Here is a 57,671-nt window from a genome sequence, read left to right on the forward strand (position 1 = left end):
CCAACGAAAAAAACCTTTTCGCCCTGCTTCCGCTATCAATGTATCGGCAATGAGTTTTGGATCCTTGTCAGCCGCCGCTGTAGAGGCTATGAACAAGGGAGTTGCCAAATCGGGAGCCTATCACAATACCGGTGAGGGAGGTCTTTCTCCTTATCACAAAAAGGGCGGGGATGTTATTTTTCATTTTGGTACCGGTTATTTTGGAGTGCGCTCTGCAGATGGAAATTTTTCCATTGAAAAATTGAAAATCTTAGTAGACGAAAACCCTGTGATCAAAGCTGTTGAGATTAAACTTTCCCAAGGTGCCAAACCAGGAAAAGGCGGGGTATTGCCTGGCTCTAAAATCACTCCGGAAATCGCAGAAATTCGGGGAGTGGAAATCGGAAAAGATGTATTATCGCCAGCTACCCATAAAGCCTTTAGTTCTATCCCAGAGTTATTGGACCTCATTGAGCAAATTGCCGATGCAACAGGTCTGCCCGTTGGCATAAAAGGAGCTATAGGAAAACTGGAACAATGGGAAGAATTGGCCGACCTTATGCTTGAACGTGGCAAAGGCCCTGATTTTATTACCGTAGACGGAGGTGAAGGAGGAACGGGTGCAGCTCCACCTAGTTTTGCAGATCACGTTTCCCTGCCTTGGATTTATGGCTTTTCCAGTTTGTACAAAGTATTTCAAAAACGGGAGTTAACCGATCGCATTGTTTTTATAGGGAGCGGAAAACTTGGGTTTCCGGCCAAAGCAGCTATGGCCTTTGCTATGGGTGTAGATTGTATCAACGTTGCACGGGAAGCCATGATGAGTATTGGTTGTATTCAGGCGCAAGTATGCCATACCAATCGATGTCCCGCCGGAGTGGCCACACAAAGTAAGTGGTTACAAAAAGGAATCGATGTTCCTTTAAAATCCGATCGTTTATCCCAATATTTCAGGACATTTCGGAAAGAGTTTCTTGAAATTACCCATGCAGCAGGATATGAACATCCTTGCCAGTTCACTATGGATGATATTCAGGTGAATGTAGACGATCACAATTTGAGTAGGACCTTGGCATCAAGTTATGGGTACAACAAAACACCAGTACCCTATACCAATATGCAGGATCTCTATGATTGTGTGCATTTAGGCGGGAAAGAATATATTGATAAAATGAAATGCTGATTTCAATTCCTAAGATCTGAAATTGTGTTCCAATCGTAAATACCTTAATTTTGAAATTAACTTGAACTTAAAAAGCAATCCCCTATGATAAAAAAAATACTCCTACTCCTTGTATTCATTGCATCTACTACCTTATTGCAAGCTCAAAAAAAGAAAGATCTCTTATTGGAAATCGATGATTTAAAAGAACAACTTGCTACTTTGGAAGGGGAATTGACCACAGCCAAAAAAAACGAGCGTGTTAGCACTGCTAGGGTTACCGATATCGAAGCTCAGCTTGCCGAACTACGCAAAACCAACGCGGATCTATTACAAAATCTAACCGATTTTACGACCAAGTCTACTGAAAAGTCAGACAATATAGGTATCGCACTCGAAAGCTTACGGGAAAAAGAAAATCAATTAAAAGTCATCAATGATGCCTTATCCCGTCTGGATTCTACTGCTATTGCCGTTTTGACCAATGTAAAGCAAACTTTAGGAGATGATGCCCAAACCGGGGTTAGTAAGGGAAGTGTTATTATTTCAGCTTCTATTGCTGCCTTATTCAAAGAAAAAGAGGTAGAGGTGGTTTCGGAAGCTGGTCAAGCTTGGTTGGAAAAAATTGCAATTATTCTAAATGCCAATCCAGATATGGGACTTGAAATTGCGGGACTTACCAACACTGGAGAATTTGATATTGCCTTTAGACAGGCAACCGCTATAGCCAATATATTGCAAAAAGAATTCCAAATTGATCCCAAACGTCTCAGTGCAAAAACCAAGGATGGTGGATTTTCCGATGGTATTCAATTAAAAATACATCCAAAATATGATGCGTTTCATAGTTTCATCAAGGAGCACATGAAAAACGCAGGGTAATCGACAAAAGTCAACTTTCTGCTTAGAAGGTATCTTTCATCCATTTATATGGCGTTCGTTTGATCCAATTTCCCCGAGTAAAATCAGGAAAAAATTGGGGTGAACCATTATTTTCAATGGAAACTTCCGATAAAGGAGTTATGGCGCTCCAAGCCGCTGCATCGTATACATCCAAAGGTGGGGCTATATTTTCTTTGGCCGACCCTACAAAGGCATTCAACACAAAAAAGTCCATTCCTCCATGGCCCGAACCTTCAGCATATTCCCCATACTTTTGCCATAAGGGGTGATCATATTCTTTTAACCAGGAAGACGCCTCGTCCCATTGATGCGGTTTTGATTTTCCCTCCACATAGATCCGATTTCCATCTACCTCCCACAATCCGTTGGCGCCCTGAACCCGAAAACCAAGGGAATACGGTCTTGGAAGGTTGCAATCGTGTGTCACAATGATGGTTTCATCCTTTGCAGTTTGAATCGTTGTGGTAATGACATCTCCTTGTTTAAATTTCACTTTGGCATTAGGATGATCTTCGCCTCCCTGTTTTACGATATGATTGTGCAACCCTATAGCTTTTGTGGCATTGGAAGTTAAGGAAACAAATCGGTTGCCCCTATTGATATTGGCCATAGTAGCTATAGGTCCTACTCCATGCGTTGGGTAAACATCCGCATTTCTGGTTATGGAATGATAGGTGCGCCATTTTGCTTCGGAAGTGGCCTTTTCTCCAAATTCAACCCCGCCTCCATAAGGCTGTTTCCCATTATTAAATTTCACTTCCCGGAGATCATGCTGATATCCACATCGGAAATGGACCAATTCCCCAAAGACTTCTTTTTTTACCATATGCAATACCGCCATAATATCCCTACGATAGTTTACATTTTCCAAAATCATTAAATGGGTGCCCGTGCGTTCATGTGCATTCACCAAATCCCAGCATTCTTCCATGGTATTGGCGGCAGAAACCTCCAACCCCACATATTTTCCAGCCTCCATAGCGTCTACGGCCATACGACTATGCCATAACCATGGGGTGGCGATAATAACGGCGTCAACCTCCTTCAAATTCAACAAATTTCTATAGTCCTGTTCATTTTTTCCAAAAACTTTGGGCTTGCCTCCATTCTCCTTAGCCATCATTTTCAAGGCGATATCTATGCGAGCAGGATCAATATCGCATAGTGCGGTAATACGGACATCCGAGCGTTGCAACAAATTATTCAAATGATTTGTTCCTCGCAATCCAACACCTATAAGTCCAACATTTAACGGTTCTTTCTTCTTTTCATTTGAAAAGCCATAGGTCATTGAGGGAGCTAGTAAAGCTCCTGCTCCGGCCACCGTACTTTTTTGAATAAATTTTCTTCTGGAATTCATCTGATTTGACATAGTATTGCAGTACTTGGTTGATTTCGAATTAGGTTAGTTGAAATTATGAAAATCTTTGAGAAGAATTCGTTTCTAGGGATAAAAACTTAATTTTACGGGAAAGACCTAAAAATGACTTTATTGATCATGGCGGCCGGTAGCGGAAGTAGATACGGTAAACTTAAACAGTTCGATACTTTTGGTCCACATGGGGAGTTCTTAATGGAATACAGTATTTATGATGCCATATACTGTGGATTTCAGCAAATTGTCATTGTCACCAGAGAAGAACGTATTCCTTTTTTAGAAGAACACTTTAATGCAAAATTGCCCTCTGGGATTTCTTTGACCATTGTTCCTCAATTGATACAGGACATCCCTATGGCCTCCAATTTATGGAAAGTGCGCGAAAAACCTTGGGGAACCGCCCATGCCATTTGGGCAGCGAGAAAGGAAATCAACACCTCTTTTGTGGTGATTAATGCAGATGATTTTTACGGTAGGGACGCTTTTAAAAAAGCGGCCTATTTCCTTAGAGAAAACCCTGAGGAAACTACTTTTGGATTGGTTTCTTACCCCCTATTGAACACCTTATCCCAAAATGGTGCGGTTTCCCGTGGTATATGCAGCATCACTCAAAATCAATTATCATCTATTCGCGAAGTTGAACGGATTGCACAACAACAAGATATAATCATAGATTTAGATACGCAGGAACCTTTTAGTGGAGAGGAGTTGGTCAGTATGAATTTTTGGGTCTGCAAGCCTTTGTTATTTAGAGAAATAGAAAGTTATTTTCTTGAATTTCTTCAAAGTAAAGATGCATTGCAATTAGAAGCATATATTCCTTCCGTTATTCAGGAACTTATTAAATGGAAAAAGATTAACGTCAAGAATATGATAACGACATCGCAATGGTTTGGAATTACCTACAAAGAAGATCGCGACATTGCCCGTTCCCATATACAGGACTTAAGCAGCCAAAATAAATACCCCCAACCTTTATGGTAAATACGCCATATTCCGAAAATACCTTACAGGAACTACTGCAACAGTTTAAGGTCGAAGCCGTTTCCTATCGGTTTAAGGGCATTAAACAAGGGTATATCAATGACTCTTTTTTTGTTTTGCACAAGGATGCTATCAAATTTGTGTTGCAGCGCATAAATACGGGTGTATTTACGAATCCAAAAAGGGTTATGGAAAATATTTCTACCGCACTGCCCTATCTCCATGGGGAAGACTATGTAGGTATTGATCTTATAGCTACCCATGATCAACGCAATTATATCTATAGCCCTCAAATGGGGTATTGGCGACTTTACCGTTACATACCGAACAGTTATGCCCCAGCGGTAGTCGCAAATGCTGAAATGGCCTTTGAAGCAGGGAAATTGTTAGGTAATTTTCACGGCTTGGGTGCTTTGATCCCTCAAGGAGGGATTCAGGAGATTATCCCTAAGTTCCATGATTTACAATGGCGAGTGGACCAATTTAAAACTTCGTTGTCCAAAGCAACACAGGTTTCATTACATGCCGCAAAAGATAGTATTGCCATGGCCAAAGCCACTTTCTCCTATTTTACGCCGCTTTGGGAGGAAGAAATGCCTTTGCGTATTTGTCACAATGATGCCAAATTGAACAATATGCTATTTGACCAAAGTACCAATACATCTCTGTGTTTTATTGATTTGGACACCCTCATGCTAGGACATTTCTACTATGATTTTGGCGATGCGGTACGTACCATAGTAAATGCAACCCCTGAAGATGAAACCAACTTGGACTTAATCACCTTTGACAAAGCACTTTTTGATCATTTTTTAAACGGATTGGTACAGACCAACGCAGCTATAAGTCCATACGAGAAAGAAACCCTGCATCTAGGAATCCTTTATATGCCGTTTCTTCATGGCCTTCGGGCATTGACGGATTATTTGGAAGGGAACATTTATTATAAAGTCGCCTATGAGAATCAAAATTTAGATCGGTGTAGAAATTTATTCCGTTTTGTGGAAGTCGCACTTGCAGCAATGGAAACGATTAAAGACATGATTAAGAGGAAACTTTAATGACCTCTCAACTGCGCTCGAGGAAACCATTGTGACAAGAAATTCTATAGCTTTTTTAGCATTAGATTTTTCCACTTTATCTTAATTCCGCCACCATCATGAATTTGCAAGGCTACAGACCCTTCACCCTTCCCAATCTTTTCATCTTGCAGTTGTATCATTTGGGTGCCATTGAGCCAAGTGGTCAGGGTATCATCGACCATTCTAATTTTTAAAGTATTCCACTCCCCTTCCTTTAAGACCTTTTCTTTCTCGGCTTCAGGTTTTATCAGCCATCCTCTACCGTAGGATTCATAAACACCTCCAGTATGTTTTCCTTTGGGCGCTACTTCTACCTGCCAACCGGAAACCTTGGTGCCTTCTACCGTAGAACGGATAAAGACCCCGCTATTGCCATCTGCCTCTTGTTTAAATTGCGCCGTAAGTTCAAAGTTTTTATAGTGTTTATCTGTGCCGAGGTATCCATAGGCCTTATCCGGCCCACTTTCTGAAACCAATAAGCCATCTTCCACATACCATTTTTCAGTACCATAGATGGTCCAACCCTCTAGGTTCTTACCATTGAACAAAGAGATATCCTGACTTCTCAAGGAATTGGTAAAGAACAATACAAATACGGTAACTATAATTGGATAGGTTTTCATACAAAAAGCTTTGCTCTAAAATACTAAATTAAATGTATTGAAAAATAGATGTACTTGTTAATGCTACGTCTTTTTCTTTTCCTTTCTTCTATATTTTTTAAGCTACATACTTTGTAAGATACTGGTGTACATCCTAAAACCTGCGATTATCTCTATTAGAACACATTCTTTCTATGCAATATTCGAAAAAGTATTCCTATAGTAAAATCTGTGTTTTAGTCCTAATGCAACAAAGGAATTACATGTTTTTTTCAACCAGATAATTTTTTTATAAATCCATCGTTCTATCAGAACAACCAAAACAATATCTAGCTAAAAATGGACGACAATCAATTGTATCAACTCTTTGCGTATTTAATTCCAACCGTAGTTACTGGCTTAATCGCTTTTTATTTTTTCCGTGCCCATACCCGAAATGAAGAAGGACGCAGGCGTTTTCTATTACATAAGGATTCTCAACAGAGCACTTTACCTATTCGCCTTCAAGCTTATGAGCGTTTGGCCTTATTTTTAGAACGTATTGCAATCCCTAGTCTTGTAGTCCGCGTTGCTCCAAAATCAAACAATAAAAACGATTATGAAAATCTTTTGGTAAAGACTATTGAAAATGAATTTGATCATAATTTATCCCAGCAAATTTATATGACGGATGAATGTTGGAACATCATTAAAGCTGCGAAAAGTGCTACGATACAGGCCATTCGAAAAGCAGCAATGAGCGAATCTGATTCTGCGGACAAGTTACGGGAAGATATTTTGAATAAGACTATGGACAAGCAGTCCCCATCGGCCACGGCCCTTTCTTTTGTGAAAAAAGAAATCGGGGAACTATGGTAGTTCCTCGTCCACAATCATGTCCATAAATTTGGATTCGGCATAATTATAGCCTTGCAACCACCACTCTGCCATTAATTTTTTATTGAAGACCAGGGAATTCTCCGTTAGCTTCGTGGGCGTATAATATAGGTTCAGGCGTACCCCATTGTGTTTTGCGGCCAGTTTGCCTTCTGAAATATCATGATATTCTATTTGATCAAGGGCAAAACCATAAATACTGAGCATTAGAGAAAAAGGGTTTTTTCCCAAAACTTTGTTATGCTCCATTTTTTCCGATTCCAAAATAATAGCATCGATTTCTTTGGCCCCTCTCCGAATGGCCTCTCTAATGGGCACTACACAGCCCAAACCTCCATCTCCATACTCAAATCCGTTCTTTTTTACTAAGGACATAAAGGGGATATAATTACAGGAGATCCAAATCCAATCACAAAATTCATCATAGGAAAATTGGCGTATGGACTTATACTCTACTCTATTCTTGGATAAATTAGAAACGGTAACCACAACATCTTTATGCGTATTCAGTATGGCTTGGTATTCTTCCTTCGTGAAAAACTTTCGAATCGTTCTTCGCAATGCTTTACTTTCACCAAAAGTCCGCTTCCGCTTAATGAATTGCAATACGGTGTTCATAAAATTGATGGAAACAAACTCCCTATCCCCTTTCTTACGTACAACAAAAGGATTTAAGCTAAAGATAGCGCGCTGATTGACATTCGTATAGATGTCGTATAGTTTTCCAATATTGTTCAAAGCCAGTTCCGGGATAAGTAAACTTCCTGTAGAAGTACCTACTAGTATATCGTAATCCCTTCTTTCCCCTTCCATAAGATACTGGGCTACTCCTCCGGCGAAAGCACCTTTGCTTCCTCCGCCACTGATTACCAATGCTCTCAACTATTATTGTTTTGGTTATTCATTTACGGAAATTTCTATTTGGCTGGTTTCGGTATTCTTGAATTTGGCATATTCGTATCCTTTCTCCCACCATCTCCCCATTTTTTCCTTGTCAAAAATAAGGGAATTCGTGGTAAGGACTGTTGGCGTATAATAAAAATTTATAATGGCATCTTGATAACTGGCTACATATTTCCCAATACGGATATTTTGAAACTCTATACGATCCAGCATAAAGTCGAACAAATTGGTAATTAATGAAAATACATTTTTGGAGGGCATTCTATTAAAATGGGTGATTTCTGTCTGTAATATAATGGCATCTACTACGGTAGCGCCTCGTTTTATGGCTTCTTCGATAGGTACCATACTTCCAAAGCCTCCATCGGAATATTCGCAACCGTTCTTTTTTACCAAACTCATAAATGGTGTAAAGTTGCAGGAAATCCATATCCATTCACAGAATTCCTCATAGGTATAGTCATTAATGGATTTGTATTCTACTTGATTTAAAGATAAATTAGACACCGTGGCCAAGATATTCATAGGACCATTTTTAAGGGTATTGAATTCTTCTTCCGTAATGGTATTTTGAATCAATTTTAGCAGGTTGTGACTTTCTCCAAAGGTTTTGCTGCCCCTGTAAAAATTCTTTAGTACACTCCAATGATTAATTCCAATAGTTTCCACTCCCTTCTTTTTCTGTACATTAAAAGGACAATTGCTGAAAATATCATTTTGGTCTACAGAGGTGTATACTTTTCTTATTTTTTCGATTTTCTGAAGCGCCAAATGTGAAATCAAAAGGCTGCCCGTTGAAGTACCCAAAAATAGATCATAAGAATGTTTTTGTTCCTCCATCAAATATTGGGCGACACCTCCAGCAAAGGCCCCTTTGCTTCCCCCACCAGAAATTACCATTGCTCTCATTATAGTTCTATTTTTGTTGTAATGTACTTCAATTCTTTTTCATTCAAACTCGTGGATAACGCTAGTATGCGTTTTTTATACGATGCTTCTTGCAGCAGTTCGTCCAATAGCGTTCGTGCATATTTTTTAAACTGCCAACTATGATGCATGCAGGCATTGATCAGATCTTTCAAATTCTGATCGGAAAATTGAAAAGCCTCCTTCAAATAAAGAAAAGCGCCCTGCCGCACTTCAAAATGATATGCTTCCCCCGTATACCCACTTAATTCATTGTAATATTCTTGTTTGAAATTATTATCGAATCCAGGGGTTAAAATGGCTAAAGTCAACCATAGAAGACGCACATTTTTGTTGGAAAAACCGGTAACACCCCTTGTTTTTTCTAAAAACCTTCCTCTTTCCTCGGGGAAATGTACCCAGAGCTTATACAATGCATTTTCTATAGTAGGATAACTGTCATCATCCAATAAAGAAATAAACCAATCCTTTTCCTTCGGAGAAACCCGATCTATGGAAAAGGCCAATGCTTGTCGAACCGCAATACTCCCATTCTTAATATCATCCAACAAGGATTTCGGTATAGATTTCGCATATTTACGGATGATTTCTTCTTTTAATCGGTCCGATTTTGTTTCATTCCAATAACGTTCAATAATTGTTCCATTAGCACCTAGACTCGTAGTTAATTCCCGCTGTAGGGCCAAGAACATTGCAATTTCCCGAGCATCTTCTTTTAAATAGGTCATGGCTTCATCGAACGGGAAATCTATTTCTTCCAACCATTTTTTCTCATAGATGCTTAAGTCTTGCTGACTTGCTTTTTCCACAGCCGTAAGAAAATCGGCAATGGTAACATTGGAAAATTGATACTGGGTCAAATAATTTTTCACTCCTTCACGAAAAGCCTTTTCGCCCACCTCGTGCCGTAAAACATATAAAGCCCAAGCGCCTTTTTCATAAAAAGTAAGACTACTTGCCTTAGGATTTTTTAGTGCTTCTCCTTTTCCTTCTCGCGATTGCTTTTGCAATTGCAGGGCTGTCCCATACAATTTCCAAAAAGCATATTCCTTCCCGAAAACTGCTCCTTCCGCCAATAGGGCGTAATAGGTTGCAAAGCCTTCATGCAACCAATGATGTTCTCCATTTTTTTCGGTTACCAGGTTACCAAACCACTGATGCGCCATTTCATGCGCATTGACATTAACATAGTTCTTATCTTTAAAACCAATAGAGTCTACCATAAAGGTCTCCGAAAAAATGGTTGTTCCCGTATTCTCCATTCCGGCATACAGAAAATCTTTGACCGGTATTTGCTTGTAGTTTTGCCATGGGTATTCCACGCCAATTTCTTGTTCCATGAAATCAAAAATAGTTTCGGTATGCCTATAAGTGGATGCTACCAATGCACTATCCTTTTCATAATAATAAAGGGATAAGGGTACCGAATTCTGGGTGCCAAGGTCTTTTTTAGCATATTGCCCAATAGCAAAAGCTAAAAGATAACTGCTCATGGGTTTCTCCATATCATAAAACCAGGTTTTCTCATTTCCTGAAATGCTAGTTTCCTTCAATTTTCCATTGGCGATTACTTCATAGTTTTGGTCATAGGCAATGGCCATATCAAAGATGACTTTTTCATTCATATCATCAAAACTGGGCAACCAATGACTGGTATATTTTCCCTGACCTTGTGTCCATATCTGTTCTCCGTTTTTTTCTCCTGGCGGTATAAAATATACGGTCTGTTGGGGAGTGGCGATATAGGTTAACTTTAAGTGATAGGTTTTTCCCTTTTTGAATTGATGGTAGACGCTGATTTTTTTTCCGTCATTCATATATTTTTTCGGCCTATCATTTAATACGACTTTTTCAAATTTCATTCCTTGGGCGTCTAGGAAAACAGTTTCTACCTCTTCTAAAACTTGAAAATGATAGGTGATTTCTCCATGAATTTGTTTTTTTTCAAATATGGGATGTAGGATTGCTTCCGCATGGGTAAAATCTACCTTATGCTGTTGTTGCGCCTTTGCCGAAAATCCTAAAAAAAGGAAAAGTCCCCATAAAACATACTTCATAAATCCAAAAATTATAAACCCATAGCCAAAATAACAAATTTGTATTGTTGCAGGTATAGGTGCTAACCATTATTTTAGTCGCATGAATCCCAATTTCCTACAAACTCCAATTGCATATCTCAAAGGGGTTGGCCCCAACAGAGCCAATGCACTTACTTCTGAATTGGGCATTCAGACCTATCAAGACCTTATCAATCTCTTTCCGAATAGGTATATTGATAAAACACAATATTATAAAATCAATCAACTGCAACGCAGTGGAGCGGATGTCCAAATTATTGGAAAAATCATCCATATCAAATCGGTATCCCAAAAACGGGGTAGTCGATTGGTGGCTACCTTTGTTGATGATACCGGGAAAATGGAATTGGTATGGTTTCGCGGTCAAAAATGGATCAAGGAAAATATTAAACTCAATGTTCCCTATGTGGTTTTTGGGAAAACCAATTGGTTCAACAATAGTTTCTCCATGCCCCATCCGGAAATGGAATTATTGGCCGTTCATGAAAAAGGAATGCGGATTTCGATGCAACCTATATACCCCTCAACCGAAAAGTTAGGTAATATGGGGATAAACAACCGATTGATCAGCAAGTTAATCCAGCAACTGTTTGTAGAGACCAAAGGTCGCTTTAAAGAAACCTTGTCCAACAGTCTTTTGGATGAATTGAAATTGCTCTCGAAACCGGAAGCGATGTTCAATATCCACTTTCCCAAAAATCAAAATTTATTGGCAAAGGCGCAATTTCGCTTAAAGTTTGAAGAACTCTTTTATATTCAATTGCAGTTAATTTTCAAGAAAATCTTACGGAAACAAAAGATTAAGGGATATGTTTTTGATCAGGTAGGACCACTTTTTAATCAGTTTTATTCCGAACAACTTCCTTTTGAATTGACGGGAGCCCAAAAAAGGGTAATTAAAGAAATTAGAGCGGATATGGGCAGTAATGCCCAAATGAATCGCCTATTGCAAGGAGATGTAGGTTCAGGGAAGACCATTGTAGGCCTAATGTCCATGCTATTGGCCATTGATAATGGATATCAGGCTTGTTTGATGGCACCTACAGAAATTCTCGCGAATCAGCACTTCAATGGAATCCAGGAACTCTTAGGAGATCTTGATGTGCGCATTGCATTACTCACGGGTTCCAGTAAAAAGTCCGAGCGGAAAATTATTCATGAAGAACTGGAAAATGGCAGCCTTCATATTCTGATTGGAACCCATGCCGTATTGGAGGATAAAGTACAGTTTTCTAACCTTGGCCTTGCCATTATTGACGAACAGCATCGTTTTGGAGTGGCCCAACGCTCCAAACTATGGCATAAAAATGAAATCCCTCCCCATATTCTGGTGATGACCGCTACCCCTATTCCGCGAACTTTGGCTATGAGTCTATATGGGGATTTGGATATTTCTGTAATCGATGAACTCCCTCCCGGAAGAAAGCCTATAAAAACAGTGCATCGTTTTGACAGTAATCGTTTAAAAGTATTTCGCTTCATCAAAGAAGAAATAAAGCTAGGGAGACAAGTATATATCGTATACCCTCTAATCCAGGAATCCGAAAAACTGGATTACAAAGATCTCATGGATGGCTATGAAAGTATTGTTCGGGATTTCCCCCAGCCCCAATATCAAATCTCCATTGTTCACGGACAGATGAAACCCGCTGACAAGGATTATGAAATGGAACGTTTTGTAAAGGGAGAAACACAGATCATGATTGCCACCACAGTTATCGAAGTTGGCGTAAACGTTCCCAATGCGTCCGTAATGATCATAGAAAGTACAGAACGTTTTGGCTTGTCCCAATTGCATCAATTACGTGGACGCGTAGGACGTGGTGCCGAACAGAGTTATTGTATTTTAATGACAGGACACAAGCTGTCCAATGAAGCCAAAACTCGTTTGGAAACCATGGTACGTACCAATGATGGTTTTGAAATCGCTGAAGTGGATCTAAAACTAAGAGGTCCAGGCGATTTAATGGGCACACAACAAAGTGGCGTATTAAATTTAAAAATAGCGGATATCGTTAAGGATAATACGATTTTGAAAACGGCTAGGTTCCATGCCCTACAATTATTGAAAACAGATCCTTCTTTGGCCAAAGAAGAACATTATATGATTCGCACCGCTTATGCTCAAATGGTAAAACATAAGACCATCTGGAACTATATTAGTTGAAGCACGACATTACGGACAGGGCTGTCCTCCACTTCCAAAATCAATGAATACCGTACGTACAATGGGAGCCAATCCGCCACCACTGGGCGTTACGGTAAACTCTAAAGTTATAGGTTCACAGGGAATTCCCGGACCTTCATAAGTACCATTGGAAACACCTATAATGGCAGGGAAATTAGTCTGCGGCGGTCTAAAGGTTCCATTGTAGGTAAAACCAGTAATCGTATTAAATGTAGTTTCCCTATAGGACATTTGGAACGTTATTCCCATATCCTGTGCAGCCTGATTTGGTGTGATCCTGAAAGTAATGGGTACAGTTGATCCCGGGTCAAATCCGTCTCCAGACGAAGGTATTGGATCTATCGTAAAATTAAAGCTTGGTGGATCGGGAGGATTTATAGTAACATCTAAAGTATCCGGCGTACTTACAGCGCCATCATCATCTACCACGATAAGCGTTACCGTATAGGTTCCTGGAGTACTATAAGTATGATTCACCGTATTAACGGTGGTAATATCCGAATCGCCATCTCCGAAGTTCCATCGATATTCAACAATACTGCCATCCACATCACTGGAATTTAGTCCGGAGAATCCACGGGACATATTGTTTCCTGCACCATTCCTAATATCTGCTGTTGGTATTCGATTAGTGTTTATGGTCCAATCTTGTGAACTACCTACTTCCGAAGTAACGCGATACCCTATTACTTGGGCAAAATCCTGTGCAACATTCCTAGCAGGATCTATGGTTGCTCCTTCTGAAATTTCAAAAACTTCGGGAACAACATTTAAATTTAGCCCCACAGGTACATTTAATCTAACCTGGGTCGTGGATGTTGGATCTATGATGGTGCTTCCAACTTGTCCCGTTATACGGAAATCAACAATGTTATTTCCTGTATTCCCTGCTGCTACATTTACAGTAACACTCCATTGCTGTTGATCTCCATTCTCCGCGGTTACGGTATAATTCTGTGGAGTACTAAAATTACGTTGAACATTGAGTCCAGGATTAATGCTAGCTCCAGTAGATATGGTAAAGGGCGCTGGAACAGTGTTTATGTTCGTTCCAAAAGGTACATTTACGGTAACGGTATGGGTATTGGTGTTAATCGTAGAAGCTCCGGTTTGTCCTGGAATTCCAAAACTGACAATATCATTTTCGGTGCTTCTGGGATCTGCTTCTACAGTAACTTGAACACTCCAGACTTGCTGATCTCCGTTTTCCGCGGTCACCGTATAATTAACGGGGGATGAAAAATCCTGGACACTGGTACCAAGCGGATTGGCTGTTGCTCCATTGGATACCGTAAATGCGATTGGAGCCGTCACCAAATTGGTATCAAAAGCCACATCCAATGTTATCGTATGATTATTTGTGTCAATATTTGCTTGTCCCCCTATCTGTCCCAGCAAGGCAAAACTGGTAATGTCATTTTCTGAACTTCGCGTGTCCTGAGCTTCATTTACAGTGATGGTCCATAGCTGTTGATCCCCATTTTCGGCCGTTATCGTATAATTTTGCGGTGTGGCAAAATTACGCTGTGTATTAATGGCGGGAGCTATATCAGCTTCTGCCGATATCACGAAAGGAGTAGGCACCACATTAACGTTTGTTCCAAAGGGTACATTTACGGTTACTGTATGGGCATTGGTATCAATTATGGTATTCCCCATTTGGTTTGGAATACCAAATTCTATAATATCATTGGCATTGCTGCGGGTATCAGCCGCCTCGGAGGCATTGATGGTCCATTCCTGAGCATCTCCATTTTCTGCGGTAATGGTATATATTACGGGAACAGAAAAGTCACGAACCTGATTCCGTAAGGGGTTTTCACTGGCGTCGGCTGAAATACTAAAGGCCAAAGGAGCTACATTAAGATTTGTCCCAAATGGGACTTCCAAGGTCACCGTATGATTGCTGGTATTAATACTACTAGCGCTCAACTGACCTGGTAGAACAAAAGAAAGGATATCATTAGCATCACTTCTAGGGTCAGGAAGTATGTTTGCCGCAACAACCCATTCTTGTGGGGTACCATCTTCAGCGGTTACCGTATAACGCACGGTATCTCCAAAGTTTTGAACAGAAGTTGCTATAGGATTTATCGTTGCCCCTGGTGAAATATCCAAGGTTATTGGAGCTACGTTTAAATTTACTCCAAAAGCTACATTCATTCCTATGGTATGTACACCTGGATTTATTACCGCCGCACCAACTTGTCCGGGAATCTCAAAAGCAAGAATATCGTTATCACTTGACTGGGGCTCTGGTTGAACCGTAACTTGACGCACTACTTGATTGGCAGCATTGCCCGCGGCATCGGATACATTATAGGTCACTTGATAGGTACCCACAACATTCGTATTCACCCCACTAGCATCAATGACAATAGCACCACTAATGTCCCCATCCACATTATCCGTAGCGGTGGCACCTAATTCGTTATACGTATCGCCTACGGTCAAGGTGACATTTCCCCCAATCAACGTAATTACTGGAGGGGTAGTATCTGGAGCAGTGGTTACAGTGACCTGCCTTACTACTTCATTGGCGGCATTGCCGGCAGCATCAGATACATTGTAGGTCACCTGATAAGTGCCCACGACATTGGTATTTATTGCACTGGCATCGATCACGATGTCCCCACTGATATCGCCATCTATATTATCCGTAGCGGTGGCACCTAATTCGTTATACGTATCGCCTACGCTTAAATCAACATTCCCCCCGATCAACGTAATTACCGGAGGCGTTGTATCAGGGGCAGTCGCTACGGTGACCTGCCTTACCACTTCATTAGCAGCATTGCCCGCAGCATCGGATACATTATAGGTAACCTGATAGGTCCCCACGGCATTGGTGTTTACCCCACTGGCATCGATCACAATGGCGCCACTAATATCGCCATCCACATTATCTGTAGCAGTGGCACCTAATTCGTTATACGCGTCGCCTACGGTCAAATCAACATTCCCCCCAATCAATGTAATCACCGGAGGCGTTGTATCGGGAGCAGCCATTACGGTGACCTGCCGTATTACTTGATTGGCAGCATTACCTGCGGCGTCAGATACATTATAGGTTACTTGATAGGTACCTACAACATTTGTATTCACTGCACTGGCATCGATCACGATATCCCCACTGATATCACCATCCACATTGTCCGTAGCGGTGGCTCCTAATTCGTTATACGTATCGCCTACCATCAAAGCAAGATTACCACCGATCAAAGTAATTACGGGAGGGGTTGTATCTGGAGCAGTAGTTACAGTGACCTGGCGCACCACTTGATTGGCAGCATTGCCCGCGGCATCCGATACGTTGTAGGTCACTTGGTAAACGCCCACCACATTGGTATTCACCGCACTGGCATCGATCGCGATGTCCCCACTGATATCACCGTCCACGTTGTCCGTGGCCGTGGCGCCCAATTCGTTATAGGTATCCCCCACCGTCAAAGCAAGGTCCCCCCCGATCAAAGTGATCACCGGGGGCGTCGTATCCGGGGCATTGGTCACCCTCACCTGACGGACCACTTCATCCGCCGCATTGCCCGAACTGTCCGATACATTATAGGTCACCTCGTAAACGCCCTCCACAGAAGTGTCCACTCCACTGGCATCGATCACGATGTCACCGCTCAGATCGCCCTCGATATCGTCCTGGGCCGTGGCCCCAAGTTCATTGTAGGTATCCCCGACCCTAAGGTCCACATTGCCCCCGATCAAAGTGATCACAGGGGGCGTGACATCATCCCCCAGCACAACGTTCACCGTCCATTCCGCCACATCGCCGTTCTCCGCCGTCACCCTATAGATCACAGGGTCGTTGAAGTCCTGCTGCTCCCCTTCCCCGGGATCCACCGTCGCCCCCATCGATACCGTGATCGTCGTGGGCGCCACCTCGATGTTCGCCCCAATGGGGATCTCCACCTCCACCGTACGCGAAGCCGGATCGATAAGGGCAGTACTGCTCTGGTTCGGAAGTACGAAGTTCAGGATATCGTTCTCCCCGCTGCGCGTATCGGCCGCAACGCTGACCAATACCGTCCATTGCGCCTCATCCCCGTTCTCCGCCCTTACCGTATAGCCCACGGCCGTACTAAAATCACGTACCACTGTCGGCAATGGGCTCACACTTGCGCCCGTGGACACCGTAAGGGTCGTCGGCGCAACGTTCAGTTCCGTTCCGAAGGCCACCTCCACCTCCACACGCTTGGTATCCGTATCGATGATCGCCGAGCGCGTCTGCCCGGGAAGCAAAAAGTTCACGATATCGTTGTCCCCGCTGGGCTCGGGACCGAAGTCCACCACCACCGTATATACCTCTTGGGAGCCATCGGCAGCCGTAACCGTATATTCCACCGGTACCGAAAAATCCTGGGCCTCCCCCGAGGCCGGGGAGATCGATGCCCCCGTATGCGTTATCTCCGGGGAGAGTACCGTGGAGGGCCTTGTCGATAGCGACACCAGAATATCCGTCCCCGTTATCGTTCCCGCAACGCCGTTGATCACAAAACCGGTGATCTCCTTGGCATCGCTCGGCGCCTCGCTCACGGAGACCGTCCATTCCTGTTGGTCCCCGTTCTCCGCCATCACCGTATAGGCCACATCTCCGCTGAAGTCGCGCACCGCTGTCGCAAGAGGGCTCACGCTTGCGCCCTCGGAGACCGTAAGGGCATCAGGGGCCACGTTCAGGTCCGTACCGAAGGCCACTTCCAATTCCACTTTATGGGCATCCGTGTCTATGACCGACGCTCCCGTCTGCCCTGCCAACGAAAAGGAGGTGATATCGTTGCCCTCCAGGAGCAGTTCCTCCACTACCTCGAAGTCAAGGGTAGCCGTAAGTTCCTGACCGTTGCTGTCCCGAAGATCGAAGGTCAGTACCGAAGTGCCGAGCGCATCCGGGACAAAGACCAGGGAATAGCTCCCGGGGACTATCGGAACGTATGTATCCAATTCTAGGGGGTCCGTGGTGGAAGCGTCCGTAAGGCTGCCCGAGCCGGGGCCTATACGGTAATTTCTTTCATAGGTGGCGTTCGCATTGTTGGCGACCGCACCAAGGGTGATCGTTATCGCGGCGCTGTCGCCGAGCTCCAGGCGCGACACATCGCTCGTGGCCATCCAGGTGGCGGGTACCTGGCGGATCGTATAGCCAAGCTCCGTTTCCTCGCTGAAACCAAAATTGTCCTCCGCAACGATGCGAAGCGAGTGCTCCCCGTCAACCGTCCCGATGTACCTATAGTTTGCCGATAGCGCCTCCAACGCTACCTTCTCCCCCTCCGGGATTCGCTCCCCAAGGGAGTCCTCGAAATAGCCCTCGCCGCTCTCGATACGATAGGTCAAAAAATATTCATAGCCCTCCAAAAGCGCCTCCGGGACCACCGTGAAAGAGGTCGTCAAGGGGGCGTTCACGAAACCCTCGTTGTCGTGTCGCTGCTCCAGGGTGAACTCCACCTCAGTCACAAGGCCCACGTCCTTGGTACAGGCCAAGAGCAATAGGAAGACCCATAGGGTGCGCAGTAAGGGACGGACAAACTTTTTCATATAGCAAAAACGGACTCCAATATATTAATTTTTGTCCGCTTTGCTTCTCTTTTTCCTTCCAAAATCACCAAAAAAACGGTGATTGTATTGTTCCTGCGTCCAGTAACACAAAATTAGAACCGAGAAGCTATAAATGTAGCTGTAGCTCCGCTCCCATTGGTCGGGTAGGTTATGGTTACGATACCATTACCCAAAGCGGCTGCGGTAAAATATACCATTCCAGTTGCCGGCATTACAAAAGTACCGGTATCTGTACCATCTTCAATCAATTCATCTCCTTCACACAAGCGTATTTCAGGAGTTTGGCCAGCGTCAAGACAGGTATACCTACCTTGAGCTTGTAAGGTGAAAATCCGATCTCCGCCAAGATTATCTTCCGTATAGACCTCAAAAAGACCATCAACTACCGTAGAGCCTACTGGAGTGGCTTGCGCAAGGAGGTCAATCCGTATCACTGCACCAATAGGAGCCGTAAACAATCCTGTATTTTGATCATAACTATAGGGAATTTCCTCTACCGTAATGTTGGCGGTAGCCAGAATATTTCCATCTTCGGCCGATCTGGCGGTCACTGTTGTACTTCCCACACCTACTGCACTCAATAACCCATTTGCATTCACGGTAGCGACAGCTGCACTCCCTGTTGACCAATTGACGCCCTGATTGGTGGCATTTGCTGGCAATATAGCGGCTGTAAATTGTTCTGTCTGACCTACAAATAAAGTGCTCGTAGTTGGAGAAATTGAAATACCAGCCACTGGAACAACGGCAGGGTTCACGGTAATTTCAACAGTTCCAAAAACACCGGGATCTGAAACGGAAGTCGCACGAATTGTAGCCACACCTTCTCCTACCCCTGTCACCCGTGCCGTATTTTCATCAATAGTAGCCACGGCTGCATTGGACGTAGACCAAGTAAAATTACGATTCGTAGCATTTGCTGGTAAGACGGTTACTGAAAGTTGCTGAATATCTCCTACTTCTAGGGTAGCGCTGGAAGGATTTATAGTAATACTCGTTACGGGTATAATCGGAGCAGTTACGGTAACATTTCCTGAATCCGTGATACTCCCATTTTCTACGGAAATGGCAGTGACCGTAGTAGTGCCCTCTGCAATAGCGGTAATATTTCCAAATTGATCTACCGTCACGATATTGGAATCTCCAGATATCCAATTCACATTTTGATTTGTGGCATTAGCGGGTATGATTTCAGCATTAAAGGTATCCGCATCCCCAATTTCCAAGGTCAGATTATCTGGACTAACCGATATTCCTGTTACGGGAATGGTCGCTGTGGTTACGGTGACATCTCCAAAATCCGTGATGCTTCCATTTTCTACGGAAATAGCAGTAACTGTAGTTGAACCTTCTGCAATAGCCGTAATATTTCCAAATTGATCCACCGTGACAACATTGCTGTCGCCAGATATCCAATTCACATTTTGATTCGTGGCATTGGCAGGTATAATTTCTGCGCTAAAAGTATCTGCATCCCCAATTTCCAAGATCAGGCTATTTGGACTAACTCGTATTCCTGTTACCGGAATGCTTGCCGCTGTTACGGTGACATTGCCCGAATCTGTAATCGCGCCGTTTTCTACTGAAATGGCGGTAACCGAAGTGTTCCCTTCTGACACAGCAGTTACATTCCCATTTTGATCTACGGTAACGATATTGGTGTTTCCTGAAATCCAATTCACTGCAGGATTGGTTGCATTTGCAGGAGTTATCGTAGCATTAAAAGAATCAACATCCCCTATACCAAGAGTAAGGTCTTGCGGAATCACCGTTATCCCCGTAACCGGAATGACTGCACCGGTAACGGTAACGGTTCCTGAATCTGTAATAGTTCCGTTTTCTGCAGAAATCGCCGTAATCGAAGTAACTCCTTCACTTACTGCCGTTACATTTCCATTTTGATCAACGGTAGCGATACCCGTATTTCCAGAGATCCAATTGACATTTTGATTGCTTGCATTTGCGGGTTGTATAATGGTATTAAAAATACCTATATCTCCAATTTCCAAGCTTAGATTATCCGGACTCACGGTTATTCCTGTTACCGGAATGGAAGGAGACAGTATGGCAAAAGTAATTGAAGAAAATAAAGTTGGATTAGCCGTGGCAGTTCCAGTGATAATTGTGCTTCCAGGAGCTAGAGCTGTTACACGTCCATTCGTATCGATACTTGCTATAGCAGGGTTGCTTGAAGACCAGGTAACCCGCTGATCTGTAGTATTTGATGGAACAAATATCGCTCGCATATCAATCGTCTCTCCAACAATTAGAGAGGTCGATGATGCCGAAATAATTAAATCTGTCGCGGGTATGTCCTCTTCCACAACCGTTACCTGTCGTACTACTTGATTGGCAGCATTGCCCGCGGCATCCGATACATTATAGGTCACCTCGTAAACGCCCTCCACATTGGTATTCACCGCACTGGCATCGATCACGATGTCCCCACTGATATCACCGTCCACATTGTCCGTGGCCGTGGCGCCCAATTCGTTATAGGTATCCCCCACCGTCAATGCAAGGTCCCCCCCGATCAACGTGATCACAGGGGGTGTCGTATCAGGGGCATTGGTCACCCTCACCTGACGGACCACTTCATCCGCGGCATTGCCCGAACTGTCCGATACATTATAGGTCACCTCGTAAACGCCCTCCACAGAAGTGTCCACTCCACTGGCATCGATCACGATGTCACCGCTCAGATCGCCCTCGATATCGTCCTGGGCCGTGGCTCCAAGTTCATTGTAGGTATCCCCGACCCTAAGGTCCACATTGCCCCCGATCAGTGTGATCACAGGGGGCGTGACATCGTCACCCAGCACAACGTTCACCGTCCATTCCGCCACATCGCCGTTCTCCGCCGTCACCCTATAGGTCACAGGGTCGTTGAAGTCCTGCTGCTCCCCTTCCCCGGGATCCACCGTCGCCCCCATCGATACCGTGATCGTCGTGGGAGCCACCTCGATGTTCGCCCCAATGGGGATCTCCACCTCCACCGTACGGGAAGCCGGATCGATAAGGGCAGTACTGCTCTGGTTCGGAAGTACGAAGTTCAGGATATCGTTCTCCCCGCTGCGCGTATCGGCCGCAACACTGACCAATACCGTCCATTGCGCCTCATCGCCGTTCTCCGCCCTTACCGTATAGCCCACGGCCGTGCCAAAGTCACGTACCACTGTGGGCGATGGGCTCACACTGGCCCCGGTCGACACCGTAAGGGTCGTCGGCGCAACGTTCAGTTCCGTTCCGAAGGCCACCTCCACCTCTACACGCTTGGTATCCGTATCGATGATCGCCGAGCGCGTCTGCCCGGGAAGCAAAAAGTTCACGATATCGTTGTCCCCGCTGGGTTCGGGACCGAAGTCCACCACAACGGTATATAGCTCCTGGGAGCCATCGGCTGCCGTAACCGTATATTCCACCGGTATCGAAAAATCCTGGGCCTCCCCCGAGGCCGGGGAGATCGATGCCCCGGTATGCGTTATCTCCGGGGAGAGTACCGTGGAGGGCCTTGTCGATAGCGACACCAGAATATCCGTCCCCGTTATCGTTCCCGCAACGCCGTTGATCACAAAACCGGTGATCTCCTTGGCATCGCTCGGTGCCTCGCTCACGGAGACCGTCCATTCCTGTTGCTCCCCGTTCTCCGCCGTCACCGTGTAGGCCACATCTCCGCTGAAGTCGCGCACCGCTGTCGCAAGAGGGCTCACGCTTGCGCCCTCGGAGACCGTAAGGGCCTCGGGGGCCACGTTCAGGTCCGTGCCGAAGGCCACTTCCAATTCCACTTTATGGGCATCCGTGTCTATGACCGACGCGCCCGTCTGCCCCGCCAACGAAAAGGAGGTGATATCGTTCCCCTCCAGGAGCAGTTCCTCCACTACCTCGAAGTCAAGGGTCGCCGTAAGTTCCTGACCGTTGCTGTCCCGAAGATCGAAGGTCAGTACCGAAGTGCCGAGCGCATCCGGGACAAAGACCAGGGAATAGCTCCCGGGGACTATCGGAACGTATGTATCCAATTCAAGGGGATCCGTGGTGGAAGCCTCCGTAAGGCTGCCCGAGCCGGGGCCTATACGGTAATTTCTTTCATAGGTGGCGTTCGCATTGTTGGCGACCGCACCAAGGGTGATCGTTATCGCCGCGCTGTCACCGAGCTCCAAGCGTGACACCTCGCTCGTGGCCGTCCAGGTAGCGGGTACCTGGCGGATCGTATAGCCAAGCTCCGTTTCCTCGCTGAAACCAAAATTGTCCTCCGCAACGATGCGAAGCGAGTGCTCCCCGTCAACGGTCCCGATGTACCTGTAGTTCGCCGATAGCGCCTCCAAAGCTACCTTCTCCCCCTCCGGGACACGATCCCCAAGGGAGTCCTCGAAATAGCCCTCACCGCTCTCGATCCGATAGGTCAAAAAATATTCATAGCCCTCCAAAAGCGCCTCCGGGACCACCGTGAAAGAGGTCGTCAAGGGGGCGTTCACGAAACCCTCGTTGTCGTGCCGCTGCTCCAGGGTGAACTCCACCTCCGTCACAAGGCCCACGTCCTTGGTACAGGCCAAGAGCAATAGGAAGACCCATAGGGTGCGCAGTAAGGGACGGACAAACTTTTTCATATAGCAAAAACGGACTCCAATATATTAATTTTTGTCCGCTTTGCTTCTCTTTTTCCTTCCAAAATCACCAAAAAAACGATGAAAAGAAATCCTTTATTTTAGGTGGTTCATCTAACTTTGTATACGTATTTATGGACAAGGCAGACCGCCAGAACTGTAATTAACCGATATAGTCCTTGTTATGGGAGACAAACCTCCTATACTAGAAGTAACCGTAAATTCCAAAACGATTCCTTCACAAGGTATGCCCGGACTTTCAAAGAAACCACTGGAATTCCCGGTGATTGCCGGAAAATTTGTTTGAGGAACGCGGACCGTCCCATTATAAGTAAAGGCCGAGATGGTATTGAACGTAGCTTCCCTATACTGCATTTGAAAGGTCACCCCTTGATTAATCGCCGCCTGATTGGGCGTAATTCTAAAGTTAATCTGAATCGTTGAATTAGGGTCAAAACCTCCTGCAGGTTCTGGCAATGGTTCTATGGTAAATGAAAAACCAGGGGGTTCAGGAGGATCTACGGTCACCTCCATGGTGCTCTGAGCCGTGATGGGGCTAAGCCCACCATCATTATCCATAACCACCAAAGTTACGGTATAGGTTCCGTCTGCGGTATATTCATGACTTACGGTATTGGTAGGCGCATTGGTAATTGCCGTATTGCCATCACCAAAATCCCAACGGTATTCCACAATTGTACCATCTGGATCCGAGGAATTCTCTCCAGAGAAAGCCTTCACGGTATTATTGCTAGGTCTCGGACTTATGATTCCTGTAGGCAGTACATTTGGAGTACTCACTGTTATAATAATCATATCAGAAGCGCTACTTCCATCATTATCGGTAACCGTTAGGGATACTTCATAAGTACCTGGATTATTGAAAGTATAGCTTGGGTTTTGAGATACATTGGAATTTCCGTTATCATCAAAATTCCATAAATAAGAAACTATGGTACCATCACTATCCGAAGAACCACTTCCATCAAAATTAACGGTCAAGGGAGCATCTCCCACAATGATATCCGATAAAGCAACCGCAGTAGGGGGCAGATTGGAAGGTTCCGTGACATTTACTTGCCGAATCACTTGGGGGGCAGCATTCCCAGCAGCATCAGAGACATTATAAGTGACCTCATAATTACCGGCAACATCGGTATTTACGGCACTCGCATCGATTACAATATCAGCACTGATATCACCATCTTCAATATCATTTGCTGTCGCTCCCAATTCGGTATAGGTATCCCCGACAGTGAGCGCAATATTTCCTCCGATCAAGCTTATTGTTGGGGCATTCGTATCTGGCCCATTGTTTACCATTACTTGACGCACAACCTCCGTAGCTGCATTTCCTGCTGCATCCGATACATTATAGGTCACTTGGTAATTGCCGACTACATTGGTATTTACCGTACTGGCATCAATGACAATATCAGCAGTGATATCTCCATCAACCCCGTCAATTGCCGTAGCACCCAGTTCATTATAGGTATCTCCCACGGTTAACGTGATATTTCCTCCTATTAAGCTTATCGTTGGTGGATCGGTATCCGGAGTATCATTTATGGTTACATTTATGGTCCAATCTTGACTAATTCCGCTTTCGGAAGTAACCGTATAGTTCACAATCTGAGAAAAATCTTGTGAAATATCCCTAGCTGGTGTTATGGTTGCGCCTGGGGAAATTTCAAAAACATCCGGAACCACATTAAGATTGGTACCCGAAGGCACATTAACACGTACTTGAGTTGAACTTGTAGGATCTATAATAGATTGTCCGGTCTGTCCTGGAATATGAAACGCTACAATATTATTTTCGTCACTGGGAGGACCAAAATTCACTGTTACCGTATATACTATTTCAGAACCATCTTCTGCCGTTACCGTATATTTAACAGGGCTACTAAAGTCTTGTTCCTGTCCTACTCCTGGGGATATTGACGCTCCTTCGTATTCTATGATCGGCGTCTGCACCGTAGAAGGTCTTGTATTTAAATTTACAGTAATCACGGTGCCATTAATTGTACCTTCGACACCGTTGATGACAAAACGCGTAATTTCTTTACGGTCACTTAATAGCTCATCAACTACCATAAAAGCGACACTGCTGGAAAGTTCTTGCCCATTAGTATCCCTTACCTCAAAATTCAACATCACATTTCCTAGACTTTCGGGAGTGTATTTCAAGGTATAGGTACCTGGTATTATAGCCACATATTCATTTAGAACAACTGTAGTATTGCTGTCTACGTCTAATAACCCTCCATTGTCATTGGATATGCTGTAATTTCTTTCATAACTGGTAGTGGTATTTGCTTCCCCGGAAGCCAAGGTAACCATGAGCTCCGCACTGTCGCCAAGTAAAATTTGATTGACATTGGCGGAAGCTGTCCAAGTAATAGGTACATTGTTAATTGTATAAACCAACTCCATTTCCTCCGTGAAACCAAAACTATCTTCTGCCTGAATGCGCACGCGATGTTCCCCTATACTTGTGCCAATATACTGTATAGAAGCGGTAAAGGGGTTCAATGCAATCTTTTCTCCTGAAGGTAAAGGTACTCCCGTGGCATCTTCAAAACGTCCTTCTCCTTGTGATATGGTATATGAAAAGGAATAGATATACCCCTCCAATATGGCTTCAGGAACAACGGTCACCGTAGTCGCTATGGATTCATTGACAAAACCTTCATTCAAATGCTGTGCAGCCAGGGAGAATTCCACTTCCGTAACTAAATCCACATCCTTGGTACATGTCAATACTAATAGCAGTACCACGATGAAGTAAGGTACTATTCTAGCATTATTTCTCATATTATTTTATCAATTAAAGTAATATCGTAAACCTGCCCCAGAATAATTTGTAAACTTGCCAAAGTCACTGTTGGCATGGTAAAACTCTGCCGTTTTTACTACTGCAGAAAAATGCTCACTAATAATAATATCTATTTCAGCGGTGACTACGCCTCCAAAAATAAACTTGCTTTCCCCATCCAATGATACAATATTGGATAGATCGTTGTTTCCATTATTTGCCAATTCGTACCCTACCAGAGCCCCTCCACCAAGACTAAAGGACTTTTCCCGTCGCGCAGAACTGATCACAGTCCTGAAGTAGGAATAGGAGAGCGTATAACTCGAATAGGGAACTGACACTTCTCCCGATTGAAACGTATCAAAAGAAACGTCCAACGCAATCTGCGTAAAGGTCAATTCACTCAGGTTGTGGTTCAAGGCGATTTCCCCTCCATAACCGTCACCAAAAATACCTCCACTTCCCATAAAAGTTTTGTTATAACTTTGGGCTATTCCGAAGAGCGGAAGTAGTATGATACATATATATACGTAAAATTTCTTCAATTGGTCGGGGAGTTAACTTGTTTATCGGTCAGCGGCAATGATACGGAGCGATTACCATTCAATTCATCCAATACGATATTGATTTCCTCCTTGTTTTTTAAGCGAAATCTTTTAAACACATAAACCAATTCATTAACACTCTCTGGGTCTATGATTTCCTGGAGGTTGAATTTATATTCTGGTGTCATTAATTTCGGAACTTCTGCCGTATTTGTATCCAGAAAAAAACCAAGGCCATTGACATAATATTCCCTTTTGGAGTTATTCTCTATTTGCAGGATAAAATAGATTTCTTCCCTATCTACCAGAATATTGTTCAGTTTTAAAACAATACGCTTGTTTTGCCTAAAGTTTCTTCGAATAATAGTGCGTTGGAGATAATTGTTTTCACAGAAAATGCGGTAATATTCCTCTTTATCTTCGTCATAAAGGTCATTTTCTTCTTGATTTTGGTTGGAGACAGGATTTTCGGGCAAAGCATCCTCTTTTATTGCTCCTTCTTCCCCAACCGAGGAATCCGGTTTAGTTTCTGTTGTAGAACCCGAGTTAAGCTTAGTATCCTTATTTTCAGATATTTCTTTCTTTGAAGTATCTTCTTGTATGGGTTTAGCTGCGGTATCTAAGGTATTTGTTTGTTTTGGAGGAACTGTTTTTCCCACTGCATCTCCTTCTGAAAGTATAAAATTAAAGTTTTCTACTTTTTCGGAATACTCCAGAATAAAGGAATAGATATTCCCTTTATCTGTTATCACCGTAAGATTGCTTGGAGTTCCTTTTCTTGCTTTTAAGGTACCAATAGCTTCTCCAGGCGCATAATCAAATTTATAATTCACTGCGGGAGGTATGACTTTGGCAATGACCGAAGGAAAAAAAACACTTACGGTTATGTGATCATTGGCGCGTATGGTTGCAGGTTGTCCTCCTGAATTCTGGGCGATTCCCCATAGAAAACAGTTTAAACATAAAAAAAAGAAAACATAGTGTTTCTTCATACGTAGGATTTGGTTAAATACGCCTGCTTCTCTTCTCTTATTTCATAACGAAACAAAGCTCAATATAATATGTAAAAATAAAATTTCAATCAAAAAATGAAAGAAATAATCGGCATAAAGATGCATAAATGGGTTTGTTGTCATTTTAGTGCTTGTTTCCATACTACAGAAAGCCTGTTTCCAAGTGAAATTAGGTTCCATTTAAACTCAGGAGTGACACCTTAAACAATACATATCTTCTTAGGATCGGACAGTTAAGGATTCCAAAAGAAGAAAGCTCAAAATGAGCATGGCCAGCGTAATCACAAGGTAGATTACAATATGGGTGGTTCTCTTTTTTTGATGTATTGTAGGTTCAAATTCCTCAAGGAATTTCAAATGTCTTTCGCTATAGGTATAATAACGATTTGTAAGAAAAAGAAGCATCAATGCCGCTATGCCGAAAGCAATTTTTCCACTTTTATGAAAAATACTGTTCCATAGGTCCACTTTTAGAACAAGATGGATTATATCCAAGCCAAAAAGAAATTGAATGCCATGGGTAAAGGCCATTGTAATGGAACTGGATAATTTAGGCGTGCTGTTATTTTTGGTCAAAGCCGCTTTATAAAAGCAGTAGTAAAGCAATCTTAAGGTTTTTGGAGGGTATAAGAAATTCATCGGAAACTTGTCTCAAAAATAACTTTGGGCAGTACTACTCGCGTATTATCTCGTTTTATACTTCGTTCTTCCAAATAAAATTCTTTGAATTCATGTTCAATAGTAGGAACATATTCCATTTGAAATTCAATAGCTGGTAGCTGATCCCGGTATTGGTTTATGATCTCTTCTCTTTTGATGCGGTCGTATTCACTTTGTGAAATACCTTGTTGTTCTCCCCAGTCCCCGAAAGCACCAGAGACATCCAGAATGAAATAGGTGCCTGCAATGGCCCATCCAACTGGGCCGCCCCATACACCAACGGCTCCAATAAAAATATCTACTGCCGCTTTGGTTACCACTTCTCCCCTATTTGCATCATTATTCACTATAGCTTCCCGGGCATCATAAATACTGATCGCAGCTCCAACATAGAAGAATTTTTTTCCCAACCTATTCCATTTGCCTGATTTTTTAAGCGCCCTTTGTGCACTTTTTTGATATCCACCAGCTCCTCTCCCTTTTTGTTTGGACAGTTGTTCATAAATTCCTTCTTTATTGCGATACCAGCCAGATGCGTTTTTAAAGGAACTTCCGGTACGCCAGGGGGTCATATTACCCACTTGTCTAATTTCAAGAGCTCCTGCTGTAATTCCACCCACCCCAATGGCATTTTTGGCCATATTATAGGCTGGAGATTCCCAATAGCTATTTTTAGGGGGAAGCAATTCTTCAAGATGATCACCTGTGTGGGTAATACTTAAATCCCAACCCGGAGCCGTCGTATCACGATCCACAAACAGCACCTGCGTCTTCGTTTTTTCATCGTATGCCCAAATGCGTACAGCACTTTGACCCTTAGATTCCCAATCTTCAATAATATCTACTTTTATATTGGCTTGCTTAGACACAAAAACCCATCGCATACCATCCCAAACTTCATATCCATTTTGTAGTTCCTTAATATAATCATTGGCATTCACTTGAGGGGAATGCAATTCATTTTGTCCTAAATAGCTATCTACAAAATCGCAGGAAGCCCTTTCAACACTGGTTTTGTAAGATTTTTGAGCCAGGTTGAGCTTATAAAAGGTATCAGATAGTGCGACCTTTGTGTTATCTATTTCTACTTTAATATTTTCTAGAACAGCCTCGTCAAATGAGCTCGTATGCTTTTGACGTTTTGCAGAAGTAAAAGCCCGCTCAATAGCAGGCTTTAAAATACTGTCCAGTTCTTGTAGTAGTTCGTCTTCCATACTTCCATAGAAGGAATTATTGGCCCCAACGATTTTGAAAGGTCATATCGCCAACCTGAATCGTTTGCGCACTGATTACAATTCTCTTTTGCATGGGAACAGCGCTGACGGCATCAAAATTTTCGACAAGTTTCACACAAAACCCTTTTTTAAAGATGACCTCCTGTAAACGGGACATGGCATCGCGTTTAAAGAAAATTATAGATCCATCCTTTGTTTGATCTGGAGAAGCCATCCAATGGAACAAATCATATCTTCCCTGGGATTCCAAAGTAATCATGATTTGCCCCCCTAAGGGCTTTCCCGATGGTTTTCCTGTATGATCCATGGGCTGTTCAAAGTTGTAGGTACAACTCAAAACATTGTACTCTTGCCCGTCTACATATAGTTTTGCTAAAAATGACATTTAGATTTGGGTCTTTAGTTAATCCATTACCTTATTGTTGTTCATAATCCGTATCCCATTCGGCACCTTCGTCCCCTCTTTGACCATCCATTTTGATCAAGAAATTCTTTGCAGGAAAATAAGGCTTAAGACGTACATCCAAATGGATGCGATCCTTTTGATTGGGATCTTGTTCAAAACGCTTTACCTCAAAGTTTTCAATCAATTTTCCCGGGCCGGTAATTCCATCCAGGAAACGTACAATTTGGCTGTGTATTTCTTTTCGTGTCCTGGCATCAAAGTTTTCAAAAGCCCTACGATTTAAGAAATCCATAAGTACCTTAGTGACGTAATCAAATACACGTACCACGGAATAGGTCTGCAGGCCAAGGTTTTCCCCATTAAAAAGTGTTTTGGCAGAAAAAGCCATGACTTTTCCATATTCATTGACCATAGGCACCAATCCGAGGTTCTCCAAATTGGCAATCTCACTTTTCTTCAAGTCGAAGCGAACACCATCCACTTCACTTAAGCCTCCGTGTTTTTTTCCTGCGGTAACCTGGGACATCAGGGTTTTATATATTTTTCCTGCTAAAGCGCCTGAAGGAGGAACATGAACATCATCTTCTTCTCCTACATCTTCATTTTTACCTCTTCCTACCAACCAATTACAGGTCATTATGGTATTGGAAAGATAAGCGTCTCCACTAGCAAGATTGGCACTTTGAAACATTTCCATCACATCGTCCGGTTCATCCAAATGCGCAAAATCCGTTATTAAGGTCACTTTATTATCATGGGCGACCTTGGCCCATTTATCCACAACCGATTTAGAGCCCAAATAACCGGGAAGTACCATTAAAGAGTAATTCTCCCTAAGATCCAAACGATCATATTTAGATACCAATTCTTCTTGAATATGATCAAAGAAACGCGTATTGTCCAAATCGGTCAATTGGTCCAATTCTGCATTGATTATGGAAACATTTTTTAATGAGGGCTGGTCAGTATTTTTAAAGAAAAGAGCCACGGATCGATAGGAGGTTTCCAATTCCCTTGTCTCATCCAAAGCCAATTTTAAATTTTTCTTTAGCACATCTTCCGATTCTTTGGCCTTATCATCGGCCGCTTGCACCTGTGCAATAATATCATCGCCCGATTTTAAGGTATCGGACCATAGTTCCAATATTTTCTGAAGCGCTTCACGTTCTTGTTTTTTATTGTTCTCTGTTAAGAACATTTTTCGTCGTGCTTTACGCTCGGGATTTAAATTTTGTACATCATCAATAGCAGATTCCAAGAGGTCAAAGCCTCCATATTTTGCTAGTGCATCTGCTTTTTCCTTAATCTGATCGATAAAAGGTTTATCGCTTGACTTCGAAGATTGTTTATTATTGGATGTATTGGCCATATTGTTAGCTGTAATATTATTTGGTCGTTTTAATTTCGTTGATCAGGGCATCTAAAGTCTCAATAAGGGCTTCTTTGGCATCGGCATCCTCTAATGCCGCTTTCAAAATCTTATTGGTCTTTAGTTGCTTGATAATTTTTTTGTATTGATCACTTTCTATTTCCAATTCTTTCAAGAAAACACTGTTATTCACCACACCTTTCTTACCAAAATCCCCAAGATTGCTAAACTTCAGGGTTTCATTCACTGTTCCCCCATCCTTTCCTTCAAAGGGTATTTTTAATTCTGGGTCAAAATGTTCGAAAATATCATCTATCGTATTCAACCCCTCTACAACCTGAGGTTTTACCGGAGCATTGGGCGTCAATTTTCCTGCTATAAGTGTACGGTTCTGCGGAATTTCATTTAGGGCTTCACTGGCATCGCCTTTTACTTCAATTCCACCAATACCTAAGTTATTATTTGCCATAAAATATTGTTTTATGTGTTAAATTTAATGAAAAAATGTATACTCGCAAGGTATATAATCCATTATAAAACGTAAAAAGGAGGCCTTAGTATGCCTCCTTTTCAAATTCAGTTTAAATTTTATTTAAGGTTATACCCATTCATTAACGTGCTCTCCATTACCCACTCCTATACTTCTTGCGGAGATACATACGGTTTCCGTAAATGGATTTTGCCCTGAAGCCTCAAAATTCTCTTTGTACTTGATCATATATCCCTCTACAAAGTTAACTTCTTTCAAGGTGGCATCTGTATCTCGTTTTATATATACGATACTACCATCTTTTCGTTCAAAGTTGTTGCACATCCATTCGAAAAAACCAGTGTCCCCGGTAGATTCAATAGTTAAATAAATTCGCCCACCTCTAGTTACGGAAGAGGGTCTTCCTGTGGGGTCTACTTCCTGGGTCAGGTCATAAGAGCAATGCAAAACATTAAACTCTTTGCCTCCTACTTTTAATTTTGCTTTAAAAGACATAATAAATTGTTTTTGTGGTAAATACTACCTGATTAAATATATATAACGTCACATAAGGACATGTCTAAAGTAGCAAACCTCCTATAGAACGCAAAATTTTTTCGATAAAAAACATGGGCTGCCCATAAAATATCTAGCGCTAAGCACTACTAAATCATAGTTTTACAATGTGATTGCGGTTAAGAATGGAAGATTTTCTTCGAAGTATGGAATTCCTTAGAAACTTTTCCAAAAAACACCCTTTTTGGTGCGCATATCTATGGTCATACTTTTAATGCACCCCGTCTTGGAGTCCTTGATCAAGCGAAGGTTTTTGACTTCGACCCTTACATCGCGAATTTGGCCAAATAGTTGACTCACCGTAAATCGCGTGCCCTTTTTGTTAAACACAGGAATATTACTGTAGCAGAAATAATTTCGAATACTTAAATCATCTACTTTTCTTTTGGAATAGTCGAGTAGCAATTGACGAATTTCATCGGATGACACTACAATTCTCTCAGGTTCTTCTTCTACGGGAGCATCGGGAATCACTGGTTCTTCCGGTTTATCATCAATATCTTTAAGTACAGTTTCAATAGGGTCAACCTTGTTCTTGATAACTCTTTTCTTTTTCTTCTTTTTAGCTGGAAGTACCGTTATCCGTTGCTTGGCCTCATGTCTTAAATCTCCATTGACCACCAATAGAATTGTTTTTTCTCCAGGCGTCTTAAACGTATACTTTTCTTCCCTATCCCTACCATCTATGGCCAAGGTTTCCCCAAAACTCCATTGCCATGACTTAGCGAATGATGAATTGTTGGAAAATACGACTTCATCGCCAACCCTAACATTTTTCGGAAGGATAATCTCTGGAATTAATTCAGGGGAAATCAGCATTCTTCGCTTAGATACCACAACTTCCTTGCTTGCTACACACTTGCCATTACTTTCCAAGGTCACCGTATAGGTTCCTGGGTTTTTGTATCTATGGACTACGTTGGAACGAAAAACTGGTGTTGAACGATCTCCAAAATCCCAGGTCCAATCCACTGCTGCCGGGTCAGTACTCTTAAATTCAATGAGGTCCTCCGTAGTAAACGAAGTAGATATGATCTCAAAGTCAATTGCAGAACAATCTACTGTCGTATTCATTTTGAAAGATAATAGTGACGATCCGAAAATAATCAATACTAAAAAAGTAATAAATACGTTACGATCAAAGTGTGTTTTTATACTTTTGTTACTCATTGTTCCACCAAATGTATGTAAGACGTGTTATCCAATTTTAAAAATACAAATCTTTTTATGAACGTAAAACTATTGTTTTTATTAGTTATTGTATTTCTTTTAAGTTGTTCCAGAAAAACTTTTGACAGTGTGGATTATGCATATTATAAGGAAGAACTCACCAAGGCCAAAGAACAGGAAGGTGAAAAAGGGACCACTGTAAAGCAAAAAGAGATTGCAAGCAAGGAACCTCTCTATCTCACCACAGAAGAAAGGAAACGCTTTGCCGATCTTTTGGGGATCTCTGTGACCGATCTAGAAAATGAAAAACTCTACAGCACCATTAATCAATGGTTGGGGGTTCCCTATTTATGGGGCGGTACTACAAAAAACGGCATAGATTGTTCTTCATTTGTACAGCAAGTTTACAAAGATGTCTATGAAAAAGAACTTCCCAGAACCTCTATAGAACAGTTCTATGTAGATACCAAAGCACATTTTAGAAATCAAAAGTATTTGAAACAGGGCGATCTTATTTTTTTTAGATTGCGTCATAAAGATAAGGTGGTTTCCCATGTTGGTATTTATCTTCAAAATGGTAAATTTCTTGGTTCCAATTCCCCTAGGGGGGTAGAAATCGTGGATCTCAATAGTGATTACTGGCAGGATAAATATGTAGCTTCTGCTCGATTATTGAAAAAATAGACTCATGGCAAACGCATCAGGGAAAAATATAAAAGATCAAGTTTTAGATTTGGGTTTTGACATCAAAGCGGAAACCTTTGCCTCTTACTTAGAAGGCAAAACTCCTCTTAAGTTTGCTTTTTCTGATTATTTTAAACGCCGCTTCAGTCATGATATCGTCAACATTTTAGAGGATTTGGACAGCCCAACCCTACATCATATTTCCTTGAGCAGACGTAGTTTATATGATATCTTTCCAGAACGTTTCTTTCATGCCATTTATAGTAGCACTCACGATGTGAACACCATGGTGAACGATTATAAAAATCGTAAACAGGAAGAACAACATTCACGTAAGTTTTTTAGTCCGCTCGAAGAGGAATTCTTTCTTCAGAAAGTTACGGTTGAAAACGAAGAAAATGATATCTTTAAGTCTTTGGGAAGTTCGGAATTAATCAATTTTTTGACCAATCTATGGAACATAGATCCAAAATTTCCTAAAATTATGGCGGCAAAAATTCTAAAAACCATGCCTTTTATGCATAAGATTGCTGGAAATTTGCCGTTGTTAACCAGAATACTAGAAACCATAATTCAAGAAAACATTACAGTGAGCAAGCGCTTTTCTACTTTGAACACCACAGATCATAAAAATAAGACTGAACTACGGTTGGGCGTAAACCTAGCGACTTCAGGCAGTGGAGAAACCTATTTACCACACTATATTTTCACCATAAAAGATATTAAACAACCGAAAAATATTGAAGATTACCTACCCAATGGCCGTATTAGATCTGTAGTGCTCTTTTTCTTGGAACATACCTTGCCCTTTGAAGCTAGCTATGAGGTAGATTTTACCCTAGCAAAGAAAAAACAACAATTTGTAATGAGTGAGGATGTATATGCATCTAGACTTGGAATATCTGCAACAATATAGGGAGTATGTCAAGAAGTTATTTGAAAAACCTGATCAGTTTTGAAGCATTGGTTCCCTTTGCGATCATTGTAGTACTTGTACTTCTTATCCTGCGTTTATTGGCATCGAAAACGCCGGGTTACAAGCCTCAACGTAAAAAGTATTATTTCTATTTGTTCATTAATATTCTCGTTGTTTCCATAGTTGTTGCAATCCTGTACAACTTAAAACAAACTGGGGTGGTATTACGACACTTTTCATTATTGTTCTTTTCGCTGATTTTGGGAGGACTTCACGTATTTTTCTTTCGTTGGAGTTTTAAAAAGTTCGATACAGAGAATAAGTTTAAAGAAATTTTATTTGCAATGATTACCGGTTTTGTACTTGTTGTTCCCATTATTATGATTTCGGCATTTTTCAATGATTTAGCCTATTTACCTTATTATTTTTTGACCGTTGCAGCATTCTTACTTCCTACTTGTTTCTTTATCCTGTATCTTTATTCAGTATCCATACCTGTAAAGTTGTACTATAAATGGTATTATCCATTGGAAAAAAAATATGAAACCCCATATCATTATGAATTAAAGAATATGATCGTGCTTAACTTTATGTTTCATAAAAACGCTAAGGAAAGTCATGTAACGAGTTTTAAGGCCAAAGCCCCTAAGGATATGAATTATGGCAGGCTTTTCTTTTTCTTTATTAATGATTATAACGTTAAAAAAACGACAACAAAAATTGAGCTTACAGAAGATTCCGGTGATCCCTATGGGTGGTATTTTTACACCAAACCAAAATGGTACGGTGCTTCCAGACATATTGACTCTGAACTTACTGTAGAACAGAATAATTTAAAAGATGGGGATATCGTTGTTTGTCAGCGTATCTAAACAACCACATTATGATAGAAGACCTTAAGAATTTTAAAATAAATTGGATTGACGGTATGAAAATCTCCAAGGAGCATTTTCAGAACCTTCAGGATTATGCCGCCAATAGAAGTAAAGATGTTTCCAGTGTACATATGCATCGTCATGGGTACGGGCTTTTGGCCGCTTATCTTAGTGAACCACATGAATTTGCGGTAAACATTGATGCCCATAAAAGCCTTAAGATTTCCATTAAAAAATTAAGGGCTATCACTCCAAATGGAAATAGGATAGCGATTACTGAACAGACTCCCGCAGTAAAGCAAGAACTTATTGTTGAAGAGTTTGCCGATAAAAAGTTGGAAGAAGGGTACGTCTTATTGAATTTAGACGTTGAAAACCCCATTGCTTTTGGAGAACAAGATCCTAAGGAGATTCCTCCAAGACATCCTTTTTTAACAGACGGTCATTATTTCACTTTTGCCAATGCACAGCAATTGGCAAAATCTGACTTGGGTGGAAACCAAATTCCCATCGCCAAAATAATTAAAGATGGAAATGCTCTAATCACCGATACTGCCTATATTCCCCCGGCAACAACCTTGGGTGCACATTCAAGCTTGATCGATTTCTACAACGAAACGGAAAGCTTTTTGAAGATGGCAGAACGAAATGCCATTTTGATCGTACAAAAAATCATGACCAAGCAAAGCGACAATCCTATTGCAGATGCCATGCATATTGTGGTTGACAAGATATATGCTTACTTGGCCCAGCAAATTACCATGGTAAAGTGGGAGGAATACCATTTGCATCCCAAAAAACTTATGGCAGTCCTTGTGAGTTTTGCCCGCCTGTTTAAAGGTTCTGTAGACGTTTCCTCTCCGCAAAACAAGGAGGAACTTTTCAATTACTTTGGGGAATGGACCGATTTAAAAGGAGGCGATTATGAGAAACTTTTTACTGATATTATCAATTTGGAATACGCACATCTAGACATCAATCAGAATATACAGGCGCTAAGTGCTTTTATGAATACCATTGATCGACTGTTCACCATTCTTACACAAGTAGATTATATTGGAAAAAGAAGGGATATGGGCATATTTGTCAATGAAAATAAAGTAGATCAAAAATCCGGAAAATCCAGGGGAACTTCCTTTTTAGCGGAATAAATCAATATTTGTATGGAGATCTTAAATAAAAAAGAACGCGTATCCTCATTTTTGCTTTTTCTATTGATGTTTGTTATCACCGTAGGCATCTTATTTGTTGGTATTTTTTTCAGTTATAGGCTTCCTTGGAAAGAGAATGCGGTACTGCGTGCCGAGAATCAAAAAATTCAATTTGAATTCCGATACCAAAAGAAATTTATTGAAGAATTGGAAAAAGTGGATGTCCTCATAGATTCACTGGACAAAACACAGGAAGGATATTTCTTTTTGGAACAATCCATCAATGCAGATCTGATCAATATTAAAAGTAGTATCCCCAAGGATTCCTTGGACGATAAGACCATGTATGAAAACTTGATTCTTACCTACAAGAAGCTCATGGATTCCAAGCGCAATTTAAAACAGGTGGAGAATGCCAGAAATGACATTGATGCCCTAAATGATCAATTGGAAGAATATGAACGGGAAATTAAGCAATTGGAAAAGGCTTTGGATTTAGCACGTCGTTTAAATTAAACCTTATTTAGATGAATACGGAAGAAGTAGATAAGGCCATACATATTGCACGGCAGATTGCAGAAGAGCATCAGCAAGAAAGCTTTGGTCCTGCCCATATCATAAAAGCTTCTTTGAACAGAGATCTTTCTTTATTACGGTATCTTCACGATACTGGTGTTGATGTGTATTTTATTGAAGAATGGGCAGAAGTAAATATCGCTTCTTACCCCAAAAGATCTTCCAGAAAACCCAAGATTGAAGCTGATTCGGGCGCAAAGGCTATTTTTATTGAAGCAGAAAGCATCACGACCACTCTTGGTAAAGAGGAAATAGATATCCTTGCTGTATTTATTGCCGCCATAACTCCCGGGGTAGGTTTCAATTATGATCAATTAAAATCATTACCTGTAAGTCCACATGAACTTATGGACCAGGTAAAACCCTCAGGTAGGCCATCGCTTCATTCAGGGCCCGAGCCCAAAGGAAAACCGTCTAAAACATCAAGCGATTTTCTAAAAAAATATACCTTGGATCTTCTAGAAGAAGTAGGCAAAGATCGTTATGCCCATTTGGTGCCTCGCGATCGTGAATTAAAAAAGATTACCGAAATCTTAAGCCGAAAATCCAAGCCAAATGTCATTATACAAGGTGAATCTGGAGTAGGTAAAACCGTTTTGATTCACAATTTAGCTATGGAAATAGCAGCAGGAAATATTGTAGAAACACTGGGCGGAGCAACCCTATTGGAAATTGATTCCGTTGCCCTACTTGCTGGAGCATCCTATAAGGGAGAGGTTGAAGATCGATTGCAGCATATCTTTAACGAAGCGAAAGTGTTGGACAGACCTATTTTGGTCATCGATAATTTCCATACCTTATTGCAGGATTCAGGCATGAGTCAGGGCATTCTAAATGTTTTTACTGCAGCCTTGAGTAAGGGCGAAATTATATTTATTGGAGCTACGACTGCCGATCTTTATAGAAAACATATTGCCATAGATGACGCTTTGAGCAGACGGTTTGAAGCTGTCATTTTGGAAGAACCAAATGACAATCTGGCTTTCCGGATTTTAAAAAATGTGGGAGAGACGTATAGCAAGCATCATCGTTTAGAAGTATCCGATCCTGCCCTGAAGGAAGCCATACAGTTTTCAAAAAGATATCTTAAGGAAAGGAGTTTACCAGATGCTGCATTGGATTTAGTAGATCGTACCATGGCCGCAGCCAACGTATCCAAACAGTCGCTTCCGGGGGACATTGCAGATTTACAAGAAAAACTGAATGCCCTGATACAAAAAGAAACGGCGCTATCCGAGGATGAATTGCTGGAGGAAGTCAACTGGATCTACGTAGGCCTCAAAAATAAATTAAGCCCTATCGTATTGGGAAAATATGATACCGAAGATGCTTTGTCCTTTCCCACATATCAGAAAAAAAAGGAGTATCTCAATGCGCTGTTCGCTTCCATTAAAGTATACTCCGAACAAGAAATAAATGCCATTACCGAAGATGATTTGGCGGCTATGGTTTCCAATATCACCGGTATTCCCGCAGGAAAGGTCCAAAAACAGGAACAAGACAGGCTTCTTGAAATGGAAGATACGTTAAAGCAAAGGGTAATTGGACAAGATATTGCAGTAAAAACGGTTACCGAGGCCATCATTGAATCCAGATCAGGATTGTCTAAAGCAGGGCAACCCATTGGATCTTTTTTCTTTTCCGGGCCCACGGGAACTGGAAAAACAGAATTGGCAAAATCCTTGGCCGAGTTCCTTTTTAATGATGAAAGTGCCATTGTGCGTTTTGATATGTCTGAATTTAAGGAAGAACATTCTGCCGCCCTCTTATATGGAGCACCTCCAGGTTATGTAGGTTATGAAGAAGGTGGAATGCTAGTGAATAAGATTAGGGAGAAACCCTATTCCATTGTATTGTTTGATGAAATTGAAAAAGCACATCAATCGGTTTTTGATGTCTTTTTGCAAATATTGGATGAAGGAAAATTGAGTGATCGACTGGGTAAAGTTGGGGATTTCTCCAATGCCGTTATCCTTTTTACCTCCAATATTGGTTCTGAATTCATTGCCAACGCTATTCAGGATGGAAAAACGCCTACCTCTGATGAGATTCTTGAAATTATGGCTCCCTATTTTAGGCCAGAATTTTTAGGAAGAATAACCGAAATTATTCCTTTTGCTCCTATTTCAAAGGAAATCGCACCTCAGATCTTCAATTTGCACTTAAAGAAAGAACTGTTGACTTTAACAAGTCGTTTGGGCATTACTTTAGAGATAGATGATGCAACGAAAACCCATTTATCCTTGGAAGGTTTTTCTCCCACCTATGGTGTACGTCCCCTAAAAGCAGTAATTCGAAATAGATTAAAACGCCCTTTATCCAAAATGATTATTTCTGGAGAAATTAAAGCCCCACAAACAGTAAAAGTGCACTTGAAGAATAACGAAGTTGTTTTTAACCTTATTCCTTAAATACGATTCAAATGACCAAACCCTACTATAAAGCGCCATTGGATTTTAAACGTTTTTTTGAAAAGAAAGAGCTCAAAAAAATTAGTTTACAAGAATCTATTTCGCAGTTTATCAGTATTATTATCACCACCTATTTTGAGGAGTATAGTTTTGATGATAATTTTGGCAGTGAAATTTGGGAATCCGATTTTGATCTTTTGATTAATGCCAATGTATTAAAAGAGCGCATAAAAAAGTCATTGATCCAGCAAATACAGGTCTATGAAAAACGTTTGACCAAGGTTGATTTAGCCATCGATTTAAGGGAGCGCGTTTCTGGAAAATCCAAGGCCGTGCGCTTAAAAAAATATTTGAATATTCATATCCGGGGCACCATTGTCAAAACCGACGAACCCTATAGTTTTGTTGGAGATTACTATTTAGCCCCATTATCCTATAAATAAATTCTGGCGCATGAAAAGCCTAACAAAAGAAGAAATAAAAGAACGACTGATTCGAAGAGCCGCCGAGACCTGGGGTATGGACGAAATGGAAATAGAATATTCCTTTGACCCCATTGTAAGTATTCTTTTTGATGCCTGCGCACATGAGTTTGAACGCGTCTCTGATAGTATAAAATCGAGCAGAACGCGAATTACAGAACGTCTTGTAGACTTACTAACCCCTGAAGTATCGGTTGCTGCACAGCCTGCCCATGCCATTTTACATGCTGTTCCTACGGAAGATCAGATCGATATCAATGAACGATCCCTTTTCTATCATCGCAAGCGTATGCCTCTTTTTCGTGAACATGGAAAAAGCGATTTTGAGGATTTTTTCTTTTGCCCAGCCGGAAGCTTTAAGCTCAATGATTGTCAATTGCGCTATATTGCATATCCAGATAAGATAGTTTCCTATAAAGACCACAGGCCCTCTCCCCTATTCACGGCCGGGGATTTTATGGGAAATCCAGAGAATTCTTGTATGTACTTAGGAATTCAAACGGGAAAGGAAATCGCCTATTTAGAACAGTTGCTATGCTATTTTGATCTATTGAATTTTTCTCAAAAAGAGCTATTGACCCATCATTTGGGAATTTCACATTGGACCTTAAATAATGAAAAACTTCGTATTGTAAAGGGATACCATGAAAAGAATGCCCATAAAGACGATATTAGTGCTTATATCAATGAATCTATCCAGAGCAAAGGAAAATTCTATCAAAATTATATCAAAGAATTCTATGAAGACCATTTTTATACCATTGATAGTAAAATTCCAGTTGCTGAACATCAAAAAAAATATCCTGAAAATTTTGCCGATTTTCTGTCCGCAAAATCCTTAGACGTATTTCAGGACGAACTTATTTGGATCAAGATATCCTTCTCTACAGTAGTCTCCTCGCAAATGTTGGAAAATTTGCATTGTCACATCAATGCCTTTCCTGTCTTGAACAAAAGACCCTTTCACATCAATAGAAGGCTACAACCCTATTTTAATATCTTACCGCTAGATGTAGGTGATGATTTTTTCTTTGATGTGCAGAAGGTGGAGGGTGATAGCGGCAACTACTACTACGTTCAAGATCGTGACAAAAATGATCAAAATAAAGCGCAGGCTTATCTGAGGTATGGCGGAGTTTCCCGTTTTGATGAACGCGATGCTTCAGAACTCTTAAACTACACGCTAGACCTTTTAAAAGAGGATGGCGTTGCTTTTTCTGCGATCAATGACGATTTCATCAACTCCAATTTAAAAGATTTAAAACAAATCATTTCCAGGATAGAACAACAAATTGAACTACAGGATTTTACCAAAAATAAGATTCCCTATTTGATCATTAACAAGAACAGTATTGATAAAAATAAAGATGAAACCGTATTTGCTTCCTACTGGACTACAGCGGGTAAACGTGCCAATAAAATAAATCCTTATGTGCGGCTTCACCAATATACCGGAACAGCCTTCGTCCCCAATTCCATTGCGTTGATTACCGGTACTACGGGTGGGAAAGATGAACCAGCCCCTAGCGAGAAAATCTATGCATATAGGGAACACGTACTGTCCAAAGGAAGAATTGTCACCCGACAAGATATCATTCAGTATTGCTATAATATTTACAAAAATAGTATTACAAAAGTGGTCATTGAAAGAGGGACAATGGTTGCCCTAGAGCATGGAGTGGGCTATACCCCAACGACAGATATTTATGTTCATAAAAATGCAGCGGCCAAATATGATGAAGCGGATTGGGATCATTTAAAAAAGGAAGTATTGATAGGGCTAAAAGCTAAATCAGCCAATGTTTTACCTTTCCGTATTTTTTATGTGTAAAGCAAAATGCGGTAACGCTATATTGCATCAACCCATCTAAAACTTGCATATACTGGAATTCTGGTAACAATGGGCCAATGCCTTATTTGTATCCATAAACAAATCTTCGTGCCAGCTAGAATGGCTTCCTTCGATTTTAAATGTAGTAAAAGGCTGTTTTTTAACGAAATTATGCGCAATTATTTGCGTTCTTGGCCATTTGTGTTTACTTTAAATATTTAAAATAGATAGCTTTATGCCTAAAATTGTCACGACCACTATTTTTATTGATGGAACCGATTTTTTACCAAAATCAGGTTATAGTATAGCAATTGATCAAGCTATAGGTGCGCACAACTCATTTCGTGTTGTTTTTCAAACAAGTGCAACAGAAGGTTTTGGAGGTTCTTTAATGGACAACTCCATGAAATTTGTCGGTAAGAAAATATCTATAGGTGTAGACGGAAACGCTCTTGAATTTACCGGAATCATCACTTCTGTAGACCTTCAAAAAGGAAATAACGCCTCGGGAATTATCGTGCTTTCGGGATATGGATCAAGTATTTTGTTGGCAAAATCCACACAATGCTTTAGTTACGAGGAAGGAACTTCCTTTAGTCAAGTAGCAACAGATACCTTTAAAGACCATAATGCGAGTCTGTTAAAAACGGCCATAGGCAGTGAAGCTGATATAAAATTGCCTTATACGGTACAATATAATGAAAGTGATTTTGCTTTTTTGCAGCGTATGTGTGCTCGTTACGGCATTTGGATGTATGACAATGGAAAGGACTTATGTATAGGGCATAGTGGAAATAAGCAAGTAAATGGGGTTTATGGAGAGAATATACAAGCCTTTAATTTGTCCACTAAATTACAGGAACAAGTATTTGGTATCATGGGCCATGACTGGGTCAATAATACTTCCTTTGAAGCAGAATCCGCTGCTTTTCAGCCTAGTGGGTCACATCCCTATCTCAATGCTGTTAAGGGAGAATCCAATACTATTTTTTCCAAGAAAGGAAATTATCATTGGATGCATGATCAAGGAGAATACAGTGGCCAAGGCGGAGTAGATCGTGCCGCTAAAGTAAATAATAACGGGAAAGCTTCTGGAATGGTCATTGCTTCGGGCTCCTCTGAATTGACATCTTTGAGAGTTGGGGATACTTTGGCTGTAGAAGGACTCAATTTTAGTGATCCTACGCGAAAAGACCCTTTTGGATCTTATATCATTACCAAAGTCTCCCATCGCTTTGATCATAGCGGGCATTATTCCAATGATTTTCAAGGAGTGCCCGAAGGAACGGAGCATCCACCATATAGTAATATATTCAATATCCCTAAAGTTGGCGCCCAAAGAGGTATCGTATTGGATAATGCGGATCCCGAAGGGCTCGGTCGAATCAAAGTTCAATTTGGCTGGCAGCAGGCTATGGGAACTTCCACGCCATGGATTAAAATGGCAACTCCCTACGCTGGTGCAGATAAGGGCTTCTATTTTATTCCTGAACTAACGGAGGAAGTATTGGTAGGCTTTGAGGAAAACGACCCTGAAAAACCTTATGTGCTTAGTGCGGGTTATAATAAAAATGCCAATAGTTCCTTTTCGGACCCGGATAACAATATAAAGGCTATAAAAACCCGAAGTGGCCATATAATTGAACTAAAAGATACCGATGGAGGGGAAATGATCACGATAAAAGATAAAAATGAGAATCTGTTCCATATAGACACCCTAAACAATGACATTACCATCAATGCGAACAATAATGTCACGATCAATGCCGTAGAAACCATAAAACTCTCTGCTAAAAACATACAACTTGAAGCCGTTGAGGATATTATGGCCGATGCAGGGAAAAGTGTGAGTCAGACAGCAGGTGAAAATCATAATACCCAGGCAAAAAACAAGAATGAAATTATAGAACAACAAACAAGAATACAATCCAAGGCACATGAAAATACAGCGGAAGAAATTGTAGTAAACAGTACTTCCAAAAATATGACGCTCTTTTCTCAAAAATCCGTGGATATACAGAGTAACGAGAAGGTAAAACTATTTTAACGCTATACCCATTGAAGGATACTGCTGTATTTCAACTTGATCATAACCTAATTCTTAACCCTCATGATCTTAGACGAGTTTATGGGGTTACCATAGTTTTTGATCAGGATGGAAAGGAGCAACAACATATTCGGTTTGAAATAGAAGTGCTGGTAAAAAAGGATAATGCCACTAAAAATTGGCTCTTTCAGTTTGATAGGCGAAATGTGTTTATCAATAGAAAAAAACCAAGTGGTGTTGCAGAAAAACTGGCCTATGAATGTGGGCAAGTTCTATATCCGCTACAAATAGAGGTATCGGGAAATGAGGCCGAAAAAATAATAAAGAGTAGGCATTTTGCAATAAAGCAATTAAAAATGCTCAGAAAGAAAACAAGCATGACACAGAAAAGTGTAGTGGTCGACAATTATTTTGCCAAAGCATGGGATACCTTAAAGGAACCTTCCTCCTATGTCAAGGCTATTGAGCAAAACATTTTCTTGTCATTCTTTTTCGCGCCGATCTATGGACGTTATAACGTCCTTTCGAATTCAAAAAATAGCACGATGAATATTCCCATGATTCCTTTTTGCAAAGGGGTTGCCTATAGCGTGCAACAAAAGGTGAATCCCCAATATTCATCTTTTAATACGATAACGGTATTACAGGAAGGAGAATTAACGGATCAACGCACCCAAAAAGACTTTATCCATCGTTTGGATGAACCGATATTTATAGGAAAAGAACAATCCAAAAAAACAGAAGGGCAAATGACGGCAAAATATGAATTGGATACCGATACAAGAGTTATACGATCGATCCATGCTAAAAGTAGCATTGTGCTCCCCAATAATCAGGGAAGGTCATTTGAATTTCAAGCCTATTATTTACCGGAAAGAAACAAACTCATAAAAAATAGTCTTATCCAAGCCCATAAACCCTTAAAAGATAATCCTCATGAGCAGTGAAAAATTTTTGGTATGCCAAGGAGCCATGTGCCAATGCAAGCAGGGATTTGCTCCTGATAAATTTAAGGTGTTGAGCCATAAAAAATACTATATCAATGATAGTGGTGGAAGTGATAAACTTGTAGGAAATACGATGGATTTGGCCATCCCATTCGAAGCAGGCACCTTTGGACAATGTAAGCTTCAACCTTCTGGTAGTAGTTATTTACCTTGTGTTCCCAATATCGTAAAATGGGATGGATTCTATGAAAAAGTAGAATTGGGGAACGGTGGAATGATTTTAACGGAAGAGAGCAAAGGCGTATGTGCTATTGCCGGTAGTCCCGTAGTAGAATTTATGACCAATGGTCAAATGGGGTCTCCACAAGAATCCAATTTCCAGGAAGAGGATGAAAATGTGCAACATGAGATGAATCCCCTTGTGAATATAGAAGAACTAAGTAGTAATGATCCTTTTGAAGGGATAACCGTAAAAGATCAGTAAAGTACATTCAATGAAAATTGGAATAGAAACATTATATCTTATCAATGAATCCGATGGTGTAAGTCTTGAGGAGGATGTGGCCATTGAAAATGGCACACATAAACTGCTTAAGATAAAACTGGGACATAAGGCCCATATGGGGATTGATGTGTACTTAAGAAGTTTCAATGCTACTAATGAAATACGGCACAAAGCAAAATGGATATGGGCCGTTCAAGATGAACATACCGGAGAATGGGATTTAAAAGGCTGGACGGGAAATCGCGATTTACCATTGGAAATACTTGGGGAAACAACAACGGATTATGCAGATAGCCCCACTGTATTGATTACCAGTGACAATGAAGATCAAGTAGGTAAACTTTATTGGTTGGAAGCCTTTATTCATTATCCTGAAATGCCGGATGCAGCCATTCCAAAAGGAGTATATTTTACTTTCGTGGACTCCCCTACCCTCAAGGATGCATGTTTTACCGATAAAGGTTTCTGTAATTTCTCTAATACGGAGAAGCAGTATGTAGCGATTACGCAATATGGAAAAACCATCAATTTATTTCTTAAAACCTATAAACTTCCCGATCCAAGACTTCCTTATCATAATTATGGGGTGTTCAAAGTGGTCATCTTTTCCAAGAAAACCGGAGAGGCCGTTGGGGAAGAACTTAAGTTTGAACAGGAAGCGGCAGGTGTAGAGGGTTATCTGGGAGTAACTAAAATATCCATATTAATTTCCGAGGAATGGCGAAAGACCATAGGCCATGAACCCAAAGAAGTAGAAGAATACTATGCCGAAATTACACCTGTACTCTTTGAGAATAAAAATGCAAGTCTTGTTGGTGAAGGTTTTCCCAATAGGCCCTATTCCCCTTTCGCTTCAAGGGAGGGATATACCGAAATCAAGGCGCCAAACGATGAAGAAGTACTCATAAGACATTACAGATCAAGAAGGCTTAGTTTAATAGGAGCATTCAATACAAGTCAAATTTTCAACGAGAACAAGGAGTATGAACAAACCCTACTTCCCACTGAAAAATCTACCAACACCTTTAAAGTCCTTTATAATACAGGAGAAGAAATACAAATGGAACGCCAAGAAAAGGTTGGCGAACAAATGGCTAGCATTTTGGATACCAACCATGAGTGTATTCCCAATAATTATGCATGTAAATATACCAGCATTACGGTAAATGAAAAGGAAAAAGAGGTCTTCACGGTTCTAGAAGAAAAAGAATCCGGAGAGGTAGAGGATAATACGGAAAGAATATTTGGGGTAATTGCCGGGGATACCAAAAAAACAGATGTTATTATCACCTTGAAGGAATTGACCCATGCCGGCAGCAGTGAGCCCGTGGAGTGTCTTTCCATTGGTGGAACGAAGCATGAATCTTCCGAAGATGTTTTTGTCATAGATGAAGCCATGTTAATTGCCCAGTCCATAACCAAGGAGGATGTAAAAATTGAAAATAACACCCTTACGCTTTCAACGAAGTATCGTTATAATAGAAACTACGAATCCAGAGCGCAATTGTGGTTGGGTACCGCTGCCAATACGATTTCGGGAGCGGCCAACTTAAGGACCAGCAATTATGATATTGCCTGGGCTGTACGCTATTTCATTATGAAGGATGAACATGCCCAACCTTATTTTATTCCTGTACAAACCTGTCGTTACCCACATCAAGTCGTTCGTTTGCACGTATTCCCGGATTTTGAATGGTGGGTAAATTTTAAATACAATGCCAAAAACCCTGTGCATGTAAGGCAAACACCTAATTATGGGTATCGTGTTTTTACCACAAGGAAAAATCAAAATCAGAGAAATGCCGGAGCCTTGAGAACCGACCGTGCAAACGCTAGAAAATGGGAATACAAGTTTGAATTTGAAGCTGGGTTTAGTCAAAACGGAATTAAAGAAGAGCTAAAGTTCGCAGACGGTTTTCCTTTGATCAATGCGATAAACTTTATCCTTAAAGCCTATGATTTATACAAAAAACTGACTTTTTCTGATGAAACCGAAGAAAAAGAAGCTAGTATAGCTTCCGGGACGGCCAGAACTTCTTCCGGGGATGTTGCAAGATCAATGAGTAGGCGATACAGTCAGCGTAAAAGTAAAGGTTTTCCTTTTAGAATAGAAGTATCCCGACCTTCCTTAAGTGGAGGGATTCATGGAAAATATGCTTATAGTGAGACGCAAAAAGGAAGTGTTGGAAAGTATTATAGCGTAAAACTGGCCGCCAGTCCATTATTTGGAGTTACAGGTAAGGTAGACCTTCTTTACTTTGCCCAATTCATTGGCCCCATAGGACAAGCCATGCATAGAATCAGTCAAGTGGTAAAACGTGTCAATTACCTCACTTTGGGTGCCGTTCATATTGATTACTACCTATACATTGCCGCTGAAGTACAATTTAACCTCTCCGTAGATGCCTTGGAATATCACTCTATAGATGGCTGGGGAGGAGGTGATCTTGCCTCCCGAATCGACATTAAACTTTGGTTGGAAGCAGGGGTCAACTTAGAAGTCAATATACAGGGCGTTGGTGGCGGAGAAGCTTCTGCTGCAGTGCGTGGAGAGGCCAAAATGCATGTCAATATCATACATGAAAAGAATACCAACAAGAGTGAAGGCATGTTTAAATTTGATGGTTTAGATGCGAAAATATGGGTGAAATTAGCAGCGAGGCGCGATGAATCCTCTATTGAAGAAGATACTTCAGAAGCACCTTCGGGTAGACCTACAGCGGTGAAAAAAATCCTGGATGCCGCACCAGCATGGAAAATCAATATTTTGGGATAATGAAGAAAATAGGACTTCTTTTCATACTAACACTGCACCTGAGTTGTGCCCAAAACAATAAAAAAAAAGTAACAGAAGAAATGATGGAAATTAGCATAGCCCCTAAAGAAAAGCAGATTACCTATGCGGTTCATATCAATGCCAAAACCCCATATGAACTATTTTTGGACGATATTCCCATCTCAAGTTTCCATGAAAGTGGCATGAATACGACTATTGAACTCAACCCCTATTTGTTAGAAAATGGGAATCATGAATTAAAAATAAAATACTTGCCTAGGCCCGATGCTGAGGATGGACTTTTACAGCCAAGGCATGTCTACAGTTCCAAAGATTCCAAATGGAACATTTTCTTTATTGACTTTATAAAAAACAAAGACAAACCTTTGGGATATGATGGAGAAATCGATTATATCAACAGTGAATTGGAAGTTGTACCACCTCCACAAGCTGTTCCCTTTTGGGAGCAGGTTTTTCCGATCGAAGTCAAAGATCTGCCCTTTGAGTTGGAAGGATGGAGCAATGCCCAAGATCTTTCCAAAATGGATGAAAAAGAATTAAAGAAAGAGGTGGTCGCATTTTATCAAGAACTTCGAAATCTACTGAATTTAGGAAAAATAGATCAATTCTTGGAAATGGGAAATCAAAAGGATAGCGAAATCATTATCGCTACGTATGATGAGGATCAAGCTTGGTATCGGTCGGAGGAAAGAATCAATGGCCTGAGAACAAAGTGTGAAGGAAATATGCTCCCCTTGGAAGAAAACCTTAACCTTAATCTATATGCCAATGGACGTTTGGTACTATTAAATAGAATATCTCCCGAAGGGAAAAAGTTGTCTCCTTTGGTCGCCCGGGCCAACGGAAAAAAATATGGTTATCAATACTTTTTATACAAACCTTTGGGAAAGGAGAAGTTTGTCATTATTAGGAAGTAATATTCCTAGTTGGTTTTTACAAAAAAACCTTGACAAAATATTGTCAAGGCTTTTCATATACTGATGAAGGTAGCTATCGCTTAGCTTGCAGGAGTATTGATATCCTCACCTTTCTTTAAACGTGCTAAATTGGCCTCTAACCTTGGCTTAAAGTTAGCCGGCGCTACTTTAATGGCCTTCGTAATGGATTTAATCGCGTTTTTATAGTCCTTTTTTGCGGAATAGGCTCTAGCCAATCCAAAATTACTTGGAAACGCCCCTTTACTATTTTTAACGTTGGCTTTCATTACTTTTAATGCTTTATCCGCATCACCAGCTGCAAGCAACTGTGCTCCTATTCCATATACTTCTCTAGAAGTTCCCATAGGAATTGCCTTTTCCATTAAAGCATCTGCTTCAGCTGTTTTTCCTTGTTGGGCTAAAATGCGTGATTTTAAGGACAGGTTTCCAAAAGTCTCCTTGCTAAAAAATTGCCCTTCAATAGAACTGTTTACCCATTCCAAAGCTTTATCCAATTTTCCTGCATTGAATGCGTAGTTGGCCGCTTGATCCCAAGTAGATTGCTGAAATCCTGTAGGGTTTCGCAAATCATTGCTAATGCCTTCCAAAACAATATTCTGAACATCCACTTCTATTTTAAATGGAATCTCTTTCTTTTCCCATACCAAGGAAGCAACAGTACTAGTCGCATCTGCGGTATTGAATTCATAGGTCAACATCTCTGTTGAAGTTTCCAAATCCTTTGATTTTACCTTAAAGCGCAATACATCTTCCTTTTCATCATAAAAGAAACTTCCCCAAGAAGTAGTGTTGCTGGAAAGAACCCCAGTAACATCCCCATTCTCTTCAGGAGCAAAAAATAAGGCATACTTTCCAGCCTTAACCTCATTTCCTTCAATTTTTACGTCATGCGTAAACTCTATAGTGGTGTTGTAATCTGCTCCAGACCTCCAAGGTGCAGATTTGGAAGTTCCAAAACCAGGATCATTGAATCCATACTGTACAATGCCTCCCCATACTTTTCTTCCTCGTACATAAGGTCTGTTGTAATGGATGGTAATATCGGTTATACCCACTCTCTGGGTGACTTCTGCTTCAGGACTTGTTGCCGGCAATGTTAACTGGGCAGATAGGGTTGATGTTAAAAATAAAAGAAATAAAAAAGCAAGACCTGTACCTGCTTTAAAGTCGATGTTCTTCATGACAAATTTAAGTTTTTAGTTATTGTGAAATCGTTAATGAACATGAGAGTCAAAAGTGTATAAAAAATGTCCTCATCTTCGCTATTTTGCAAAAGTAGCCATACCGCTACCCTTTAACAGTTACTGTTATGTTAAAGTCCATGGTTTACATGTTAAACTATTTTGGCCATATACAAGGTTTGGACATCGTAATCTTGGCATGGTTGGTACATCCAGTTTTGGGCTATTTTTTAGCTTTACGTCTTATTTTGGTCCCTCCGTTCATCAAATGCTCAAGAGGGTCCGTAATTAAGATAGAATCAATCTAATTCTTTAAGAATATAAAATGAAAAAGACACTATTTGATAAAGTTTGGGATTCTCATGTGGTACACCAGATTAAAGATGGTCCAGATGTTCTTTTCATCGATCGTCATATGGTACATGAAGTAACTAGTCCTGTCGCTTTTTTAGGATTAAAACAACGTAAAATTGGTGTAATGTACGCCGAGAGAACCTTTGCTACGGCAGATCACAATACGCCCACGATCAATCAGCATTTACCGGTTAAAGATCCTTTATCGGCCAATCAATTAAAAGCATTGGAAGAAAATGCCGCTGCCCATGGCATTTCCTATTGGGGATTGGGCCATGAAAAAAATGGAATTGTGCATGTCGTAGGTCCAGAATATGGAATTACACAACCTGGAGCCACAATTGTATGTGGCGATTCCCATACTTCCACACATGGCGCCTTTGGTGCCATTGCCTTTGGCATAGGTACTTCTGAGGTTGAAATGGTATTGGCAACACAATGCATCATGCAACCAAAGCCCAAGAAAATGCGCATCAATATCAATGGGAAGCTCAGCAAAGGGGTAACCCCCAAAGATGTGGCATTATTTATCATATCCCAACTATCTACCTCCGGAGCTACGGGCTATTTTGTAGAGTATGCCGGAGAGGTTTTCCGTAATATGACCATGGAAGGTAGGATGACCGTCTGTAATTTGAGCATAGAAATGGGAGCGCGTGGAGGAATGATCGCTCCGGACGAAAAAACCTTCGAATATATACAAGGAAGGGAATTTACGCCCAAAGGAGAAGCCTGGAATAAAGCGAAGGCCTATTGGGACACCCTGTATACCGATGAGGGTGCTGTGTTTGACAAAGAACTGACTTTTAACGGAAGTGCCATTGAACCTATGATTACCTATGGGACAAATCCAGGAATGGGTATGGGAATTTCAAATGCCATTCCTACGGCGGAAACATTGGAAGGTGGGGTGTCCAGTTATAAAAAATCCCTTCAATATATGGCCTTTAATGAAGGGGACGCGATGTTGGGCAAAAAAATAGATTTTGTATTCCTTGGGAGTTGTACCAATGGAAGAATTGAAGATTTTAGGGCTTTTGCTTCCATAGTAGAAGGCCGTAAAAAAGCAGATCATGTTACGGCTTGGTTGGTCCCTGGATCTCATCAGGTAGAAACCGCCATAAAAGAAGAAGGCATTTTGGACATTTTGACCCAAGCGGGTTTTGAATTGAGAGAACCCGGATGCTCGGCTTGTCTTGCCATGAATGAAGATAAGATTCCGGCTGGAAAATATGCAGTGAGTACTTCAAACCGGAATTTTGAAGGAAGGCAAGGCCCTGGTTCCCGTACGCTATTAGCTAGTCCTTTGGTTGCGGCTGCGGCCGCGGTTACGGGCAAAGTAACGGACCCCAGAACCCTTATGGAAATAGAAATGGCGTAGTACGCATTAAAAAGTAAATAAAATGGCATACGATAAATTCAATATATTAACAACAACAGCGGTACCGCTACCTATAGAGAATGTAGATACCGATCAGATCATCCCTGCACGTTTTTTAAAGGCAACAGAACGCAAAGGATTTGGCGATAACTTATTTCGGGACTGGCGTTTTGATCCTGAAGGAAACCCCAAAGAAGCATTCCCACTGAACAATCCGAAATACAGTGGAAAAATATTGGTGGGAGGAAAAAACTTTGGATCGGGTTCTTCCAGGGAACATGCCGCTTGGGCGGTATACGATTACGGATTCCGTTGTGTAGTATCTAGTTTTTTTGCAGATATTTTCAGAAACAATTGCCTCAATATTGGGGTATTGCCCGTACAAGTAAGTCCCAGCTTTTTAGATCAAATTTTCAGTGCAGTGGAGGAAGATCCAAAAACAGAGATAGAGGTCAGCCTTCCAGCACAAACCATTACCATACTTCGTACCGGAGCACAAGAATCTTTTGATATCAATGCCTATAAAAAGGGTAATATGAGTAATGGGTATGACGATATTGATTATCTGTTGAACATTAAGGAAGATATTCGGGCTTTTGCTCAAAATACCCCATTATAATCTAGGATGCCCTAACGTATTCTTATGTAAAATAAGCCCTTCCGAAGAACAATATTTGAGCCAAGATGGAAAAAAGGACCATTGAAATTATGGATACTACACTCCGAGATGGGGAACAGACCTCGGGCGTGTCTTTTTCAGTTTCCGAAAAGTTGACTTTAGCTAAGCTTTTATTGGAAGAATTGAAAGTGGACCGTATTGAAGTTGCCTCTGCAAGAGTGTCCGAAGGAGAACTAAAAGCGGTTCAACAAATAACCGAATGGGCAACGGCTCACGGATATATTGATCGTGTAGAAGTACTCACCTTTGTAGATGGAGGAACTTCTATTGATTGGATGTTAAATGCGGGAGCAAAAGTTCAGAATTTGCTTACCAAAGGTTCCTTGAATCATTTGACCTATCAATTGAAGAAAAGTCCCGAAGAACATTTTTCCCAGATAGCGGCTAGCATTCACGCTGCCGAAGAACAAGGTATTGCTACGAATGTGTATTTGGAGGACTGGAGCAATGGTATGCGCAATTCCGAAGACTATGTATTCCAGTATCTGGATTTTTTGACCCAACAACCCATTAAACGCGTATTACTCCCAGACACCCTAGGGGTGCTTACGCATACGGAAACCTATGCCTATATTTCCAAAATAGTAGCGCGCTATCCCCATATACATTTTGATTTTCATGGACATAATGACTACGACCTCAGTGTTGCCAATGTGATGGAAGCCCTAAAGGGAGGCTGTCATGGATTGCACCTTACGGTAAACGGTATGGGAGAGCGTGCCGGCAATGCTCCCTTGGCTAGTGTTGTAGCGGTTGTGAATGATTTTATGCCTCAATTAAAAATAGGGGTATGCGAACCCGCTTTACATCGCGTGAGCAAATTAGTATCGGCCTTCACCGGCTTTGGCATTCCTGCCAATAAACCTGTTGTAGGGGATAATGTATTTACACAAACTGCTGGTATACATGCCGATGGAGATAGTAAGAAGAATTTATACTTTAACGACTTGCTCCCAGAACGTTTTGGTAGAAAAAGAGTATATGCCCTTGGAAAAACCTCCGGAAAAGCCAATATTCAAAAGAATTTACAGGAATTGGGGCTTACCTTAAATGATGAAGAGCTCGGTAAGGTTACCCAACGGATCATTGCATTGGGGGATCGAAAAGAAAAAGTGACCAAAGAAGACCTTCCCTTTATTATCTCCGATGTTCTTGGTAGTGATCACGAAGAGAAAGTTCTTGTAAAATCCTATGTGCTAACACACTCCAAAGGGCTAAAGCCTTCGACCACCGTGGCTGTTGAAATCCATGGAGAAGCCTTTGAAGAAAACGCTCAGGGCGATGGACAATTCGATGCTTTCATGAATGCCATTCGCAAAGTATATCATAAAAAAAACATACAATTGCCCCATTTGATCGATTATGCCGTGCGAATACCTCCTGGAAGCGATTCGGACGCCTTATGCGAAACCATCATCACTTGGCAAAAGGAAAATAAGGATTTTGTGACCCGAGGTCTCGATGCGGATCAAACGGTATCGGCAATAAAAGCTACGGAGAAAATGCTGAACATCATTTAACGTAAAACTGCTATTGTACAGAAGGAGCAAAACAACAAACTATTAACTGAACATAGAATACAAGCATATGAAATTAAATATTGCCCTCTTGGCCGGAGATGGAATAGGTCCAGAAGTAATTGATCAGGCGGTAAAAGTGTCCAATGCCGTTGCCCATAAATTCAATCATGAGATTCAATGGAGCCCTGCGATTACCGGAGCGGCGGCCATTGATGCTGTGGGTGACCCTTATCCCGAAGAGACGCACCAAACCTGTGTGGAAGCGGATGCGGTGCTTTTTGGAGCCATAGGGCATCCAAGGTTTGATAATGACCCTTCCGCAAAAATAAGGCCAGAGCAAGGCCTCCTAAAAATGCGGCAGAAATTAGGGCTTTTTGCCAATGTTCGTCCTACCTTCACTTTCCCTTCCCTCATTGATAAATCTCCCTTAAAAAGGGAACGTATTGAAGGAACGGATCTGGTATTTCTGCGGGAACTGACCGGAGGCATCTATTTTGGAAAAAGAGGACGGGAAGATAATGGAAATACAGCCTATGACACCTGTACATACACCAAGAAAGAAGTTCAACGCATTGCAAAAAAAGGTTTTGAACTGGCCATGAAGCGTTCCAAAAAGTTATGTTGTGTGGATAAAGCCAATGTGTTGGAATCTTCCCGTTTATGGAGAGAGACCGTGCAAGCTATGGAAAAAGAGTATCCGGAAGTAGTGGTTTCCTATGAGTTCGTTGATGCCGTTGCCATGCGTTTGGTACAATGGCCAAACGAATATGACGTATTGATCACAGAAAATCTTTTTGGAGATATTCTAACCGATGAGGCTTCGGTAATATCCGGGTCTATGGGCTTGATGCCCTCTGCTTCCGTTGGCACGCATAATGCCCTGTATGAACCCATACATGGGTCATACCCACAGGCTGCTGGAAAAAATATAGCCAATCCATTGGCTACGGTATTATCGGCTGCAATGCTCTTTGAAGATCAGGGACTTTCGGAAGAGGCCGAGGCGATCAGAAATGTAGTTCATAAATCCCTTGCCGAAGGCATGGTTACCGAAGATTTGGCCAATGGCAGTAAAGCCTACGGCACTAAAGAGGTCGGCGATTGGTTGGCCGCACATATTTAACCCCAATTTTTAATACTCAATAAAGCTGCAAAAATCGAGCATTTTTGCAGCTTTTTTTATTGGATCAATTCTTTTAAAAAATCTATAGCAATTTAATTTTTGGCATTGATTACGGCATCGGCAATATCCGGGCTTATCCAAGTTAGTGTCCTTCTATTAAAAATTCTGAAGTTTCCTCCATCATCCCACCAAATAGGCAGCATGCCACGGGATACGGCACCATTGGCATAATAGGTGGCATGTTCCAACCGATCGTTCACTGAGGTTACGCTGCCAAATTCTCCCATAATCACCGGGATACCATTCGCAATGAATTTATCCCGTACCCTATCCAACTCCGCATCCAAAGCCTGCCGATCTGCATCGGTCCCCCAATCCCGGTCTTCTCCTAAAAGAGCATATTGAAAGGGAAAATAGGTATGGACAGATACAATAGTTCTTTGGTCGTTATTGGGAATGACCAAATCATTCATGGCATTGGGATGGGTACTTGCAGCATAGGTAGGAATCATAATATGACGCTTTTCATTGTTTCCTCCTGTGGCACGGATAGCATCCAATGCTGTTTTAAGGTATTGGTTCAGCACTACTCTTTCCTCTGCCGTACCTCCATTCCATTCCTGGGGTGTTCCTTCATGTCGGGGTTCGTTCAGAACTTCAAAAAGCAAAAAATCACTATAATTCCTAAAACGATTGGCTATTTGAGTCCAAACTTTTCCCAATCTGTCTCGTACGGTACTTGCATTTTCTGGAGTTGGTACCGTCCATTCATTATCGTGATGTATATTCAAAATTACGTACATGTCATTGTCCAAGCCATAATTTACAATCTCTTCCACATGATCCATCCATGTGGTTTCTATAGTATATTCAGGAGGGTTCCCCGTATGAGATCCCCAGGTTACTGGAACACGCAGCGTACCAAAGCCTCTTTCCCGGACTTTATCGATCATTTCCCTGGAAGTAATAGGGTTTCCCCAAGCAGTTTCATCATCACCTGGTACATCAAGGGAATTTCCCAAATTCCAGCCTGTGGGCATCTCTGCAACCAATTGCATTGAGGTTAAATCCCTGAAAACACCTGGTTCTCCAGTAGGTTCTGGCATAGGTTCTGGTTGTGGGTCTTCCATTTCTTCAGATCGTTCTACACGAGTTACGGTGACCTGATCTCCGCCAGAGCATCCTATGAAAAAGAGTTGAAGTGATATGATAGTAAAAAATGATAAAAAAATATTGCGCATGGTATTTCGTGTTTAAATGAGACCACTAAATTATAGTGCCCTTAAAAAAAATCATATAACACATGATGCGGTGACTAGTATATTTGATGTATGTACCCTAAAATGGGGCTAAGAAAGCTGCTTCTTCGGGGGAAAGTACTTCATACATTAAATATCTTTTTCTTACTATTGCAAAAAATAGCGCTAAAATCTAGATCACTATGAAACGTATTTTTCTTCTATTATCCCTTGCTACGGGCATTATCGCTACTGTAAATGCTCAGAATTTTGATAATGTTCAAATGAAACACACCAAGATAAAAGACAGTATTTACCTCATGCAAGGTGCAGGGGGCAATATTGGGCTATTAATTGGTCCTGAAGGGGTCTTTATGATCGATGATCAGTATCGGGAATTGGGCGAAAAGATCGAAAAGGCCGTAGCGAAAATCACAAACAGGCCCATTAAATATGTCTTTAATACCCATTGGCATTTTGATCATGCCGGGAGCAATGAAGCTTTTGGAAAAAAAGCACAGATTATTGCCCATGAAAATGTACGCAAACGCC

Annotated in this window: 43 protein-coding genes (2 of these 43 only partly in view); 24 read left to right on the plus strand and 19 right to left on the minus strand. The window is 41.4% G+C overall.

Annotation, left to right across the window (positions count from 1 at the left end; all coding sequences use genetic code 11):
* Together ACEXOE_RS12365 and ACEXOE_RS12370 are read left to right on the plus strand one after the other, a co-directional pair.
* Nucleotides 1-1,162 carry the 3' portion of an FMN-binding glutamate synthase family protein gene (locus ACEXOE_RS12365; protein WP_394749116.1) on the plus strand. The gene continues 416 nt to the left of window position 1, outside the view, so only the last 1,162 of its 1,578 coding nucleotides appear in the window; the start codon falls outside the window, past its left edge; it ends in the stop codon at nt 1,160-1,162.
* A gap of 84 nt (nt 1,163-1,246) precedes the next feature.
* Nucleotides 1,247-2,023: a hypothetical protein gene (locus ACEXOE_RS12370; RefSeq protein WP_394749117.1), complete on the plus strand. Its 777-nt coding sequence runs from the start codon at nt 1,247-1,249 to the stop codon at nt 2,021-2,023.
* Between the two features lie 22 nt (nt 2,024-2,045).
* Here the strand turns inward: ACEXOE_RS12370 and ACEXOE_RS12375 are convergent, their stop codons facing one another.
* Nucleotides 2,046-3,416 (minus strand): Gfo/Idh/MocA family protein, encoded by a 1,371-nt coding sequence (locus ACEXOE_RS12375; protein ID WP_394749118.1) that lies wholly within the window; start codon nt 3,414-3,416, stop codon nt 2,046-2,048.
* Between the two features lie 111 nt (nt 3,417-3,527).
* Here ACEXOE_RS12375 and ACEXOE_RS12380 point away from each other — a divergent pair, with 111 nt between their 5' ends.
* Together ACEXOE_RS12380 and ACEXOE_RS12385 are read left to right on the plus strand one after the other, a co-directional pair.
* A complete protein-coding gene (locus ACEXOE_RS12380) occupies nt 3,528-4,406 on the plus strand; it encodes a nucleotidyltransferase family protein (RefSeq protein ID WP_394749119.1) in 879 nt (292 codons plus the stop codon).
* On the plus strand, nt 4,400-5,467 hold the full coding sequence (locus ACEXOE_RS12385; protein WP_394749120.1) for a phosphotransferase enzyme family protein: 1,068 nt from the start codon (nt 4,400-4,402) through the stop codon (nt 5,465-5,467). Before ACEXOE_RS12380 ends, ACEXOE_RS12385 begins: the two co-directional genes overlap by 7 nt.
* A 44-nt stretch (nt 5,468-5,511) precedes the next feature.
* On the opposite strand, the gene ACEXOE_RS12390 is transcribed toward ACEXOE_RS12385, so the two are convergent.
* A complete protein-coding gene (locus tag ACEXOE_RS12390; RefSeq protein WP_394749121.1) occupies nt 5,512-6,111 on the minus strand; it encodes a 3-keto-disaccharide hydrolase in 600 nt (199 codons plus the stop codon).
* Nucleotides 6,112-6,429: 318 nt separating this feature from the next.
* Here ACEXOE_RS12390 and ACEXOE_RS12395 point away from each other — a divergent pair, with 318 nt between their 5' ends.
* Nucleotides 6,430-6,948, plus strand: coding sequence for a DUF7935 family protein (locus tag ACEXOE_RS12395; RefSeq protein ID WP_394749122.1), 519 nt, complete (start codon nt 6,430-6,432; stop codon nt 6,946-6,948).
* Here the strand turns inward: ACEXOE_RS12395 and ACEXOE_RS12400 are convergent.
* From ACEXOE_RS12400 to ACEXOE_RS12410, 3 genes are read right to left on the minus strand one after another with little or no spacing between them, the layout of a single operon-like run.
* On the minus strand, nt 6,940-7,848 hold the full coding sequence (locus ACEXOE_RS12400) for a patatin-like phospholipase family protein (RefSeq protein WP_394749123.1): 909 nt from the start codon (nt 7,846-7,848) through the stop codon (nt 6,940-6,942). The two genes, ACEXOE_RS12395 and ACEXOE_RS12400, sit on opposite strands and share 9 nt — an antisense overlap.
* Before the next feature lie 15 nt (nt 7,849-7,863).
* Nucleotides 7,864-8,778 (minus strand): patatin-like phospholipase family protein, encoded by a 915-nt coding sequence (locus tag ACEXOE_RS12405; RefSeq protein ID WP_394749124.1) that lies wholly within the window; start codon nt 8,776-8,778, stop codon nt 7,864-7,866.
* A complete protein-coding gene (locus ACEXOE_RS12410) occupies nt 8,778-10,853 on the minus strand; it encodes a M1 family metallopeptidase (protein WP_394749125.1) in 2,076 nt (691 codons plus the stop codon). Before ACEXOE_RS12410 ends, ACEXOE_RS12405 begins: the two co-directional genes overlap by 1 nt.
* A gap of 82 nt (nt 10,854-10,935) precedes the next feature.
* Here ACEXOE_RS12410 and recG point away from each other — a divergent pair, with 82 nt between their 5' ends.
* Nucleotides 10,936-13,041, plus strand: a complete 2,106-nt coding sequence (gene recG, locus ACEXOE_RS12415; RefSeq protein WP_394749126.1) for an ATP-dependent DNA helicase RecG — start codon at nt 10,936-10,938, stop codon at nt 13,039-13,041.
* A 9-nt stretch (nt 13,042-13,050) separates the two neighbouring features.
* Here the strand turns inward: recG and ACEXOE_RS12420 are convergent, their stop codons facing one another.
* The 12 genes from ACEXOE_RS12420 to ACEXOE_RS12475 form a co-directional block, all read right to left on the minus strand.
* The gene (locus ACEXOE_RS12420) at nt 13,051-18,600 is read right to left on the minus strand and encodes an immunoglobulin-like domain-containing protein (RefSeq protein WP_394749127.1); all 5,550 of its coding nucleotides are present in this window, start codon (nt 18,598-18,600) and stop codon (nt 13,051-13,053) included.
* A 113-nt stretch (nt 18,601-18,713) separates the two neighbouring features.
* On the minus strand, nt 18,714-23,225 hold the full coding sequence (locus ACEXOE_RS12425) for an Ig-like domain-containing protein (RefSeq protein WP_394749128.1): 4,512 nt from the start codon (nt 23,223-23,225) through the stop codon (nt 18,714-18,716).
* 129 nt (nt 23,226-23,354) lie between these two features.
* On the minus strand, nt 23,355-26,039 hold the full coding sequence (locus ACEXOE_RS12430) for a PKD domain-containing protein (RefSeq protein WP_394749129.1): 2,685 nt from the start codon (nt 26,037-26,039) through the stop codon (nt 23,355-23,357).
* 9 nt (nt 26,040-26,048) lie between these two features.
* Entirely contained in the window at nt 26,049-26,585 is a 537-nt protein-coding gene (locus ACEXOE_RS12435) for a conjugal transfer protein TraO (RefSeq protein WP_394749130.1), read from the minus strand.
* Nucleotides 26,582-27,577: a hypothetical protein gene (locus ACEXOE_RS12440; protein WP_394749131.1), complete on the minus strand. Its 996-nt coding sequence runs from the start codon at nt 27,575-27,577 to the stop codon at nt 26,582-26,584. Before ACEXOE_RS12440 ends, ACEXOE_RS12435 begins: the two co-directional genes overlap by 4 nt.
* Before the next feature lie 240 nt (nt 27,578-27,817).
* Nucleotides 27,818-28,237 (minus strand): hypothetical protein, encoded by a 420-nt coding sequence (locus ACEXOE_RS12445; RefSeq protein ID WP_394749132.1) that lies wholly within the window; start codon nt 28,235-28,237, stop codon nt 27,818-27,820.
* Nucleotides 28,234-29,472, minus strand: coding sequence for a hypothetical protein (locus ACEXOE_RS12450; RefSeq protein ID WP_394749133.1), 1,239 nt, complete (start codon nt 29,470-29,472; stop codon nt 28,234-28,236). The genes ACEXOE_RS12445 and ACEXOE_RS12450 overlap by 4 nt, the downstream gene beginning before the upstream one ends.
* A gap of 16 nt (nt 29,473-29,488) precedes the next feature.
* Complete coding sequence (tssD, locus tag ACEXOE_RS12455; RefSeq protein ID WP_394749134.1) at nt 29,489-29,878, minus strand: type VI secretion system tube protein TssD; 390 nt, start codon at nt 29,876-29,878, stop codon at nt 29,489-29,491.
* A 31-nt stretch (nt 29,879-29,909) separates the two neighbouring features.
* Nucleotides 29,910-31,268: a DUF5458 family protein gene (locus tag ACEXOE_RS12460; RefSeq protein WP_394749135.1), complete on the minus strand. Its 1,359-nt coding sequence runs from the start codon at nt 31,266-31,268 to the stop codon at nt 29,910-29,912.
* 16 nt (nt 31,269-31,284) lie between these two features.
* Nucleotides 31,285-31,737 carry a hypothetical protein gene (locus ACEXOE_RS12465; RefSeq protein ID WP_394749136.1) on the minus strand — a complete coding sequence of 151 codons (453 nt, stop codon included), beginning with the start codon at nt 31,735-31,737 and terminating at the stop codon, nt 31,285-31,287.
* Between the two features lie 129 nt (nt 31,738-31,866).
* A complete protein-coding gene (tssD, locus tag ACEXOE_RS12470; RefSeq protein ID WP_394749137.1) occupies nt 31,867-32,253 on the minus strand; it encodes a type VI secretion system tube protein TssD in 387 nt (128 codons plus the stop codon).
* Nucleotides 32,254-32,469: 216 nt separating this feature from the next.
* Nucleotides 32,470-33,387, minus strand: a complete 918-nt coding sequence (locus ACEXOE_RS12475) for a PKD domain-containing protein (RefSeq protein ID WP_394749138.1) — start codon at nt 33,385-33,387, stop codon at nt 32,470-32,472.
* Nucleotides 33,388-33,540: 153 nt separating this feature from the next.
* On the opposite strand from ACEXOE_RS12475, the gene ACEXOE_RS12480 reads away from it, so the two are divergent.
* The 13 genes from ACEXOE_RS12480 (at nt 33,541) to ACEXOE_RS12540 (ending at nt 49,622) form a co-directional block, all read left to right on the plus strand.
* Nucleotides 33,541-34,167: a C40 family peptidase gene (locus ACEXOE_RS12480; protein ID WP_394749139.1), complete on the plus strand. Its 627-nt coding sequence runs from the start codon at nt 33,541-33,543 to the stop codon at nt 34,165-34,167.
* 4 nt (nt 34,168-34,171) lie between these two features.
* Nucleotides 34,172-35,083 (plus strand): hypothetical protein, encoded by a 912-nt coding sequence (locus tag ACEXOE_RS12485; RefSeq protein ID WP_394749140.1) that lies wholly within the window; start codon nt 34,172-34,174, stop codon nt 35,081-35,083.
* Nucleotides 35,084-35,088: 5 nt separating this feature from the next.
* Nucleotides 35,089-35,955, plus strand: coding sequence for a TssN family type VI secretion system protein (locus tag ACEXOE_RS12490; protein WP_394749141.1), 867 nt, complete (start codon nt 35,089-35,091; stop codon nt 35,953-35,955).
* 11 nt (nt 35,956-35,966) lie between these two features.
* On the plus strand, nt 35,967-37,109 hold the full coding sequence (locus ACEXOE_RS12495; RefSeq protein ID WP_394749142.1) for a hypothetical protein: 1,143 nt from the start codon (nt 35,967-35,969) through the stop codon (nt 37,107-37,109).
* A 12-nt stretch (nt 37,110-37,121) separates the two neighbouring features.
* On the plus strand, nt 37,122-37,625 hold the full coding sequence (gene tssO, locus ACEXOE_RS12500) for a type VI secretion system TssO (RefSeq protein WP_394749143.1): 504 nt from the start codon (nt 37,122-37,124) through the stop codon (nt 37,623-37,625).
* Nucleotides 37,626-37,636: 11 nt separating this feature from the next.
* A complete protein-coding gene (locus ACEXOE_RS12505) occupies nt 37,637-40,096 on the plus strand; it encodes an AAA family ATPase (RefSeq protein ID WP_394749144.1) in 2,460 nt (819 codons plus the stop codon).
* Nucleotides 40,097-40,107: 11 nt separating this feature from the next.
* On the plus strand, nt 40,108-40,539 hold the full coding sequence (locus tag ACEXOE_RS12510) for a GPW/gp25 family protein (protein WP_394749145.1): 432 nt from the start codon (nt 40,108-40,110) through the stop codon (nt 40,537-40,539).
* A 10-nt stretch (nt 40,540-40,549) separates the two neighbouring features.
* Entirely contained in the window at nt 40,550-42,409 is a 1,860-nt protein-coding gene (locus tag ACEXOE_RS12515) for a hypothetical protein (RefSeq protein ID WP_394749146.1), read from the plus strand.
* A gap of 235 nt (nt 42,410-42,644) precedes the next feature.
* Nucleotides 42,645-44,456: a type VI secretion system Vgr family protein gene (locus tag ACEXOE_RS12520; protein ID WP_394749147.1), complete on the plus strand. Its 1,812-nt coding sequence runs from the start codon at nt 42,645-42,647 to the stop codon at nt 44,454-44,456.
* Between the two features lie 11 nt (nt 44,457-44,467).
* Complete coding sequence (locus ACEXOE_RS12525) at nt 44,468-45,403, plus strand: hypothetical protein (RefSeq protein WP_394749148.1); 936 nt, start codon at nt 44,468-44,470, stop codon at nt 45,401-45,403.
* Nucleotides 45,393-45,887, plus strand: coding sequence for a DUF4280 domain-containing protein (locus ACEXOE_RS12530; RefSeq protein WP_394749149.1), 495 nt, complete (start codon nt 45,393-45,395; stop codon nt 45,885-45,887). The genes ACEXOE_RS12525 and ACEXOE_RS12530 overlap by 11 nt, the downstream gene beginning before the upstream one ends.
* 10 nt (nt 45,888-45,897) lie before the next feature.
* Nucleotides 45,898-48,684, plus strand: coding sequence for a hypothetical protein (locus ACEXOE_RS12535; RefSeq protein WP_394749150.1), 2,787 nt, complete (start codon nt 45,898-45,900; stop codon nt 48,682-48,684).
* Nucleotides 48,684-49,622: a hypothetical protein gene (locus ACEXOE_RS12540; protein ID WP_394749151.1), complete on the plus strand. Its 939-nt coding sequence runs from the start codon at nt 48,684-48,686 to the stop codon at nt 49,620-49,622. The genes ACEXOE_RS12535 and ACEXOE_RS12540 overlap by 1 nt, the downstream gene beginning before the upstream one ends.
* An 80-nt stretch (nt 49,623-49,702) precedes the next feature.
* Here ACEXOE_RS12540 and ACEXOE_RS12545 read toward each other — a convergent pair whose 3' ends face one another.
* A complete protein-coding gene (locus ACEXOE_RS12545; RefSeq protein ID WP_394749152.1) occupies nt 49,703-50,824 on the minus strand; it encodes a DUF2911 domain-containing protein in 1,122 nt (373 codons plus the stop codon).
* A gap of 325 nt (nt 50,825-51,149) precedes the next feature.
* Here ACEXOE_RS12545 and leuC point away from each other — a divergent pair, with 325 nt between their 5' ends.
* The 4 genes from leuC (at nt 51,150) to leuB (ending at nt 55,881) form a co-directional block, all read left to right on the plus strand.
* On the plus strand, nt 51,150-52,559 hold the full coding sequence (leuC, locus tag ACEXOE_RS12550; protein WP_394749153.1) for a 3-isopropylmalate dehydratase large subunit: 1,410 nt from the start codon (nt 51,150-51,152) through the stop codon (nt 52,557-52,559).
* A gap of 22 nt (nt 52,560-52,581) precedes the next feature.
* On the plus strand, nt 52,582-53,178 hold the full coding sequence (gene leuD, locus ACEXOE_RS12555; RefSeq protein ID WP_394749154.1) for a 3-isopropylmalate dehydratase small subunit: 597 nt from the start codon (nt 52,582-52,584) through the stop codon (nt 53,176-53,178).
* A gap of 65 nt (nt 53,179-53,243) precedes the next feature.
* The gene (locus ACEXOE_RS12560; RefSeq protein WP_394749155.1) at nt 53,244-54,758 is read left to right on the plus strand and encodes an alpha-isopropylmalate synthase regulatory domain-containing protein; all 1,515 of its coding nucleotides are present in this window, start codon (nt 53,244-53,246) and stop codon (nt 54,756-54,758) included.
* Between the two features lie 67 nt (nt 54,759-54,825).
* Complete coding sequence (gene leuB / locus ACEXOE_RS12565) at nt 54,826-55,881, plus strand: 3-isopropylmalate dehydrogenase (RefSeq protein ID WP_394749156.1); 1,056 nt, start codon at nt 54,826-54,828, stop codon at nt 55,879-55,881.
* Between the two features lie 92 nt (nt 55,882-55,973).
* Here the strand turns inward: leuB and ACEXOE_RS12570 are convergent, their stop codons facing one another.
* Entirely contained in the window at nt 55,974-57,122 is a 1,149-nt protein-coding gene (locus tag ACEXOE_RS12570; RefSeq protein ID WP_394749157.1) for a glycoside hydrolase family 5 protein, read from the minus strand.
* Between the two features lie 200 nt (nt 57,123-57,322).
* On the opposite strand from ACEXOE_RS12570, the gene ACEXOE_RS12575 reads away from it, so the two are divergent.
* Nucleotides 57,323-57,671, plus strand: the 5' end (the start) of a protein-coding gene (locus ACEXOE_RS12575; RefSeq protein WP_394749158.1) for an MBL fold metallo-hydrolase. 551 nt of this gene lie beyond the right edge of the window; only the first 349 of its 900 coding nucleotides appear in the window; its start codon is at nt 57,323-57,325; its stop codon lies beyond the right edge, outside the window.

It is taken from the genome of Spongiimicrobium salis (assembly GCF_043678055.1).
In the GTDB taxonomy this organism is placed as follows: domain Bacteria; phylum Bacteroidota; class Bacteroidia; order Flavobacteriales; family Flavobacteriaceae; genus Spongiimicrobium; species Spongiimicrobium salis.

What these genes read in the sequence shown, in the direction of transcription:
- ACEXOE_RS12370 (WP_394749117.1), top strand. Translation starts at nt 1,247, where the DNA reads ATGATAAAAAAAATACTCCTACTCCTTGTATTCATTGCATCTACTACC.
- ACEXOE_RS12375 (WP_394749118.1), bottom strand. Translation starts at nt 3,416, where the DNA reads ATGTCAAATCAGATGAATTCCAGAAGAAAATTTATTCAAAAAAGTACG.
- ACEXOE_RS12380 (WP_394749119.1), top strand. Translation starts at nt 3,528, where the DNA reads ATGACTTTATTGATCATGGCGGCCGGTAGCGGAAGTAGATACGGTAAA.
- ACEXOE_RS12385 (WP_394749120.1), top strand. Translation starts at nt 4,400, where the DNA reads ATGGTAAATACGCCATATTCCGAAAATACCTTACAGGAACTACTGCAA.
- ACEXOE_RS12390 (WP_394749121.1), bottom strand. Translation starts at nt 6,111, where the DNA reads ATGAAAACCTATCCAATTATAGTTACCGTATTTGTATTGTTCTTTACC.
- ACEXOE_RS12395 (WP_394749122.1), top strand. Translation starts at nt 6,430, where the DNA reads ATGGACGACAATCAATTGTATCAACTCTTTGCGTATTTAATTCCAACC.
- ACEXOE_RS12405 (WP_394749124.1), bottom strand. Translation starts at nt 8,778, where the DNA reads ATGAGAGCAATGGTAATTTCTGGTGGGGGAAGCAAAGGGGCCTTTGCT.
- ACEXOE_RS12410 (WP_394749125.1), bottom strand. Translation starts at nt 10,853, where the DNA reads ATGAAGTATGTTTTATGGGGACTTTTCCTTTTTTTAGGATTTTCGGCA.
- recG (WP_394749126.1), top strand. Translation starts at nt 10,936, where the DNA reads ATGAATCCCAATTTCCTACAAACTCCAATTGCATATCTCAAAGGGGTT.
- ACEXOE_RS12420 (WP_394749127.1), bottom strand. Translation starts at nt 18,600, where the DNA reads ATGAAAAAGTTTGTCCGTCCCTTACTGCGCACCCTATGGGTCTTCCTA.
- ACEXOE_RS12425 (WP_394749128.1), bottom strand. Translation starts at nt 23,225, where the DNA reads ATGAAAAAGTTTGTCCGTCCCTTACTGCGCACCCTATGGGTCTTCCTA.
- ACEXOE_RS12430 (WP_394749129.1), bottom strand. Translation starts at nt 26,039, where the DNA reads ATGAGAAATAATGCTAGAATAGTACCTTACTTCATCGTGGTACTGCTA.
- ACEXOE_RS12440 (WP_394749131.1), bottom strand. Translation starts at nt 27,577, where the DNA reads ATGAAGAAACACTATGTTTTCTTTTTTTTATGTTTAAACTGTTTTCTA.
- ACEXOE_RS12445 (WP_394749132.1), bottom strand. Translation starts at nt 28,237, where the DNA reads ATGAATTTCTTATACCCTCCAAAAACCTTAAGATTGCTTTACTACTGC.
- ACEXOE_RS12450 (WP_394749133.1), bottom strand. Translation starts at nt 29,472, where the DNA reads ATGGAAGACGAACTACTACAAGAACTGGACAGTATTTTAAAGCCTGCT.
- tssD (WP_394749134.1), bottom strand. Translation starts at nt 29,878, where the DNA reads ATGTCATTTTTAGCAAAACTATATGTAGACGGGCAAGAGTACAATGTT.
- ACEXOE_RS12460 (WP_394749135.1), bottom strand. Translation starts at nt 31,268, where the DNA reads ATGGCCAATACATCCAATAATAAACAATCTTCGAAGTCAAGCGATAAA.
- ACEXOE_RS12465 (WP_394749136.1), bottom strand. Translation starts at nt 31,737, where the DNA reads ATGGCAAATAATAACTTAGGTATTGGTGGAATTGAAGTAAAAGGCGAT.
- tssD (WP_394749137.1), bottom strand. Translation starts at nt 32,253, where the DNA reads ATGTCTTTTAAAGCAAAATTAAAAGTAGGAGGCAAAGAGTTTAATGTT.
- ACEXOE_RS12475 (WP_394749138.1), bottom strand. Translation starts at nt 33,387, where the DNA reads ATGAATACGACAGTAGATTGTTCTGCAATTGACTTTGAGATCATATCT.
- ACEXOE_RS12480 (WP_394749139.1), top strand. Translation starts at nt 33,541, where the DNA reads ATGAACGTAAAACTATTGTTTTTATTAGTTATTGTATTTCTTTTAAGT.
- ACEXOE_RS12485 (WP_394749140.1), top strand. Translation starts at nt 34,172, where the DNA reads ATGGCAAACGCATCAGGGAAAAATATAAAAGATCAAGTTTTAGATTTG.
- ACEXOE_RS12490 (WP_394749141.1), top strand. Translation starts at nt 35,089, where the DNA reads ATGTCAAGAAGTTATTTGAAAAACCTGATCAGTTTTGAAGCATTGGTT.
- ACEXOE_RS12495 (WP_394749142.1), top strand. Translation starts at nt 35,967, where the DNA reads ATGATAGAAGACCTTAAGAATTTTAAAATAAATTGGATTGACGGTATG.
- tssO (WP_394749143.1), top strand. Translation starts at nt 37,122, where the DNA reads ATGGAGATCTTAAATAAAAAAGAACGCGTATCCTCATTTTTGCTTTTT.
- ACEXOE_RS12505 (WP_394749144.1), top strand. Translation starts at nt 37,637, where the DNA reads ATGAATACGGAAGAAGTAGATAAGGCCATACATATTGCACGGCAGATT.
- ACEXOE_RS12510 (WP_394749145.1), top strand. Translation starts at nt 40,108, where the DNA reads ATGACCAAACCCTACTATAAAGCGCCATTGGATTTTAAACGTTTTTTT.
- ACEXOE_RS12515 (WP_394749146.1), top strand. Translation starts at nt 40,550, where the DNA reads ATGAAAAGCCTAACAAAAGAAGAAATAAAAGAACGACTGATTCGAAGA.
- ACEXOE_RS12520 (WP_394749147.1), top strand. Translation starts at nt 42,645, where the DNA reads ATGCCTAAAATTGTCACGACCACTATTTTTATTGATGGAACCGATTTT.
- ACEXOE_RS12530 (WP_394749149.1), top strand. Translation starts at nt 45,393, where the DNA reads ATGAGCAGTGAAAAATTTTTGGTATGCCAAGGAGCCATGTGCCAATGC.
- ACEXOE_RS12535 (WP_394749150.1), top strand. Translation starts at nt 45,898, where the DNA reads ATGAAAATTGGAATAGAAACATTATATCTTATCAATGAATCCGATGGT.
- ACEXOE_RS12540 (WP_394749151.1), top strand. Translation starts at nt 48,684, where the DNA reads ATGAAGAAAATAGGACTTCTTTTCATACTAACACTGCACCTGAGTTGT.
- ACEXOE_RS12545 (WP_394749152.1), bottom strand. Translation starts at nt 50,824, where the DNA reads ATGAAGAACATCGACTTTAAAGCAGGTACAGGTCTTGCTTTTTTATTT.
- leuC (WP_394749153.1), top strand. Translation starts at nt 51,150, where the DNA reads ATGAAAAAGACACTATTTGATAAAGTTTGGGATTCTCATGTGGTACAC.
- leuD (WP_394749154.1), top strand. Translation starts at nt 52,582, where the DNA reads ATGGCATACGATAAATTCAATATATTAACAACAACAGCGGTACCGCTA.
- ACEXOE_RS12560 (WP_394749155.1), top strand. Translation starts at nt 53,244, where the DNA reads ATGGAAAAAAGGACCATTGAAATTATGGATACTACACTCCGAGATGGG.
- leuB (WP_394749156.1), top strand. Translation starts at nt 54,826, where the DNA reads ATGAAATTAAATATTGCCCTCTTGGCCGGAGATGGAATAGGTCCAGAA.
- ACEXOE_RS12570 (WP_394749157.1), bottom strand. Translation starts at nt 57,122, where the DNA reads ATGCGCAATATTTTTTTATCATTTTTTACTATCATATCACTTCAACTC.